The organism is Cupriavidus sp. 22TCCZM04-2, from assembly GCF_057798895.1.
The window spans coordinates 1-56,780 of the sequence record NZ_JBYOJS010000026.1; the positions used below are offsets into that span (position 1 = coordinate 1).

Consider the following 56,780-nt stretch of genomic DNA (forward strand, 5'->3'; position numbering starts at 1 on the left):
CGGCGTGTGTCAAGGTAGTTGTCGCGTCCGCCGCTATGCTGCTTTCCGGTACTCCTTAGGCTCCAGCTCAGCCCGCTCGGGGTTCAGGTAGACCACTGGATCCAGCTTCCAATTCCGGATTCCCCGCGACCAGCGCTGCGGGTGCCGGGCGCGCGCAGCCTGATACACCACCATTCGTCGCGCCAGCAGGGGTATCGCTTCCCCGCGGTGCCGCTGGTTCGGCGTGACATACTTCAGCCCGCTGTGACGGTGCTCCTCGTTGTACCAACGCACGAACCGATGCACCCATTCACGCGCCTGTTCCAGCGTATCGAATGGCCTCTCGGGCCACAGCGGGCAGTACTTGGCCGTACGGAACAACGCTTCGGCATAGGCGTTGTCGTTGCTCACGCGTGGGCGGCTGTATGACGGCACCACGCCCAGATCCTGCATCGCAGCGCGCATGCTCAGCCCCTTCATGACGCTGCCATTATCAGAGTGCAGCACCAGCGGCCGCCCAGCCGTTTGCTCGCGCAGACAGCCCAGTTCGAGCAGCCGGCGGGCATGCTCCACCGACTCGCTCTCGTGCACTTCATTGACCACCAGCTTGCGGCTGTAGATGTCCTGCATCATGTACCAGTAGAAGAAGCGACCCTTCACCGTAGTGGGCATCCACGTGATGTCCCAGCACCACACCTGATTGGCACCGTCTGCACGATGCGTGGTCGGCGCGCGGGGCTTGGCATTGTGACTGCGTCCACGTCGCCGGCTCTGCCCTGCAGCCCGAAGCACACGGTAGAACGTCGATTCCGACGCCAGGTAGCGGCCCTCGTCGGCCAACTTCGGCACGATCTGGTGCGGCGTCAGGCTCTCGTAGCCAGGCTGGTTGGCCGCTGCCAGCACGGCCTGCCGTTCTGCCTCGCTGAGCTTGTTCGCCGGCACCGGGCGCTGCGCTCCCGGGCGGCCATCCTCTGGCGCATGGCGCCAGCGCTGCAAGGTGCGCTCACTCAAGTCCAGTTCCTCGCAGGCCCTGGACTGGCGTGCACCGCTCTTTACCGCTTCATCGATCAACGCAATGGCATCGCGGCGATCCGAGACGTTGATCAGTCTTCCTCGTCCCTTCCCCAGATCGCCTCGGCTTTTTTTCTCAGCACCAGCAGCGCTGCTGTCTCAGCCAGCGCCGCATCCTTGCGCTTGAGTTCGCGCTCAAGATCCCGGATCCGCTTCTGAGCCGCCTGTTCCTCGCGGCGCTGCGCCAGGTCAGGCTTGTCTGGTGTCTTGGCATTGGCCTGCTCGCACGCGGCCCGCCACGCCCGGATCTGTTCCGGCTGAATACCCTTCCTGCGGCAGTATTCGGACAGCTCCGCCTCACTCAGGGGCGCCGTCTCCAGCACCACTCGGAACTTGTCCGCACTGGACCACTTATCACTTTGTTTGCCGTTGCCTGGCACAACCTTTCCTTGCTCTCGGGCCGCGTTGCGCCAGTTGCGCAGGCACACCGTTGTAATGCCTGTCTCCCTGGCCAACTCCGCCACCGACCGGTTCAAGGGCGGCTTCATCTGCTCGACCACCCATTCTTTGTACTCCGCCGGATAAGGCTTCATCTTCCAACCGTTACCGCCCCCCATTGTCCTTCATCGAAAGGCAGCGAGGCGACAACTATCCTGACATGGAGGGGAGCGACAAAAGAGTAAGCAGAAAAACGCGTCGCTTACCCTAGCGGGCGAATATTGATCGTAGTGTGCCGAGGGCGTTGTACGGGTATTCGCTTCAGGATCTGCCCGGCTGCCTGCCGCGTGGGGCGCGCCCGTATGCAGGCTCTCCGGCAATGATTGAACGAGCCCCGAAACTGTCCGTGGCCCGACACTGCCCGCGATATCGCATCATCGCCTACGGCTGCGCTGCGCGCGGCTCAGTGAAGACCAAGAAGCGGTGGAGAAAGGAATCAAAGCATGCGGGCCTTCTCCCGGCGTAGCCGAAAGTCCGGCCACGCCAGAAGCCATCCCCCGTCAATGCACCTGCAATTCCCCAGCCATTACCAGTCCTAGTCGCGCCCGTACCAGCTCAAGCAGGCAGAACGCACTGAAGCATTCCTCCGACCGCTCACACTGCGGCTCCAGCAGGCGAAGCACACCCTCGATTCCTGCGCTGACTTTTTCAAGGCTGGAATCCGCTGCTGCTACATCGATGATCGACATATGACCTCCATCGTTTATGGAAAGCCTGCCGCAAGAAGTTAGGGAGGCGGCGGGCCTGACGACGAGGGTGGAAGACCGGTGCAGTGATCGGTAAGCCTTGCGGCTGCCTCGTGTCCGCCCGCCATGGAAGCGGATAATTCGCGAACTCGAATCGAACGGCCCCTTCAGGGCCGTTCGATCACTGCTCTCGGGCTTCCACACCCGGTCACCGCTGCGCGATGACAGCCTCAAGTATTCCGCGATGCCGATGGCGATTCGATAGGACAGTTCGCATTTCCGTGCGAACCCGCGCATCCTGCATCAGCAGTGCTGGCCATAAAATGGCGTTGTGCCTAGACCAATCACGGAAATTTCCGATTCCCTGTACCGGTTAACTTGCCTCGCCAAAATCGAGCAATACCTTGCAGCTCTCGCGCGGGTTGCGTCCGGCCAGGTCGAATGCGCCGGTGACTTCCCGGAAGTCGACCGTATGCGTGACGATATGTCCGGGGTCCACCAATCCGCGCGAGATCCAGTCGATCACGGTTGGGAACATCGCGCAGTTGAGGCGCGACGCATACAGCGTCAGCTCCTTCCGCGTCAGCTCTTGCTGCGGGATGGCCGACGGTGTCGCGGAAAAGCCTAGAACACCGATCCGACCCGCCGGCGCCGCAATGCGCACCGCTTCTTCGAGAATCGAAGGGTGGCAGACGGCGTCATAGATCAGCGTCGGGCCGCCTTCCACGCCGCGCAGAGCAAGCGTCTGTTCCAGCGGCGCATGCAAGGTGTTGATGATCTCGTCCTCTTCGGCGCCGCAGGCGCGCGCCAGCGCAAGGCGTTCATCGACGTGATCGGTAATGAAAGTCCGCACGCCATGCACGCGCTTGAGCACTTGCAGCAAGTTGAGGCCGACCGGCCCGGCGCCATAAATCAGCGCGATGTCTTCCGGCAGCACGCCGGTGCGGCAGGCCACGTTGGCCGCCACGGCAAACGGTTCGATCACTGCCGCGCTGGTGGCCGGCAGGCCATCCGGCACCACGTAGGCATTGCGCGCCGGCACGCACGCGTATTCGCTGAAGCCGCCGTCGCGGTGCACGCCTATCACTTGCAGGCCGCTGCAAACGTTCTGCCGGCCGATCCGGCACGCGTGGCACTGGCCGCAGCTGATCACCGGATCCACCACCACCCGCTGGCCGATGCGCGCTGCGCTGACGCCCGCGCCCACCGCGTCGATATGGCCACCGAACTCGTGGCCGATGATGCGCGGATAGGCCGCGAACGGGTTCTTGCCATGGAAGATATGCAAGTCGGAGCCGCAGATGCCGGCGTAGCGCACGCGCACGCGAACCTCGCCCGCGGCGGGATCGGGAGTCGGCCGTTCGCACACGGCCATGCTGTTCGGTTTGTCGACGACCACGCTCAACATGCTGGATCCTTGTTCTGGCTTACCAGTTCCACATTGCACCGTCGCGCAAGCGCGCAACCGGCAGGCAGGCGCGCTCGTACGGATACTTCGCAGCCAGCGTTTCGTCGATCTCGACGCCGAGGCCCGGCACTTCATCCATGACGAGGTGGCCGTCTTCAAAGCGGTAGTTGTGCGGAAACACTTCGTCGGTCAGGGCGCTATGCGGCATCAGTTCCTGGATGCCGAAGTTCGGCGCCCATAGCCCGAAATTGACCGCGGCGGCCATGCATACCGGAGACAGGTCGGTGGCGCCGTGGAAGCCCGTGCGCACCTGGTACATGGCCGCGAAGTCCGCGATGCGCCGCACATGCGTGATGCCGCCCGCGTGCACGATGGTGGCGCGGATGTAGTCGATCAGCTGGTTGCTGATCAGGTCCTTGCAGTCCCAAATGGAATTGAAGATCTCGCCCACGGCCAGCGGCGTGGTGGTGTGCTGGCGGATGAGGCGGAAGGCATCCTGGTTCTCGGCCGGCGTGGCGTCCTCAAGCCAGAACAGGCCGAACGGTTCGAGTTCCTTGCCGAGGCGGGCCGCTTCGATGGGTGTCAGCCGGTGGTGCGCATCATGCAGCAGATGGTGCGCGAAGCCGACCGCCTCGCGCACCTTGCGGAACAGTTCCGGTGTGTGATGCAGGTAGAGCGACGTATCCCACGGCTCCTCCGGGGGCAGGCCTTTCTCCGCCGGTTCGTAATGGCCTTGTTGCCTGCCCACGCCGTACACCTTCGACAGGCCCGGCACGCCGGATTGCACGCGGATGGCCTTGTAGCCTTCCTCGATATGCCTGTGCACGGCATCGATGGCTTCGCTGTGGTCGCGGCCATTGGCATGGCCGTACACCATCAGCCCGTGGCGGCTCTTGCCGCCCAGCAACTGGTACACCGGCATGCCGGCCAGCTTGCCCTTGATGTCCCACAGCGCCATGTCGATGGCCGCGATGGCGGTCATCGTGACCGGCCCGCGCCGCCAGTAGGCGCCGCGGTAGAGGTACTGCCAGATGTCCTCGATGTTGCGCGGGTCGCGCCCCGCCAGGCAGGGAATCACGTGCTCGTCGAGGTAAGCCACGACAGCCAGTTCCCTGCCGTTGAGCGTGGCGTCGCCCAGCCCGTACACGCCTTGGTCAGTCGTCACTCTGACCGTCACAAAGTTGCGATCGGGGCAGGTGACGATGGTCTGTATGTGTTCGATCTTCAAGGCGCGCGCTCCGGTCGGATCAGTCAGTGAGGGTGCTTTCCGTACAACGATGCTACGTCGTGGAGCGCCAGGAAAAATAGGGCAGGGTCTGCAGAAAATGCGGCAATTTCTGCTTAGAGCAGCGGAATTGGAGAACATTGGAGCGCCCATCCGCGATGCTACGCTCGCAGTCATGTGCAAATTTCGGGCGGCGAATGTGGCAAGGCGGACGATCGAGGTACCGAGATGATGGAACTGGGGCAGCACACGCTTTCCAGTATCGACACGGGCGAGACCGGTATCCAACTGCCCGGCTACCATCCCGGCTGCCTGGCCCGCGGCATCGTCCACCTCGGCCTGGGTGCGTTTCACCGCGCGCACCAGGCGCTCTATACGGAGGCCGCCATCCGGCAAGGCGACAAGCGATGGGGCATCCTCGGCGTCAGCCTGCGGGATCCGCGCACGGTACAGGCGCTGGAGAGCCAGGATCACCTCTACTCCGTCACCGAACGCGAAGGCGATGCGGCTACGACGCGCGTCGTGGGCGCCGTGGTGCAGGCCCTGTATGCGCCGCAGGCCTTGCAGCAGGTCATCGCGGCGCTGGCTGACCCGGCCGTCACGGTCGTCACCTGCACCGTGACGGAGAAGGGCTACAGCCAGAACCCGTCCACGTCGGACCTCGATATCGATGATGCGGACATCCGGCACGACCTCTGCCATCCAGCCGCGCCAGCCAGCACGCTCGGTGTGCTGGCCGCGGGTCTCCGCAGGCGGCCAGCGGGAGCGCCGCTCAGCATCGTGTGTTGCGACAACATGTCTGACAACGGCGATACGCTGCGCAAACTGCTGACGCAATACGCCGGGCTAATCGATCCGGCGCTTGCGCGGCGCATCCGGGACGAGATCGCGCTGCCCAATTCCGTGGTGGACCGGATCGTGCCAGCCGCCACGCCAGCATCGCTGGACTGGGTTCAGGAACGCCTCGGCGTGCGCGACGAGGCGGCCATTGTTTGCGAGCGGTTCTCGCAGTGGGTCATCGAAGACTGCTTCGCGGGGCCCCGGCCAGCGTGGGAAGCGGGCGGCGCCGTGCTGACGGGCGATGTGCGCCCCTACCAGGCGATGAAGCTGCGCCTGCTCAATGGCACGCATTCTGCCATCGCCTATGCGGGGCAACTGTGCGGCTTCGACAGCGTAGCCGCGGCCATGGCTGACCCCGTCGTCGGCGCCTTTGCCCATGGCGTGATGCAAGACTTGCGGGATACCGTCGACGCGCCGGCCGCCTTCGACGTTGGCCGCTACTGCGGCGAGCTGTTGCGGCGCTTCGCCAATCCCGCGCTCGCGCACCGCACCGCACAGATCGCGAGGGACGGTACGCAGAAGGTTCCGGTGCGCTGGCTTCCGGCCTTGCGCGAAAGTGCAAGTGCCGGCATCGAACGGCCATGCCTCGAACGCGCGCTCGCCGCCTGGCTGCACTACCTGCGCAGCGATGCCTGTGACAGCGGCGAGCCGCTGGCCGTCCGTGACCCCGGTGCGCCCGCGCTCGCGGTCCGCCTGCGCGTAGCGGCCAGCGACCTCGAAGCCGCAAGGCTGGCGCTCGGCCATGCCGCCGTTTTCGGCGGCGCACCGTGGCCGCCATCGTTCGCGGTACGGCTCGCCCGTTATCTGGCGGTGCTGCGGGAGCGCGGCGCGGCCGTGCTGCTGTCGTCCTGAGCCAGCCGCCATCCAAGCTCAACGCAAGAGGAGACATCCCAAGTCATGGCTACTGCATTGACCCGGCGCCGGTTCGGCGCGCTCACCGTCGGCGGCCTCGCCCTGACGCTGCCCACCTGCCGGGCGTTTGCCCAGGCCGGCAGCATCAAGCTGAAGTACGGCACTGCGTTTCCGGCGGACCATCCGGGCACGCTGCGCATCCAGGAGGCCGCGCAAGCCATCCGCAAAGACACCGGCGGCAAGGTGGACCTGCTGGTCTATCCGACCAGCCAGCTCGGCAGCGAACCGGACATGATTTCGCAAGTCCGAGCCGGCGCCATCGATTTCATGTCCACGGCCGGCACCAACCTGCAGACGCTGGTGCCGACCGCCGGCATCAACGGCGTGGCCTTCGCCTTCAAGGACTACGCCACGGTGTGGGCCGCCATGGATGGCGAACTTGGTGCCTACGTGCGGGCCGCGCTCGGCAAGGCCAACCTGCATGGGTTCGAGCGGTGCCTGGACAACGGTTACCGCAACATCACCACGGCCAGCCGGGCGGTCAACACGCCGGACGACCTGAAGGGGCTCAAGCTCCGGGTACCCGGCATTCCGCTCTGGATTTCGATGTTCAGGGCCTTGGGTGCGTCGCCAACCGCCGTCCCGTTCGGCGAACTGTATTCAGCGCTGCAGACCCGCGTGGTCGATGGTCAGGAGAACCCGCTGGCCCTGATCCGCAGCGCCAAGCTCTATGAAGTGCAGAAGTTCTGCTCGCTGACCGGCCACACGTGGGATGGCCATTTCATCTTCGGCAACGCCAAGAAATTCCAGGCGCTGCCGCGTGAAGCGCAGGCGTCGATCACCGCCAACTTCACCGCTGCGGCGCTGAAGCAGCGCGAGGACATTGCGCGCCTGAATGTCGATGCGCAGGCCGAGCTGACGCGGCTAGGCATCACGTTCAACCGACCCGATCCGGCGCCGTTCCGCAAGCTGCTGCAAAGCGCCGGCTTCTACAAGGAGTGGAAGAGAAAGTATGGCGACGAAGCGTGGGCGAAGCTGGAGAAATACTCCGGCCCGCTCGCATGACGCCAGGCGCAACCGACAAAAACAAGAAGGAGGAGATTGTCATGGAGCACGCCGCCGAAACCTTTGTCCACCCCTCACATGCATCTTCGGCGGCCATGGTGCTCTGGGGCCGGATCATGGCGTGCCTCGTGGAGGTACCTGCCGCGCTGATCGTGCTTGCCGAAATCGTGATCCTTGGTGGCGGTGCCTTCGCGCGGTACGTGCTGCATGACCCCATTCCATGGACGGATGAACTGGCCGGCATCCTGTTTCTCTGGCTGGCGATGCTCGGCGCCATCATTGCGCTGCATCGCAGTGCGCACATGCAGCTGACCACGTTCGTCAAGAACGTGTCGCCGGCCAGGCGCGTCTGGCTCGATGCATTCGGCATGTGGCTGGTGGTGGCGTTCCTGCTGCTGCTGGTCGGGCCAGCCTGGGAGCACCTGACCGAACACCTGGAAGTCACGACACCGACGCTGGAGGTCAGCGAAGGCTATCGGGCCGCAGCCGTATTTGTCGGCGTGGTGCTGATGCTGGTGACCGCCGCCATGCGCTTGCTGGACCGCGCAAGCTGGAGGCCGGTCATCTTGAGCGGCTTGCTGGTCGCCGCCGGCGGCGGCGCGCTCTGGCTGTTGTCGCCCACGCTGATGGAACTGGGCAATGCCAACCTGGTGATCTTCTTCCTGCTGATGCTCGTCACCTGTGTGGTCATCGGCGTTCCTATCGCCTTTGCCTTCGGCCTTGCGACGCTGTCGTATCTGGCGCTGTCCACGGCCACGCCGCTTTCCATCATCCCGAACCGCATGCAGGAAGGGATGTCCCACCTGATCCTGCTGGCGGTGCCGCTGTTCGTCTTCCTGGGGGGGCTGATCGAGATGACGGGGCTGGCGCGGGCGATGATCAACTTTCTGGTCAGCCTGATCGGCCATCTGCGTGGCGGCCTGCAATATGTGTTGCTGGGGGCGATGTACATCGTCTCGGGCATCTCGGGCGCCAAGGCCGCCGACATGGCCGCCGTGGCGCCGGCGCTGTTTCCCGAGATGAAGAAGCGCGGCGCCAGGGATGGCGACCTGATCGGGCTGCTGTCGGCGTCGGGGGCCATGTCGGAAACCATTCCGCCTAGCATCGTGCTGATCACGGTTGGATCGGTGACCGGTGTGTCGATCACCGCGCTGTTCGTCGGCGGTTTGATGCCCGCAGTCGTTGGCCTGGTAATGATGTCTTTCGTGGTCTGGTTCCAGACGCGCAAGGAAGACATGAGCGGCGCCGGGCGGCCCTCGCGCAAGGAAATCCTCAGGTTGCTGCTGATTGCGTTGCCTGCGTTGGCCCTGCCGGTCATCATCCGCACCGCGGTGGTGGAGGGCGTGGCCACGGCCACCGAGGTATCGACCATCGGCATCTTCTACACCGTGCTGGCAGGCGTGCTGATCTACCGCCAGTTCGACTGGCGGAGGGTCTATCCGATGCTGCTGGACACGGCGGCGCTGTCGGGAGCGATCCTGCTGATCGTTGGCTGCGCCACCACGATGGCGTGGGCGCTGACACAGTCGGGTTTTGCGCTGGACCTGGTGAAGATCATGTCGGCCGTGCCCGGCGGCAAGATTGGCTTCCTGCTCGTCTCGGCGCTGGCCTTTGTCGTCCTGGGCAGCCTGCTGGAGGGCATTCCCGCCATCGTGCTGTTCGGCCCGCTGCTGTTCCCGATTGCGAAGCTGATCGGGGTGCACGAGGTGCATTACGCCATGGTGGTGATCTTCGCGATGGGCCTGGGCCTGTTTGCGCCGCCGTTCGGCGTGGGCTTCTATGCGGCCTGCGCCATCGGGCGGGTTTCGCCCGATGTGGCGATGCCCCGGGTCTGGCCCCACATTGCCGCGTTGTTCATAGCCCTGTTGCTGCTGACACTGGTGCCGTGGTTCTCAATCGGCTTCTTGTAGAGCTGCCGTTGCGGCATGCCGGGCTAGAGTTCGCGCGACGCCAGCCACAGCCGCGTGTCGAATTCGAGCTGGTGGTAGTGCGGCTCCATGTGCTCGCACAGGCGATAGAACGCCTTGTTGTGGTCACTCTCCTTGAGGTGGGAGAGCTCGTGCACGACGATCATGCGCAGGAATTCGGGCGGCGCTTCCTTGAACAGCGAGGCCACGCGGATTTCCTTCTTGGCCTTGAGCTTGCCGCCCTGCACGCGTGAAATCGCGGTATGCAGGCCGAGCGCCTTGTGGGCCGTGTCGAGGCGGGCGTCGTAGCCGACCTTGTGCAGCGGCGGCGCGCTGCGCAGGAATTCCTGCTTCAGTTCGGACGCGTAGTCATACAGTGCGCGGTCGGACTGCACGCCGTGCTGGCCCGGGTAGCGGCGCGCGATGTGCTCGCCAAGCTTGCCGGCCGCGGCCAGTTCGCGCACCTGGTCGAGCACGCCTGGCGGGTATCCGCCCAGGAAGCGCATCGGGTCCTTCGCGGACGGCTGCCAGGTGTTTGCGTTCACGGCGCGCGGATCAGTGGTGGTGGTGATGGTGGTGCATCCAGCTGTTGTCCATCGAATTGACGAAGGACTCCACGGCGTCCTTGTCGCCGGTGGCGTGGCGCATCAGCTCGCCGCATTTGCAGAAGCCCTGGTACGGCGTGATATGCGAGCAGGCCGAAGTCTTCTGCAGGTACAGCGTGACGGGCTTCGTGCACTTCTTGCACTTGAACTTAAGGGTCAGGGCAGGTTTGCTCATGGGCGAATGAAATCAATGGGTTAGCGCTACAGCGAACTCTGGATTGTACCGGGCGCGCCGGCATTTCGCCGACCGGCGGGCACGTGCTTTGTTAAACTCCGCCCATTCCCAAATTCCCCGCACAGCACGGACACCGCACTCCATGGCTCAGTACGTTTTCACCATGAACCGCGTGGGCAAGATCGTTCCGCCCAAGCGTCACATCCTGAAGGACATCTCGCTGTCCTTTTTCCCCGGCGCCAAGATCGGCGTGCTTGGCCTGAACGGCTCGGGCAAGTCCACGGTGCTGAAGATCATGGCTGGCCTGGACAAGGAGATCGAAGGCGAAGCCACGCCGATGCCGAACCTGAACATCGGCTACCTGCCGCAGGAACCGCAGCTGGATCCCGAGCAAACCGTGCGGGAATCGGTGGAAGAAGCGCTCGGTGGCGTATTCGAGGCGCGCAAGAAGCTCGACGAGATCTACGCCGCCTATGCCGAGCCGGATGCGGACTTTGACGCACTCGCCGCCGACCAGGCCAAGTACGAGGCGATCCTGGCCGCCAGCGATGGCAACAACGCCGAGCTGCAGCTCGAAATTGCCGCCGATGCGCTGCGACTGCCGCCGTGGGACGCCAAGGTCGGCCACCTGTCCGGTGGCGAGAAGCGCCGCGTGGCGTTGTGCCGCCTGCTGCTGTCGCGCCCCGACATGCTGCTGCTCGACGAACCGACCAACCACCTGGACGCCGAGTCGGTGGACTGGCTGGAACAGTTCCTGACGCGCTTCCCGGGCACCGTGGTGGCCGTGACCCACGACCGCTACTTCCTCGACAATGCCGCCGAGTGGATCCTGGAACTGGACCGCGGCCAGGGCATTCCCTGGAAGGGCAACTACAGCTCGTGGCTGGACCAGAAGGAAAACCGCCTCAAGCAGGAGGAAGCCAGCGAATCGGCCCGCCAGAAGGCGCTGCACAAGGAACTGGAGTGGGTGCGCCAGAACCCGAAGGGCCGACAGGCCAAGTCCAAGGCGCGTCTGGCCCGTTTCGACGAGCTGAACAGCCAGGAATACCAGAAGCGCAACGAAACCCAGGAAATCTTCATCCCCGTGGGTGAACGCCTGGGCAACGAGGTGATCGAGTTCGACAACGTCAGCAAGGGGTTTGGCGACCGCATGCTGATCGAGAACCTGAGCTTCAAGGTGCCGCCGGGCGCCATTGTCGGCATCATCGGCCCGAACGGCGCCGGCAAGTCGACCTTCTTCAAGATGCTCACGGGCCAGGAACAGCCGGACAGCGGCGAGATCAAGATCGGGCCGACCGTGAAGATGGCCTTCGTCGACCAGAGTCGCGACGCGCTGGATGGCAGCAAGACCGTGTTCGAGGAGATTTCGGGCGGCGCCGACATCCTGACCGTGGGCCGGTACGAAACGCCGTCACGCGCCTACATCGGCCGCTTCAACTTCAAGGGCGGCGACCAGCAGAAGCAGGTCGGCACGCTGTCGGGCGGTGAACGCGGCCGCCTGCACATGGCCAAGACGCTGATCGCCGGCGGCAACGTCCTGCTGCTGGACGAACCGTCGAACGACCTGGACGTGGAAACGCTGCGTGCGCTGGAAGATGCGCTGCTGGAGTTCGCCGGCTCCGTGATGGTGATCTCGCACGATCGCTGGTTCCTGGACCGGATCGCCACGCACATCCTGGCCTTTGAAGGCGATTCGCACGTGGAATTTTTCCCGGGCAACTACCAGGAATACGAGGCGGACAAGAAGCGCCGCCTGGGTGAGGAAGGCGCCAAGCCGAAGCGGATCCGCTACAAGCCGATTTCGCGCTGATTGGTGCGGCCTTAAAGCTAACGCCCCTTCAATTGAAGGGGCGTTTTGCATATCAGCGGTGACCGAGGATCACGGCACATGTTGCCTTTCCTGGCTCAATGATCACAGTGCTCTCCCTGGCGTATGTGTATCTATTGGCATCTGCCAATAGGCTTGCGTCGGCAAGCAAGCTCGTCGACGCATTTCAGCCTTACGCTCGCACCAGCCTCACCCGCGTAATCTCCGACGGCGCCCCAAACCGCTTGGGTGGCCCCCAATATCCCGTCCCCCGGCTGACATAGACCCACATCGCCCCATGCCGCGCCAAGCCTGCGGTGAACGGCTGCTGCATCGGCACGAACAGGTTCCATGGCCAGAACTGGCCGCCATGGGTGTGGCCTGACAACTGGAGGTCGAAGCCGGCCTCGACCGCGGCAGGCGCCGTGCGCGGCTGGTGGGCCAGCAGCACGCGTGCGCCGGCGCGTGGCGCGCCTTGCAGCGCGCGCGTCGGGTCGCTGCGGTGGTGCTCGTGGAAGCGGCCAGCCGAGTAATCGGTCACGCCGGCCAGTACCAGGACGTCGCCGCCATGATCGAGCGCCACGTGCTCGTTCATCAGCACGCGCAGGCCAAGCCGGCTTAGTTCGGCGATCCACGGTTCGGCGCCGGAGTAATACTCATGGTTGCCAGTGACGAAGTACACCCCGTGGCGTGCCTGCAGCCGCGCTAGCGGAGCGGTGTGGGCGGACAGCTCGCGCACGGTGCCGTCGACCAGGTCGCCGGTGATGGCCACCGCATCGGCCTGCAGGCTGTTGACGCGGTCGACGATGCGGTCCAGGTAAGGCCGCTTGATCGTCGGGCCGACGTGGATGTCGCTGATCTGGGCGATCGTGAAGCCATGCAGCGCCTCGGGCAGGCCGCTGACCGGCACGTCGACTTCGACCACCCGGGCGAGCCGCCGAGCATTCACGTAGCCGGCCAGCGTCACCAGCAGCGCCAGCGCCGGCACTGCGGCGGCGCTATAGGCGTACAGCCCGACGGGTTGCCAGCCCGCCAGCCAGGCCACGACCAGCACGATGTCGCGAGCAACCGTCAGCACCAGCAGCGTGGAGAAGAAGCCCATCGCCAGCATGCCGATCCAGGACACCGCGTCCGACCACGGCTGGCTCACGCGGCGCGCCAGCAGGCCGGCCGGCAGCAGCGCGCATGACAGCGCCAGCCAGGCGCCGCCCAGCAACTTGACCAGCAGGGGCAGCGGCAGGTCAGGCAGCAGGCGCAAGCCGATATAGGCGTGCAACAGTGCCGTGATGGTACCGGCGGTCAGGATGGTGATCCTTGGGGTCATGGGGGCGGATTTGGGCGAGCGTCCGGAAAAGGTGGGGCCAGCGCGGCGCAGGTTCAAGGGCGTACACGCTGCCGGCGTGGCTGCAATGTGCCATTGACGGTCGTGGCAGGGATTTACCGCCGGTCTTCCGGGATCGAATCGAAATCGGCATGTGACGCAGCCGACGCGCTTCACGCGTGCCGAGGTTAGTGATCTGAGCCTTTTGCGGTCTCGTGCTGAATGTTTTTGAAACGGATTGTCCGCCCTTGCAGGCTCATCTAGATTCGCACAAAGACGGGTCGGTTGTGCCGCATCGTGCCCAGCGTTCGTCTGTTATGCCTGCACGGCGGTCAGCCCAAGCCGGAGATATTCCATGTCGTTTCGCCTTAAGCACGCCAGCGCGCTGGCGGTTGCCGTCTGCATCGCGCTGTCGCCGGTCGCGCCACAAGCGGCAACACCGCCCAAGACGGTTACCCCGCTTACCTGGCCCCGGAATTTCGACGCGGCCAGCGAGCATGTCGAGTTGTACCAGCCGGAGATCGAGAAGTGGGAAGGCAACCGCATGTCAGGCCGTGCCGCGGTGGCAGTCGGCGCGAAGGACGGGTCGCCGACGTATGGCGTGGTCCATTTCTCGGCCATCGCCGATATCGACAAGCCATCGGCACTGGTCCAACTGACCCAGATCACCATTGAAAGCGTCGAGGTGCCGACGCGCCCCGACGCCGCCGACCAGGTGCGCAATGCCCTCCTGGCCCGGCTTCCGCCCGCCGGCCTGACGGTGCCGCTGGACGAACTCCAGGCCAGCTACGCCGTTTCGCGCCAGCTGGCCAGCGCGGCGCGGGTGACGGTGAAGAACGATGCTCCGCAGATTGTCTTTGCCACCACGCCGACCCTGCTCGTGTTGGTGGACGGTGACCCGGCCTGGCGCGCCGTGCCGGGGACCGGCTACGAACGCGCGCTGAACAGCCGGGCCATGCTGCTGCGCGAGCCCGGCGGCGAGTTGTACCTTCAGGCGGCAGGGTATTGGTATCGGTCCGAGTCCGCAGGCGGCTCCTGGGAAGTGATGGCGACCGTGCCAAAGAGCCTGCAGTACGCCGCCACCAAGGCCGCCGCGTCCTTGAAGCCCGACGCGATGCTGCCGGCGGACGGCAAGCGCCCCGCGCGCGGGCCCGACATCGTGCTGGCGACGCGGCCGACCGAACTCGTGGTGACCAGCGGCGCGCCACAGATGAAGCCGGTGGGTGGCGGCGGGCTGCTGGCCATGTCAAATGCGGACCACGCAGTGTTCGTCGATCCGGCCTCCAACAACTACTACGTACTGGTGTCGGGCCGCTGGTTCCGCGCATCGATGCTGCCAGGCCCCTGGGAATACGTGCCCGGCGCCGAGCTTCCGGCCGATTTCGCGAAGATCTCCCCGAACGATCCCAAGGCCAACGTGCTGGTGTCGGTGCCGGGCACGCCGCAGGCAAAGGAGGCCGCGATCGCCGCCACCATTCCGCAGACGGCCACCGTGTCGCGAGCGAAGGCGGAACTGACCGTTGCCTATGATGGCGCGCCGCGCTTCGTGCCGATCACCGGCACGTCGCTCAGCTACGCGCTCAACACCGGCACGCCGGTGATCGAGGTGGACAGCAGCCATTACTACGCCGTGGCCAACGGCGTCTGGTTCACGGCGCCTTCGCCGGCGGGCACCTGGCGCGTGGCGACCGAGGTGCCATCGGCCATCTACACCATTCCGCCGAGCTCCCCGGTCTACTACGTGACCTACGTGCGCATCTATTCGGTCACGCCGGAGACCGTCGTGGTCGGCTACACCCCGGGCTACATGGGCGTGGTGGTCAGCGCCGACGGCACCGTGGTGTACGGCACCGGCTACGTCTATCCGGCGTATGTGGGCGCGGTCTATTACGGCTATCCGGTCACCTACGGCTATGGCGCGGGCTTCGGCATCGGCCTGGCCGAGGGTTTTGCGTTCGGCTTTGCCGCCGGCGCCTTCTGGGGGGCGGCGTCGCCTTACTGGGGACCTTACTGGTGGGGCGGCGGCCCCTACAACTGGAATTACGTGAACGTGAACCAGGCCAACTTCTACGGCCGCTGGGGGCAGGGCACAGTCACGCACGCGCAGGGCTGGAATGCCTGGACAGGCACCGAGTGGCGCGGCACCGCGGCCTCGGGATTCAACCCCGCCACGGGCGCGCATTTCCAGGGCAGCCGCGGCGCCGCGTTCAATCCGTATTCCGGCAATTTCGCGGCGGGACGGCAGGGGTCGTTCGCCAATCCGTCCACCGGCCGTGAAGGCGCCGGGCGTGGCGGTGTCGTCGGCAACGAATACACCGGCAACTATGCAGCCGGGCGCCAGGCCGCCGGCTACAACGCCCAGACCGGGCGCGTGGGCGCGGCCGAGGCCGGCATCGCAGGCAATGCCCAGACGGGCCAGCACACGGCCGGCAGCCGTGGCTTCGTTGCCAATCCGGACAAGGGCAATGCGGTGGTCTGGAACAACGGCAATGTCTATGCCGGGCACGACGGGTCCGTGTACCAGCACACCGACAACGGCTGGCAAAAACACACGCCGGGCGGCTGGGAACCGGTGCAATCCAGCAACGAAGTCACGGGCCGGCTGGACCAGCAACGGCAGGCGCGCGAAGTCGGCCAGCAGCGCTTCCAGGGCGCGGCGCAGCGATGGCAGGGCGGTGGCCGTTTCGGTGGCGGCGGCTTCCGTGGCGGCGGCAGGTTCCACGGCGGCTTCCGGCGCTGAGGCGCCGGCGGCAGAGCGAAGCGGCGCCCGCGCATGACGGCCGATTTGCGCGACGAAATGAGTAAACACGGCCACAAAAAGTTTGAATAGGCGCGCCCTTTGGCGCGCCGTAACCTGCCTGAACAGGCACCAGCACGGCCGGCTTTGGCTCGTCGTGCCTGGAACAAGAGGCTGCCATGTTTGCTGGCACAGGAGGTCACGTGAGGACAATGCTCAACTGGCGCAGGGCAGCGGGGCTGCTTGCGGTCTTGCTGGTGGCGGGGTGCAGCAAGGAGAAGCCTGCGGCAGTTGCGCCTCCTGCGGCGGAGGTCGGGGTCATGACGGTGGCGCTGCGGGACGTGCCGCTGGTCTACGACTTCGTCGGCCAGACCGAGAGCTCGCAGCAAGTGGAGATCCGGGCGCGCGTCAATGGCTTCCTGGACAAGCGGGTCTATACCGAAGGCGCCGTGGTCAAGGCCGGCCAGACCCTGTTCCTGATGGACCGCAAGCCGTTCGAGGCCACCTTGCAGGCGGCCGAGGCCGAACTGGGGCAGCAGCAGGCCCGCCTGTCCACGGCTCGCGCCGACCTGAAGCGCGTGCGGCCGCTGGCCGAACGCAACGCCTTGAGCCAGCGCGATCTCGATGATGCCGTGGGCAAGGAACAGGCTGCCGCGGCGGCCGTGGAAGGCGCGAAAGCCAATGTCATCAGCGCCAGGCTCAACCTGGGTTATACGACCATCACTTCGCCGGTGGCCGGCCTGTCGAGTTTCGCCAAGCGCCAGCCGGGCTCCTATATCGACTCGGCCAACAGCCTGCTGACCTACGTCGCCAGGCTCGACCCGATGTGGGTGAACTTCAGCCTGTCCGAGAATGAAGTGCTGCGCATGCGCACGGAGCGGGAATCGGGCGCGATCAAGTATCCCGGACAGGACCGCTTCGAAGTCGTGATCGTGCTGGCCGATGGCACCGAGTTCCCGAACCATGGGCGCATTGCCTTTGCCGATGCCTCGTTCAACGCGCAAACCGGCACCTACCTGGTCCGTGCCGAAGTGGCCAACCCCGAGGGCGTGCTGCGCCCCGGCCAGTTCGTGCGGGTCAAGGTGCATGGCGCCACGCGCACGAGCGCCATTGCCGTGCCGCAGGACGCCATCATCCAGAGCCAGCGCGGCCAGACCGTGTGGGTGATCGGGCCCGACAACAAGGCCCAGCAACGCGTGGTCGATGTCGGTGAGTGGACCGGCAATAACTGGGTGGTACGTTCCGGACTGAAGGCCGGGGAGCGCGTCGCGGTGAGCGGCACGCTGCGCCTGGCGCCTGGGGTACCGGTCAAGCCGGTCGAGGCCACGCCGGGCTCTGCGCCCGCCGCGGCCAGCGGCGCCGTGGCGCCGCCCGCGGCTCCCGCTCCGGCATCGAGCACGGCAGCCGCAGCACCGGCCGGGGGCAAGTCATGAAACTTGCCCACTTTTTCATCGACCGCCCCATCTTCGCGGCGGTCGTTTCCATCATCATCACGGTGGGCGGCCTGGTCGCGCTGACCAAGCTGCCGATCGCCCAGTTCCCGGATATCACGCCGCCGACGATCACGGTCACCACGCGATACCCTGGCGCCAGCGCGGAAGTGGTGGCCCAGAACGTGGCCGCGCCGATCGAGCAGCAGGTCAATGGCGCGGACCGCATGATGTACATGAGTTCGACGAGTTCCTCGACGGGCGACCTGACGCTGACCTCGTATTTCGAGATCGGCACGGACCCGGAACTCGCGCAGGTCGACGTGCAGAACCGCGTCAACCTGGCACTGCCCACGCTGCCGAGCGAGGTGACGTCGCAGGGCGTGTCGGTGCAGAAGCGTTCGTCCGCGTTCATGATGGTGATTGCCATCTACTCGCCGGACAACAGCTACAACCAGACCTTTGTCGGCAACTACGCCAACATCTATGTGCTGGACGCGATCAAGCGGATACCCGGCGCCAACCAGTCATCGATCTTCGGCAGTCCCGACTACGCCATGCGCATCTGGCTGCGGCCGGACCGCATGGCCTCGCTCGGCATCACGACCGAGGACGTGAAGAACGCGGTCGCGGCCCAGAACCAGCAGTTCTCCGCCGGGCGTATCGGCCAGTCGCCCACCAACGGTCCGGTGCAGCTGACGTTCCCGATCTCGACCAAGGGCCGCATGACCGAGCCGGCCGAGTTCGACAACATGATCCTGCGCGCGCAGTCCGGCGAAACCGCGCTGGTACGGCTCAAGGACATCGGCCACGCCGAACTGGGGTCCAAGGACTATTCGCTGCGCAGCCGCTACAAGGGCAAGACCGCCACGCTGATGGCGGTCTACCAGCAGCCGGGCGCCAACGCGCTGGACGTCGCCAAGCAGGTGCGCGCCACATTGGCCGATCTGAAGAAGAGCTTCCCGCCCGGGCTGGAATACGAGATCGCGCTCGACACGACAGAGTTCGTGCATGAGTCGATCAACGAGGTGGTGCATACGCTGCGCGACGCCGTGATCCTGGTGATCCTGGTGGTGTACCTGTTCCTGCAGAGCTTCCGCGCGACGCTGGTGCCGCTGCTGGCCGTGCCGGTGTCGATCATCGGCGCCTTTGTCGGCATGAGCGCGTTCGGCTTCTCGGTCAACATGCTGACGTTATTTGGCATGGTCTTAGCGATCGGCATCGTCGTGGACGATGCCATCGTGGTGATCGAGAACGTCGAGCGCAACATGACCGAGTTCAAGCTGCCACCGAAGGAAGCCGCCAAGCGGGCGATGGACGAGGTGAGCGGGCCGGTGGTGGCGATCGTGCTGGTGCTGCTCGCGGTGTTCATCCCGGTCGCATTCCTGTCCGGTATTACGGGCCAGCTCTACAAGCAGTTCGCGGTCACCATTGCCGTATCGGTGGTGCTGTCCGGGGTCGTGGCGCTGACCTTGTCGCCGGCGCTGGCGGCCATCCTGCTCAAGCCTGGCGAACACAAGAAGAACCGCTTCTTCACCTGGTTCAACAACAAGTTCGACCAGCTCATCGCCGGTTACGACAAATCGCTGCAGCTGGTGATACGGCGCTCCGTGGTGTCGATCGCGCTCATACTGGTGATGGTCGCCGTGAGCGTGCTGATGTTCATCCGCATTCCGGGCTCGTTCCTGCCGGTCGAGGACCAGGGCTACCTGTTCGGCGCCGCGGTCATGCCCGACGCTGCCAGCCTGGACCGCACCGGCGACATGACCAAGCGCGCGGAGGCCTGGCTGGCCAAGCAGCCGGGCGTGGCTTCGGTGGCGACCGTCGACGGCTACAGCCTGATCGACTCCCAGAACAAGAGCAATTCCGGCACGTTGTTCATCACGCTCAAGGGCTTCCATGATCGCGGCAAGGGCGAAAGCGCGAACGATCTGATCGTCCAGGGCAAGAAGGAGTTCTCGGCCTACCAGGACGGCGTGGTCATCCCGATCAATCCGCCGTCGATTCCTGGCCTGGGCACGACCGGTGGCTTCGAGTTCTGGCTGCAGAGCACGGGCGACAATACGTATCAGCAGCTGGAGGAGCGGGTGCGCGCGTTCATTGCCAAGGCGCACCAGCGGCCGGAACTGACGGGTGTGAATTCGACCATCAACTCGCGTTCGCGCCAGTACCTGGTGGAGGTGGACCGCGAACGTTCCGAAACGCAGGGCGTGCCGGTCGAGAACGTGTATTCGGCGCTGCAGACCATGTTCGGGTCGCTGTACGTGAGCCAGTTCCCAAAGAACAGCCGCCTGTTCCAGGTGATCCTGCAGGCGGAGCCGGATTTCCGCTCGCGGCCGGAAGACCTCGACAAGGTCTACGTGCGCAACAGCAAGGGCGAGATGGTGCCCATCAAGGCGGTGACCACGACCAAGTACATGCCTGGCGCCGACATCGTCACGCGCTTCAATAACTTCCCCGCCGCCAAGATTGTCGGCGACGCCGCGCCGGGCTACAGCTCGGGGCAGGCACTTTCGGCCATGGAGGAAATCGCGCAGGAGGTGCTGGGCGAGGGCTACGCGTATGCCTGGAGCGGGCAGGCCTACGAAGAGAAGACTGCCGGCTCCACCGCCGTCTACGTGTTCGCCTTCGCGCTGCTGATGGTGTTCCTGATCCTGGCGGCCCAGTACGAAAAATGGTCGCTTCCGCTTGGTGTGCTGCTGGCGGTGCCGTTCGCGCTGTTCGGCGCCTTGCTGGGCATCCTGATGCGGGGCATGGAGAACGACGTCTACTTCCAGATCGGACTGACCGTGCTGATTGCGCTGGCCGCGAAGAACGCCATCCTGATCTTCGAGTTCGCCGTGGAAATGCGCGAGAAGGAAGGACTCAGCGCGTATGACGCCGCCATCCATGCGTCCAAGATGCGGCTGCGCCCGATCATCATGACCTCGCTCGCGTTCATCCTGGGCTGTGTGCCGCTGGCCATTGCCAGTGGCGCATCGGCGGCCAGCCGGCAATCGCTTGGGACGGGCGTGATCGGCGGCATGCTCGGCGCCACGGTGATCGCGCTGTTCTTCATCCCGATGTTCTTCTGGGGGCTGGAGCGCATGTCCGAAGGCAAGGCCAAGGGCGAAGCCAAGGCCGGGGGCGCGTCGCAGCCGCCAGCCGTGCCACCGGCGGGAGAACCATCATGACCGTGCGTGCCTGGATGCTGGGCGTCGGTGCCGCGGCGGCGCTGAGCGGATGTGCAATCGGTCCCAATTACCAGCGGCCGGAAACGCCGGATGTCGCGCAATACCGCATGGATACCGGCCAGCTGGCCATTGCGGCGGACGGCGACTGGTGGAACCAGTTCAACGATCCGCAGCTCAACGCGCTGGTCGACGAGGCGTTGGCCAATAACTACGATGTGCGCATTGCCGCCGCGCGCATCGACGAATTCCGCGGCCAGCTGATGGTCGCGCGCTCGGGCTTGTTCCCGCAGCTGAACCTGAGCGCGGCCGCCACCCGCCAGCGCGCGGGCACGTTCAACGGCACGCAGTTCGCGTCGTTCGACGGGCCGCGCAACTCGTATCAGCTGCTGGCCAACGCGAGCTGGGAACTCGACCTGTGGGGCCGCATCCGGCGCCAGGCCGAGGCCGCCGAGGCCAGCCTGTGGAATGCCGAGTACGCGCGGCGCGGCGTGGTGCTGTCGCTCGCGGCGTCAGTGGTGCAAGGGTATGCCACGTTGCGCGGACTCGATGCGCAGCTTGAGGTCGCCAAACAGACGCTGGACTCTCGTGCGAGCGGGCTGGACATCTTCAAGCAGCGCTACGAAGGCGGGGTGATCTCCGAGATGGAGCTGGCCCAGGCCCAGAACGATTTCTATGTTGCGGAGGCCTCCATTCCGCAGATCCGCACCAGCATTGCGCAGACCGAGAATGCGCTGTCGGTGCTGCTCGGGCGCCAGCCGGGGCCGGTCGAGCGGGGCAAGGGCATCTATGAACTGCAGGCGCCGCCGGTGGGCGCCGACCTGCCTGCGGTACTTCTGTCGCGCCGCCCCGATGTGCTGCAGGCCGAGCAGGTCGCGGTGGCCGCCAACGCTCAACTGGGCGCAGCGCAGGCGCTTTACCTGCCGTCCGTCAACCTGAGCGGCTTGTTCGGCGCAATCGCATCGTCTCCGGCGGGGTTGTGGGACAGCGCATCGCGGGTGTGGGGGTTTGGTGCGGGACTGACCCAGCCGATCTTCCAGGGCGGCGCCATCCGTGGCCAGGTGCAGACGGCGTCCGCGCAGCGCACCGAGGCCATGCTGGCCTACCAGGGCACGGTGCTGGCGGCGCTGGCCGACGTGAACACCGCTCTCGCCAACGGGGTCGAAACGCGTAACCGGCTGGGCAGCCTGCGCAACCAGGAGAAAAGCCTGACCATCTATGCCGACCAGGCCTTTGCGCGCTATGAGGGCGGTTATTCGAGCTACCTGGAAGTCACCAACGCGCGCGAGAAGCTGTTCGACGCGCAGCTGGCGGCGATCCAGGGGCAAGTCGACGTGCTGAACGGCACCGCGGCGCTGTACAAGTCGCTGGGAGGCGGCTGGCCGGCGGTGCCCGATGCGGTCCGGGGCGCAGGCATGCAGGGCGACGCGCCCGTGCTAGCGCGCTGACCATTCCCCCTGGCGCACGCCCAGCGCCGTCACCAGGCCGTAGGCGGTGATCCCCATCGCCACGCCCAGGAAATGCCCATCCAGCCCCATGCCGGCGACATTGGCGAGAAGCCAGCCGCCGCCGGCGGCCAGGCCGATCCGGCACAGGCCGGCCGCGATCGGCCAGCGCATGCGGCCCGCGCCCATCGAGGCAAAGTACAGCGCCATGCCCAGCCCGAAGCCGCCAAAGGCCGGCCCGACCCAGGACAGCGCACGCGCGGCAATGGCGGCGACCTGCTCGTCCTGCGTGAACAGCCCGGCGAACCGGTGCGGCATCATGCCGACCAGTGCGCCGGCCAGCCCGGCGATCAGCAGCGCCAGCAGCGCGCCGACCCATGCCGTACGGCGCGCGGTGCGCCAGTCCCCCGCGCCGACCGCGCGGCCGACCAGCGCGGTCAGCGCCGAGCCGACGCCGAACGCCAGCGGGATCATCAGGAATTCAAGCCGCGCCGAGATGCCGTAGGCAGCCACGGCGGCGGTGCCATGGTGGCGCAGCTGCGCAGTGACGAGGATGGTGGTCAGGTTGGCCACCGACGCCAGCGCGCACGCCACCAGCCCGACCGCCAGGATGCGCGCGAACAGCGCGCGGGACGGCCGCATGCGCAGCACCGGCACGAAGCCCGCGCCGCCGCGCGCCACCACCACGGCCATGGCCAGTGCCGCAGCCCACGACACCGCCGCCAGCGCCGCGCCAATGCCGGCCAGACCCATGCCCATCGGCTCGGCCAGCAGCCACGACAGCAACGGAAAGGCTACCCACATCAGCGCCAGCACGCGCGCGGCCAGCGCGTGGCGTCCGCCGCCGCGCAGCACCGAGGCCAGCGTGTTGGCGAGCCAGGCGGGCACCGCGCCCACCCCAAACAGCCAGATCGCGTAGGTGGCCGCTGCCTCGGCCGCGGTGACACCGGCCACCGCGCCCAGCACGCCACGCGGGAAGCCCGCCAGCACCACGGCGAACGCCAGGCCGGCCGTCACCGCGATGATGAGCGCGTGCAAGACCAGCGCCGAGGCCTCGTCACGCTTGTTGGCCCCCAGCGCGCGGGCGATGGCGGACACCACGCCGCCGCCCATGGCGCCCGTGGACATCTGCTGCAGCAGCAGCGCAAACGGCAGCACCACGGCCCAGCCGGCCAGGGCCGCGGTGCCCTGGCGAGCGGCGAGCCAGGTTTCCACCAGCTGCGCGCAAGACTGCAGAATCGCGATCACGGCGGTTGGCCCGGCCAGGCTGCCGATGCGGCGCGCCAGTTCGGTCGCCGGTACGGGGTCCGAACTGGCGGCCGAGGCTACGGTATTGGGGGTGGTCATGGCGGGCGTTTCAGGAGGCATGGTTGTCCTCCGGCTCGGCGTCGGTTTCGCCGAAGCGGCGGCGCAGGAAGCGTCCCGCGCCAGGGCCAGGCAGGACGCGGACATCGTCCAGCGTGATCGCGCTGCCATCGGCGCGCGTGAGCGAGGGCGTGGGGATTTCGGTGCCGCTGCGCATGTCCTGCAGGACCGTCAGCGGACCCTTTTCATCGGCCATCCAGCGGTCCGCCCAGGCCTTGAGTGCGACATAGGCGGGGAAGAAGTCCCGGCCTTTTTCCGTGAGCTGGTAGACATGGCGCCCGCCCCCCTCAGGCGTGACGCGACCCAGCAGCCCGTGCGCCACGAGCGTCTTCAGCCGCGCGCTCAGGATGTTGGGGGCAATGCCCAGGTTCTTCTCGAATTCGTCGAAGCGCGTACTGCCGTAGAACGCTTCGCGCAGCACCAGGATGGCCCAGCGCTCGCCCAGCACCGCCATCGAGCGGGCCACGGGGCAGGGCATGGTGGTGAAATTGGTTGGGGGCATAGGTCTTTCGCGCCTGGTGTGGTTTTACTTGCGATTTGCAAGTTTTCGGAATAATAGCTTGCGAATTGAAAGTTTGCACGGCACGTTTCGGCGTGTCGTACAGATCTCATTCGTCTTTGCCGTGCTATCCGTTGAACACCGGCAGCTTGCCAATCTCTTCCTTCAGAAACGCGATCAGCGCGCGCGTCGCCATGGTCGGATGCCGGCTCGGCGTGGTGATGACGTAGAGGCTGCTGCCGAGCCCTTCCGGTTTCCAGTCGGGCAGCACCGGCACCAGTTGGCCCTGCCGCACTTCCTCCCAGCTCATATAGCGCGGCAGCAGGCTGACGCCATGGCCTTCGCGCACGGCCTGGTGCAGGAAGCGGAAGTGCTCCGATTGCAGATGGGGCGTGAGTTCGACTTCCTCGCGCAGGCCGTCGCGATTGAGGGCCAGCACGAAACGCGTGCCGTACGGCGGGCACAGGAAGTGGCAGCGCTTCAGGTCGGCTGGCACGCCGGGCGGCGCCACGCGTTCCAGGTAGGCGGGCGACGCGCACAATTGCCAGTCGATCGGGCAGATCTCGCGCGCCACGTGGTCCAGCGGCGGCGACGACGTCACCCGCAGCGCCACGTCGATTTCCGATGCAATCAGATCGACCACGCGGTTCGCGAAGAACACGCGCAGCGTAATGCCCGGGTAGCGCTGCGCGAACTGCAGCAGCAGCGGCGCGACGAACGCATCGCCCAGCCCCGTGGGCATGCTCACGCGCACATGGCCGCGCAGCGTCTTGCCCAGGCTGTCGATCTCGGCCTGCGCCGATGCCACCTCCTGCAAGATCCGCAGCCCATGCTGGTAGAGCGCGTGGCCGGGCTCGGTCATCTCCAGCCGGCGCGTGGTGCGGCGCAAAAGCTGGGCGCCGGCCTGCTGTTCCAGCTCGCGCAACTGGCGGCTCACCTGCGAGCGCGTCACGCCCCGGCGCCGGCCGGCCTCGGCCAGATTGCCGGCATCGACGATGTCTACAAAAGCCTCGATCAGGTTCAGGTCCATCGGGGATTGCCTGCAGGATTGTCACGTCTGGCGCAACATTGTGATTCCGGCGCGGTGAATTGTCGATGCCACGCAGCGCGGCTACAGTGGAACGCTGCCAAACAGGACAATGCACAGGAGACCACCGATGGCGACAGACCTCTGGTTCGAAGACATGCACCGCGACGGCGCCGAACTGCTCGATCGTGGCGCCCGCCTGGCTGGCGGCCTGCGCGCCGCCGGGCTGCGGGAGGGCGACGTGGTGGCGGTGCTGCTGCGCAACGATCCGGTCTACGTCGATGTCGTCCAGGCGTGCCGCATCGGCGGCACTTATTACTGCCCGATCAACTGGCACTTCACCGCCGAGGAGGTGCGCTTTCTGCTGGCCGACAGCGGCGCCCGCGCGCTCATCGTCCATGCAGGCCTGCTGGCTGCCGTGCGCGAGGCCATACCGGCGGGCATGACCGTGCTTGTCGTCGCCGATGACGCGCAGGCGCCCGACGACGGTATCGACTACGAAGGGTGGCTCGCACGGCAATCCCCTTACGACGGCCCGCGCGTGTCACCGCGCGGCCATATGGCCTATACCTCGGGCACCACTGGCCGTCCCAAGGGCGTGCTGCGCGAGCCGGTGCCGCTGGACCAGCTCGAAGACCAGCTTGCGCGCTCGCGCTCGCTGGTGCGGCAGGTCTACGGCATCGTCCCCGGCTGCCGCGTGCTGATGACGGCGCCGCTGTACCACAGCGCGCCCGGTTCGTTTATCCAGAACGCGCTGCAGATGGCCGAGCGGCTGGTGCTCACGCCGCGCTTCGATGCCGAGCAGGTACTGGCGCTGGTGGAGAAGCATCGCATCGACGTGCTTTACCTTGTGCCGATCATGTACGTGCGCCTGCTCAAGCTCGCACCCGGGGTGCGCGCGCGCTACGACCTGTCGTCGATCCGCTTCGTCGCCTCGACCGGCTCGCCGTGCGCGCCGGAGGTCAAGCGCGCGATGCTTGAATGGCTCGGCCCGGTCATCCACGAAACCTATGCGTCGAGCGAGGCCGGCATGATCACGGTCGCCACGCCCGCCGATGCCGCCGCCCGCCCCGGCACCGCCGGCAAGCCGGTGGACGACGCGCAACTGCGCATTCTCGATACCGACGGCAAGCCGTGCGCGCCGGGCGAGATCGGCATGGTCTATGTGCGCCAGCCCGCCTACCCGGACTTCACTTACCGCAACAATGACGCTGCGCGCCGCGCCATCGACCGCGATGGCCTGGTGACGCTCGGCGACATGGGCTATGTCGATGCGGATGGCTACCTGTTCATCTGCGACCGTGCATCCGACATGGTGATCTCGGGCGGCGTGAACATCTATCCGGCCGAGATCGAGCACGAACTGGTGCGCTACCCGGGCGTGGCCGATTGCGTGGTGTTCGGCGTGCCCGACGATGAATATGGCGAGCGGCTGCTGGCCATGGTGCAGCCAATGCCCGACGCGACGATCCGCGAGGAAGACGTCATCGAGTGGTTGCGCACGCGCCTGTCGGGTTTCAAGGTGCCGCGCAGTATCGTGATCGAGCCGCAATTGCCGCGCGACGAAACCGGCAAGCTGGCCAAGCGCCGGCTGCGCGACCGGTACTGGGAAGGGCGCCAGCGGCGCGTCTGAGCCGGGCGCGGCAAGGCCGCATCCATCAAAACCAGAGAAGCATGGCGCCCACGATGGCGCCGCCAGACAGGAGACAGTATGCAAGGCAGCAAATTCAGTCGCAGGACCTGGCTCGCCGCGACGGCAGCCGCCGTTTGGGCACTGGCAGGCGGCGCCGCGCCGGCGCTGGCCGCGTATCCCGATCATCCGATCAAGCTCGTGGTGCCATACACCCCAGGCGGCTCGACCGACCAGTTCGGCCGCGCGATGGCCGACGGCATGTCGCGCCAGCTGGGCCAGACCGTGGTGGTGGAAAACCGCCCGGGCGCGGCCACCATGGTCGGCACCACCAGCGTGGCGCGCGCGCCGGCTGATGGCTACACCATGGTGCTGGCGACCAACGGCAGCATGGTGCTCAACCCCATGCTGTACAAGAAGATCTCATACGATCCGCCGCGCGATTTCAGGATCTTCAGCGTCGGCGCCGAGGTGCCGCTGGTGGTGGTGACCAACACCAAGGTGCCGGCCAGCAATGTCCGAGAGTTCGCCAGCTATGCCAAGGCCAGCGGCGGCAAGCTCAACTATTCGTCGGTGGGACTGGGCAACGCGCTGCAGCTGGCCACCGAGATGCTGAAGACCGAGCTGGGCATCGAGGTCACGCATGTGCCCTACAACGGCAGCGCGCCGGCGCTGTCGGCGCTGCTGGCCAATGACACGCAGCTGATGGTGGACGTGGTCAGCACCTCGCTGCCGCACATCAAGGCCGGCAAGCTCAAGGCGCTGGCCGTCACCGGCCGCCAGCGGCTGGACGTCCTGCCCAATGTGCCGACCGTCGCCGAAGGTGGCTATCCCAACTTCCAGGCCGCCACGTGGTTCGGCCTGGCCGTGCCGGCGCAGACCCCGCCCGAGGCCGTGGCCAGACTGCGAGCCGCGGCCGACAGCGTGCTGAAGGATCCTAAATTCCGCGCCACCTTCAACGACCTGGGCCTGGTGGTGCAGCCGCCCCGCACGCAGGCCGAGATCGACCGCTATGTCGAAGTGGACCGCGAGCACTGGGGCAAGGTCATCAAGGCCAACAACATCACGCTGGATTGACGAACCACCGCGCGGTGAAGCGCGCGTTTGGGCACCGGCGGCATTCGGCCGATTACCGGCGACGTGCGGTGCGCTCCGCGCTGACGGGCGTATAGTGCGACATCCAGGCACAGGCGCCCGCAACGCCGGGCGCGCAGGATGCCGCAATGCTCCGCACGTCATGACAGACCCCGCCCCACCCGAACCAACCAGCGCTTCCTCCGCCGCCGAGAACGCAGAAGCCGTCCGCCCGGAGGCTTCGGATGTCATCCCTGACCCCCCCCGGGGCCGCGCCAATGACCGCCTGACCGACGCGATCAGCCGTCGCGCCCGCCTCGCGGCCTGGCGCAAGTCGCGCCAGGCGGGGCGCATCTCCCGTACCACGCTGCGCTATGCCGTCTTCATGTGCGGTGCCGGCTGCGTGGCGCTGTTCTCGCTGGTGTTCGCATGGATCGCCGAACTGGCGCTGCGCTGGAATTACCACATGACGCAGGCCACGCCATGGATCTCGTTCGTCATGCTCCCGTTCGGGCTGGCCGCACTGCGCTGGCTGACCATCCGGCTCGCGCCGCAGGCGCGCGGCAGCGGCATTCCGCAGGTGATCGCGGCCGTCACGCTGCCGCCTTCGGGGCCGGCGCAGACGCTGCTGGTGTCGTTCCGCCAGTCGATGTGGAAGGTGGTGCTGACCGCCGCCGGCCTGCTCGTCGGCGCTTCGGTCGGGCGCGAGGGGCCGTCGGTGCAGGTTGGCGCCGCGGCCATGCTGGCCTGGGGCCACTGGTGCCACGAGAAGATGCGCTTTCGCATCGGCTTTCATCCTAACGCGCTGATCGCGGCCGGCGCCGCGGGTGGCCTTGCCGCGGCGTTCAACACGCCGCTGGCGGGCGTGGTATTTGCCATCGAGGAACTTGGCCGCGGCACGGCCGTGCGCTGGGACCGGCTGGTGCTGTCTGGTGTGCTGACGGCCGGCTTCCTGTCGCTGGCCTTGCTCGGCAACAACCCTTACTTTGTCGTCAAGGTTCCCATGCTGGTGCTGCATGCCGCGTGGGGGCCGGTGATCCTGTGCGCGCTGGTGTGCGGCGTGCTCGGCGGGCTGTTTGCCAAGGCGCTGATCGGCGGCGTGCCGGGACTGTTGCCGCAGCGCTGGCGCCACTGGCCGCCCGCGCATCCGGTGCAAGCGGCATTTTGCTGCGGTCTGGTCGTGGCCGCGCTGGGCTGGGCGACGGCCGGGGCGACGCTGGGCACGGGCTATGAGCAGGCCTCGGCGCTGATCAATGGCGAATCGCACGCCACGCTGTGGTTCGGCCTGGCCAAGTTCGCGGCCACGGTGGTGTCGTATTTCGCGGGCATTCCCGGCGGCATCTTCACGCCGGCACTGGCCATCGGCGCCGGCATCGGCGAGAACGTCGCCCACTTTATCCCCGGCATGCACGAGCCACGCTTGCTGGCGCTGGTGGCCATGGCCGCATTCCTGGCCGGTGCCACGCAGGCGCCCATTACGGCCAGCGTGATCGTCATGGAAATGACGCGCACGCAGGACCTGACCCTTTTCCTGCTGGCGGCCTCACTGCTGGCGTCGTTTATCTCGCGGCAGTTCTCGCCGCCCCCGTTCTACCATCACGTCGGCCATGTCTTCCGTCGCGAGGCCCAGGCGCTGGTGCGCAAGGCCCCCGCCGGCTGACGGCGCAGGCCGGCTTGGGCGCACTTTGCAATGGAAGAGTGCCTCATGCGCCATGCCTGCGCGGTGTTATGCAGGGGGGCCGGAACATCCGGCCCCCCGCAGGCTCCAACAGGGGCCTTTTTTGAGGAGTCCGGATTTTGAAATTTCCCGTTGCCGGGCTGGCTGCCGCCGGCCTGATCGGCGCCGCCACGAGCGCCTTTGCCGCCCCGGCGGCTGCCGCCCCTGCCGCTGCGGCACCGAAAGCCGCCCAGAAGACTGCGCCCGCCAGCGACAGCGCGCTGGCCCCGATGCTGAAACTGCTGGAAATCGGCAATCCGCTGCCCGCGCTGCCTGACTGTGCGGACAAGCGCACGCCCGATGGCCGCGATGTGACCGCTTTCTGCGTCGAGGTAAAGGGCGACGGCATCATGCGCCAGGTCGGCATCCCGCGCGACAAGCGCCCGTCCTTCATGGACGGCGTGCATGTCCTGGCCTTTGCGGACGGTAACGCGCTGGTCGGCGTGGTCGTGCCGACCGGCGGCGCCAATTCGCAGCAGGCCGCCCTCGACAGCGTCAATGCCCTGTACGGCAAGCCGTTCCGCCAGGAGCAGGAAGACATGCGGGACAAGGCCGGCAACACGGTCAAGACCATCCACGCTGGCTGGATGCAGAAGCCACTGACGGTCGAGCTCTACGCCATGCCGGAAGACCCGAGCACCGGCACCATCGAAATGCTGCTGCCCCGCGCCCGCGCGCTGATGGCGGACAAGGACGCGCAGGTCGCGCAGCAGCTCGCGCCCGCATCGGCGCCTGCCGCCGCGCCGAGCAAGGAGAAGAAGCCGGCGCCCAAGCCGGTCAAGCCGGGCAGCTGGTAACGCCTGCCCGCGTGCTGGCTCAGATGCCTTCCATCACCTTGTCCAGCCCGCGTACCACGCCGCGCACGGTGTGGACCTTGCGGATCGCCAGCAGCGCGCCCGATACATAGGGCTTGGAGCCGTCGCCGGCTTCATGCTTGAGGTGCAGGCGCTGGCCGTCGGCGCCGAAGATCACTTCCACGCCGAGCTGGTAGCCGGGCAGCCGCACGGCATGCACCTGCGTGCCGGACATGGTGGCGCCGCGCGTCTCGCGCGGGCCATTGACCTGGTCCACCGGCACCGCCTGCTGCGCCGCCTTGACCTCGCCGAGACGGAACGCCAGCTCGCGCACGGTGCCTGACGGCACGTCGACCTTGCCGGCCTTGGCGTAGTCGATGATCTCCCAGTGGTCGAGGTGGCGCGCCGCCATTTCCGCGAACTTCTGCAGCAGCACCACGGTGATGGCGAAATTGCCGCACGCCAGCACGCCGCGATCGGCCTTGCGCGCGGCCGCGTCGATCTCGGCATAGTCATCGTCGGTCAGGCCCGACGTGCCCACCACCACGTGCGCGCCGTGCGCGAGCGCCTGCAGGATGTTGTGCTTGGCAATGGCCGGCTTGGTGTACTCGACGTAGACGTCATAGGGCGTGCTGCCCAGCGCCTCGATGCTGGCCGCCGCCACGCCCGGCGTATCGGCATGGCCCGTCAGCTGCGCCAGCGGCTGCCCGGCGGCGCCGCGCGACAGGCCGGCCACCAGCGTCATGTCGGACGCGTGCGCGACGCCGCGTGCCAGTTCGCCGCCGGCCCAGCCGGTTACGCCGCCTACGGCGACACGGATCGGATTGCTCATTGTCTTTTCTCTCCCGTTTCGTAAGGGTGGTCGCAGGAGCATACCGCGCTAGCCGGTTGCGCGCCGGCGGTCGATTTTTCTGGCCAGCACGATCGACGTCGTGGTGTGGTTCACGCCGTCGAGCATGCCGATCTCGTCGAGCAGCTGGTCGAGCCGCGCATGGGTGTCGCAGCGGATCACCGCCATGTAATCCACCGGGCCGCTGACCGAACTCAGTTCCTCGATTTCCGGCAGGCGCTGCAGCGCCCGCACGATGGCCGGACCGGCCTTGGGCTGCACCGACAGTCCGCAGAAGGCCTGGATGGCGTTGTCGCCCATCTCGCGCCCCAGCCGCACGCCGTAGCCGGCGACCACGCCCAGGCGTTCCAGCCGCGCGATCCGCGCGACCACCGTCGTGCGGGCGATGCCCAGACCGCGGGCCAGGTTGGCGGCGCTTTCCCGGGCGTTGGCCTGCAGCAGCGCCAACAGGTGCCGATCGGTCTGGTCGAGCTTGTCGGAATCTGCCATATCGTCGAAATCAGTCGTCGTTTCGTTCGATTATGGCGGGGATTCGTCGAACTTGTGCCTTCTTTCCGTTGTGCACCCTGACCATACTTCAGTCAGGAGTCCGGAATGCACGAACAGGCTTGGACAGAGGAGGACACCATGCAGGCAACTACCCTGGGGCCCGGCTCGCCGCGGGACCTGACGCTGGCCAAGGGGCCTTTGCAAATCGTCGTGCTGGGGGCCGGCAAGATCGGCCGCACCATTGCCGCCATGCTGCACGACAGCGGCGACTACCGCGTGAGCCTGGTCGACAACGATGCGCGCCGCCTCGACGGCCTGCCGCGCGCCATCACCGTGCGCGCCGGCGATCCGACCGAGCCCGGCACCTGCGCCGCGCTGCTGGCGGGCGCCGACGCGGTCCTCAACGCGCTGCCATTTCACGCCGCGGTGAGCGTCGCCACGGTCGCCGCGCGGCTGGGCGTGCACTACTTCGACCTGACCGAGGACGTGGCCGCGACGCAGGCTATCCGCCAGCTCGCGCAGAACGCGCGTTCGGTGCTGATGCCGCAGTGCGGCCTGGCGCCGGGCTTTATCGGCGTGGTCGGCAACGACCTGGCGCAGCGCTTCGTGCGCGGCGGCGGCGAGTTGCTGGACCTGCAGATGCGCGTGGGCGCGCTGCCGCGCTACCCGAGCAATGCGCTCAAGTACAACCTGACCTGGAGCACCGAAGGGCTGATCAACGAGTACTGCAATCCGTGCGAGGCGATTGTCGATGGCCGCAGCGTGGAACTGCCGGCGCTCGAAGGTCTGGAAACCTTCGCGCTGGACGGCATCGAGTACGAGGCCTTTAATACCTCAGGCGGGCTCGGCACGCTGCCGGAGACGCTGTCGGGCCGCGCACGCAATGTCGACTACAAGTCGATCCGCTACCCGGGCCACTGCGCGCTGATGAAGCTGCTGCTCAACGACCTGCGCCTGCGCGAGCGGCGCGGCTGGCTGCGCGAGATCTTCGACCGGTCGATTCCGGTCACGGAGCAGGACGTGGTTATCATCTTCGCCACCGCGACCGGCTATCCGGCCGGCGGCGAGCGCGGGCGCGGGCCGCTCACGCAGGCCTCGTACTCGGCGCGTATCGGGGGCGTGGATGGCCCGGCCGGGCACGTCAATGCCATCCAGCTGACGACGGCCGCGGCGATCTGCACGGCGCTGGACCTGGTGGCCGGCGGCGGGCTGCCGCAGTCTGGCTTCGTGCGGCAGGAAGCCGTGCCGCTGGCGGCCTTCCTGGCCAACCGTTTTGGCCGCCATTACACGCAGCGCCCACTGCAGGAGATGACGGTATGAAAGCGCAAGAGATCGCGGCGTGCTGGCAGTCGATGGGTTTGCCCCGGCCATGGAGCGACGGCACTCCGGCCGGCACGGTCATCGTTCGTTCGCCCGTCGATGGCGAAGCCGTCGGCCACGTTCCGGCCTGCACGCCAGCCCAGGCGGACGCTCTGATTGCACGCGCGCACGAGGCGCAGAGCGGCTGGGCGCTGGTGCCGGCCCCGGTGCGCGGCGAAATCGTGCGGCGCTTCGGCGAGGTGCTGCGCGAACACAAGATGGCGCTGGGCCGGCTGGTGTCGCTCGAGTCGGGCAAGATCCTGCAGGAAGGACTGGGCGAAGTGCAGGAGATGATCGACATCTGCGACTTCGCGGTCGGACTGTCGCGGCAGCTGCATGGGCTGACCATCGCGTCGGAGCGCCCGCAGCATGCCATGCGCGAAACCTGGCATCCGTATGGCCTGTGCGGCGTGATCTCGGCCTTTAATTTCCCGGTGGCAGTGTGGGCGTGGAATGCGGCGCTGGCGCTGGTGTGCGGCAACGCGGTGATCTGGAAGCCGTCGGAAAAGACCACGCTGTGCGCGCTGGCCGCGCATGGCCTGTTCGAACGCGTGCTGGCCGCCACGGCGCCGCAGTACGAGGGGATATCGGCAGTGCTGCCGGGCGGCCGCATGATCGGTACGCATCTGGTCGGGCACCCGGCGGTCCGCCTGGTCAGCGCGACCGGTTCCACGCGCATGGGCCGCGAAGTCGGCGTGGCTTGCGCCCAGCACTTCAAGCGCAGCATCCTGGAGCTTGGCGGCAACAACGCGGCCATCGTGACGCGCTCGGCGGACATTGAACTGGCCGTGCGTGCCATCACGTTCGCGGCGGCGGGCACGGCCGGGCAGCGCTGCACCACGCTGCGCCGCTGCTTCGTCCATGCCGACCTGATGGACACATTGACGAGCCGCCTGGTCACGGTGTTCGACCGCCTGCCAGTTGGCGATCCGCTCGAGGACGGTACGCTGCTAGGCCCCCTGATCGATACCGCCGCGGCCGATGCCATGGCCAACGCGCTGGCCAGTTGCCGCGCGCAGGGCAGTATTGTCACCGGGGGCGAACGGCTGCTGGCCGACCGCTTCCCGCATGCCAGCTACGTGCGCCCGGCCCTGGTGATGACCGAGGTGCAGCACGACACCATGCTGACCGAGACCTTCGCGCCGATCCTGTACCTGATGCCCTACACCTCGCTCGACGAGGCCATCGCGCTGAACAATGCGGCGGCGCACGGGCTGTCGTCGTGCATCTTCACGGAGTCGCTGCGCGAGGCGGAACGCTTCCTGTCATCGGCGGGCAGCGACTGTGGCATCGCCAACGTGAACATCGGCACCAGCGGGGCCGAGATCGGCGGCGCGTTCGGCGGCGAGAAGGCGACCGGCGGCGGCCGCGAGTCGGGATCGGATGCGTGGAAGGGCTATATGCGGCGGGCCACCAATACCATCAACTACGGCGATACCTTGCCGCTGGCCCAGGGCATCCGGTTCGAGATCTGAGGCACAACGGAGCGGCTTTACGTTCATCCAATCGTTGCGAATCGTAACAAGGGTTACAGCGCCTTGACGCTGTATTACGCGAGGGCCCCGTATAACGCTTCCAGGGCAGGCACATGCCCGGAAGCGACCCCAAGGAAAAAACGATGAGAACAGTAACGATTGGACTGGCCGCAGCGGCCGCTGCCACAGCCTTGCTGGGCGGGTGTGCGGTATATCCGTATCCGGCTGGCCCGGGCCCCGCCGTCGCGGTGGCGCCGGCGCCGGTCTATGTCGGCCCGCCGGCGGTGGTGGTGTCGCCGCGGCCGTACTACGGCTATGGCGGTTATGGCTACTACGGCCGGCGCCACTACTGGTAAGCCGGCGCCGGGGTGGGCGGCTCAGTTGCCGCCGTCTCCGGCCTTGCCGTAGCCGCCGTTCAGCCCCGGCCAGCTCGGGGCCAGGGTCTGGGCGATATCCGGCAGGTCGACCAGGTCGAGCACGCGGCCCACGGTGTGGTCGACCAGCTCGGCAATGCTTTGCGGCTTCTGGTAGAAGCCGGGCACGGGCGGGAAGACGATGCCGCCCATCTCCGTCACGGCCGTCATATTGCGCAGGTGCGCCAGGTTCAGCGGCGTCTCCCGCACCATCAGCACCAGACGGCGGCGTTCCTTGAGCGTGACGTCGGCCGCGCGCGTGATGAGGTTGTCGGACAGGCCGTGGGCCACGGCGGCCAGCGTGCGCATCGAGCACGGGACCACCACCATGGCATGCGCCCGGAACGAGCCGCTGGCAATGGTCGCGCCGATATCGCGCACGTTGTGCACGACATCGGCCATGGCTTCCACGTCGGCGCGGCTGATCTCCAGCTCGTGCTGGAGGTTCATCACGCCCGCCGGGGAAATCAGCAGGTGGGTTTCCACCGTCGGCACTTCGCGGAGCACCTGCAGCAGGCGCACGCCATAGATGGCGCCGGTGGCGCCCGTGATGGCGACGATCAGCCGTTGCGGCACGGCGCCGCCGGTCACGGGCATGGCAATCCTCAGCCCTTGAGCAGGGTCTGGAGTTCGCCGTTCTGGTACATCTCCATCATGATGTCCGAGCCGCCGATGAACTCGCCGTTCACGTAGAGCTGCGGGATGGTCGGCCAGCTGGCGTATTCCTTGATGCCCTGCCGGATCCCTTCGTCTTCCAGCACGTTGACCGTGGCCGGCGCATCCACGCCGCAGGCCTTCAGGATCTGGATGGCGCGGCCGGAGAAGCCGCACATCGGGAACTGCGCGGTGCCCTTCATGAACAGGACCACCGGGTTGCCCTTGACGATCTGGTCGATCTTTTGTTGCACGTCACTCATGATTGCTTTGTCGGTTGAGGTGGCGCCTGCATTCCAGGAGCCACCGGGTGTCGAAGGCCGCACGGGGATGCCGCGCGACGGTGATCTGACTGCAAATTTTACCGGATTCGCCGCCAGCCTTCAGGCTGCCCCCACTAGGCGGCTCCGGGACGGCGTCCGCCCGTGCAGCGCTCCTGACCGGCCAGGTCGCGCGCGGTGAAAACTTCGGTGAACCCGGCGCGCTCCAGCAACGCCTGCGTGGCCGCGGCCTGGTCGTAGCCATGTTCCATCAGGAGCCAGCCGCCGGGCAGCAGCCGCCCGTGCGCGCCGGCGATGATCGCCGCCAGGTCCGACATGCCGTCCTGGTGGTCGGTCAGCGCGTCGATTGGCTCGAAGCGCAGGTCGCCCTCCACCAGATGCGGGTCGCCTTCGGCAATATACGGCGGGTTGCTGACGATCAGGTGGAAACGCAGCCCGGGCGGCAAGGCGGCGTACCAGTCCGAAACCAGGAACTGGATGCCGTCTGCACCGAGTGCGCAGGCGTTGTCCTGCGCCACCATCAGCGCGCCCGGCGAAATGTCGGTCGCCCACACCTCGGCATCGGTGCGCTCGCGCGCGATGGTCACGGCCAGGATGCCCGAACCCGTGCCAAGGTCCAGCACGCGGGGGTGTTGGACGCCGGCCAGCCGCGCCAATGACGATTCCGCGGCGATTTCCGTGTCAGGGCGCGGGATCAGCACATCGGGCGTCACGCGGAACTTGCGGCCGAAGAATTCGCGCTCGCCGATCAGGTAGGCCATCGGCTCGCCGGCCAGGCGGCGCGCCAGCAGCGTGGCAAAGGCATCGCGCTGGGGCAGCGTCAGGGTGTCGCCGTCATGGGTGATCAGTTGGGTGCGGGTCAGCCCGGTGACGTGCGTCAGCAGCATCCGCGCTTCCAGCGTGGGCAAGCCAGCCATGGCGGCGAGCGTCTGCGCTTCGCGCACGGTGGGAGTAGCCGGCAAGGCGCCGGACAGGGCAGGGGACATCGGCAATGCGGGAACGGAAGCGCCGGCGGCAACACGCCGGCCGAAAACAAAAAACCCCGCCGGGCGTTGGCCTGGCGGGGCTTTCGGCGGGTCTACCAGCTAGGGAGGCAGTGTAGCGCCGAACCCTGGCGGCTGGTGCGAATCCGCGTAGCGGTCATTACTTATTGACGGCGTCCTTGGCCTTGTCGGCGCCTTCGTTGACGGCGTCCTTGGCGGCTTCCTTGGCATGTTCCATGGCGTTGCCAGCATCGGTCTTGGCCTTGTCCGCAGCAGCCGAGACATCGGCGGCGGCGTTGCTTGCCGCGGCCTTGGCGGCATCGGCGGCGTTGCTGGCGGCTGCGGCGGCATCGCTAGCGGCGGCCTTGGCCGACTCCGCTGCGCTTTGCATGGCGCTATCGGCGCTCGGCGTGGCCGGCGCTTCTTCCTTCTTGCTGCAGGCGGCCATGGCCGCGGTGATCATCAACAGCGCGAGCAGTTTCTTCATGATTTCGTCCTTTATGTCCGTGCGTCAGAGAGACAGTTGCCGGCAGCTTCTTCCGTCGCCGGTCGAAAACGATTATAGACAGCACCCTTTCGGCCGCCAGTGCTGTTTCAAGCATTTACAACAGATACAAAGCTTTGAGCGCAGTTGAGCGGGGATCCTGCCAAGTCGCCGTGTGGCGCCGGGGCAAGCGGCGCTCAGGCGTCGTCGCCTAGCGCTGCCAGCTGGTCGGCCTGGTGTTCCGCCGCGAGCGCCGAGACCAGCTCCTCCAGGTCACCGTCCATGATCATGTCGATCTTGTAGAGCGTGAGGTTGATGCGGTGGTCGGTCACGCGCCCCTGCGGGAAGTTGTACGTGCGGATACGGTCGCTGCGGTCGCCCGTGCCGATCAGGTTGCGGCGCGTGCTGGCTTCCTTGGCCTGCGCGGCGCGCGTCTGCTGGTCCTTGATGCGCGCGGCCAGGACCTTCATGGCCTTGTCCTTGTTTCGGTGCTGGCTGCGGTCGTCCTGGCACTCGACCACGATACCGGTCGGGATATGCGTGAGGCGCACCGCCGAGTCGGTCTTGTTGACGTGCTGGCCGCCGGCGCCCGAGGCGCGGAAGGTATCGATGCGCAGGTCGGACGGGTTGATTTCCACTTCGCCCACTTCGTCGGCCTCGGGCATCACCGCCACCGTGCAGGCCGAGGTATGGATGCGCCCCTGCGCCTCGGTGGCCGGCACGCGCTGCACGCGGTGGCCGCCGGATTCGAACTTCAGGCGCGAGAACGCGGCATCGCCGGCAATGCGCACGATCACTTCCTTGTAGCCGCCCAGGTCCGATTCGGACTCGCTCATGATCTCCACCTGCCAGCGCTGGCGTTCGGCAAAGCGCGTGTACATGCGCAGCAGGTCGCCCGCGAACAGCGCGCTTTCCTCGCCGCCGGCGCCGGCGCGGATTTCCAGCAGCAGGTTGCGGTCGTCGTTGGGGTCCCTGGGCAGCAGCAGCTTCTGCAAGCTGGCTTCCAGCGTCTCCAGGCGCTCGCGCGCGCTGGCGATCTCGTCGGCCGCGAAATCCTTCATCTCCGGATCGTCGAGCAGCGCCTGCGCGGTGGCCAGGTCGTCCTGCGCCTGGCGATACAGGCCATATTGCTCGGCCACGGGCGAAAGTTCGGCATGCTCGCGGCTGAGCTTGCGATACTGGTCGATCTTGGCGGTCGCGTCTTCGCGGGCAAGCAGGGCGTTGACTTCGTCGAGTCGCTCGGCCAGTTGGTCGAGCTTGGCAAGCATGCTGGCTTTCATGGGAATCCGGGTGGGCAAGGCGGGAACCGGGCGGCGATCGTTACGATCGGCGCGGGCGGCGAATTGCCGGCGCGCAGGGCGCGCGGGCGCAGCGGTTGGCGCGGCTAGCGCTCTGAGTGGCTGCTGTGGCGGAACAGGCCGGGCACCAGGCGCACCAGCGCCTCGCGATCCTCGCCCTGCATATGGTTCAGCGCATGGGTCGGGCCATGCAGGAACTTGCGCGTCAGCGCGCCCGACAGGGCTTCGAGCACGGCCTCCGGGTCGTCGCCGCGCGCGAGCATGCGGCGGGCACGGTCCAGTTCGGCCTGGCGGATCGATTCGCCGGCGGTCTGCAGTTCGCGGATGACAGGCACCACGCTGCGCGTTTCCAGCCAGTGCATGAAGTTCTGGACGCGGCTTTCGATGATGGCCTCGGCCTGCGCCACGGCGGCCTGGCGCAGCGCATTGCCTTCGCGCACGACGGCGCCGAGGTCGTCCACGGTATAGAGAAAGACGTCGTCCAGGCGCGCGACTTCGGGTTCCACGTCACGCGGCACGGCCAGGTCGACCATCATGATCGGGCGGTGCTTGCGGCGCTTGACCGCGCGTTCCACCGCGCCCAGGCCGATGATCGGCAGCGAGCTGGCGGTGCAGGACACCACGATGTCGAATTCATGGAGCCGGTCGCCCAGCTCCTGCAGTCGGATCGCCTGCGTGGTCAGGCCCTGTTCGGCGAGCTGTTCGGCGAGCTTTTCGCCGCGTTCGACCGTGCGGTTGGCCACGACAATCTGGCGCGGCTGCTGCGCGGCAAAGTGCGTGGCGCACAACTCGATCATCTCGCCGGCACCGATGAACAGCACGCGCTGCGTCGAAATGCTTTCGAAAATCCGTTGCGCCAGGCGGACGGCCGCGGCAGCCATCGACACCGAATGCGCGCCGATCTCGGTCTGGCCGCGGACTTCCTTGGCCACCGCGAAAGTGCGCTGGAACAGCTGGTTCAGGTAGGTGCCCAGCGAGCCGGCTTCGCCGGCGGTGCGCACCGCGTCCTTGAGCTGGCCCAGGATCTGGGTTTCACCGAGCACCATCGAATCGAGCCCGCTGGCGACGCGGAACGCATGGCGCACGGCCTCGGACTGCGGCAGCGAATACAGGTGCGGCGCCAGGTCGGATGCCGGCACGTTGTGGTGCTGGGACAGCCACCGCAGCGTATGCTCGAATCCTTCGGCGCCCGGCTTGAGGACGTCGGTGGCGCAGTAGATTTCGGTGCGGTTGCAGGTGGATAGGATCGCGGCTTCGGTACCGTTGCGCCCCGCCAAGTGGGTTTGCAGTGCCCCAAGTGCCGGTTTGATCTGCTCAAGCGGAAACGCCACCCGTTCGCGCAGCGAAACTGGTGCCGTCGTATGGTTGATGCCGATCGCGAGCAGTTGCATTTGTGGGGACTGGTACCGGGTCCGCAGCAAGTGCGGCCCGATTGCCATTATAACGTCGGGATCGGAACTTGCAGGCCGGACAGGATCAAAGCCGCCGCTGCGGTATCGTTACGCCGGAATCGCCGGACTGTGGTTCCGGAGACACATGGGAGTCAGGATGCTGGGCACGTTGATCGTCGGATTGCTGGTGGGGCTGGCCGCGCGCCAGATGCATCCCTCGGGCAAGGTCGTTTCCCTGCCGGCCGCGCTGGTACTGGGCATGGCGGGAGCGGCGGCGGCTTTCTATGGCGGGCGCGCGCTGCATCTGTTCATCGACGGACAGATGAGCGGATGGCTGGCGGCGATCGTGGGCGCCTCGCTGCTGGTCGGGCTCTGGGGCACGTTGCGGCCCCGCCACGGGTAAGGTCAGAACTGACGATTTGGCGCGCAATCCCCGCCAATGGAAGGCGGGTCAGGCGCGCTCGGCCAGGAAGCGGCGCAGGATGCCGTCCGAATAGTGGCTGGCCACGTCCTTCAGGAATGCCGGAAAATCAACATGGGCGCTATCGTCGGCGCGGTCAGAGATCGTCCGCATGACCGCATACCGCACGCCGTATTCATGGCAGACCTGGGCCACGGCGGCGCCTTCCATCTCCACAGCCAGCAGGTCGGGCAGGCATTCGCGCAGCCCGGCGACAGCCGTGGCCGCGTTGATGAACTGGTCACCGCTGGCAATCAATCCCAACTGCAGTGACGGCGTGCCGATGCCGAAACGCTCGCGCACGGCGGGCGGTACCTCGGTGGGCAGGTCCTCGCGCAGGAAGCCGGCCGCCGCGGCGCGCAGCGCTTCGGTCAGGTCCGGATCGGCGGGAAAGCGCGAGCGGTCCAGCAGCGGCACCTCATGGCGTGGGAACAGCGGACGGGCATCCAGGTCGTGCTGCATGGTCTCGCTGGCAATGACGATGTCGCCGACCCGCACGCCGTCGCCCACGCCGCCGGCCAGGCCGGTGAAGACGATCTCGTCTACGCCGAACTCGCGCACGAGGGTCGCCGTGGTGGCGGCTGCGGCGACCTTGCCGACGCGCGCCAGTACCAGCACGCAGGCCTGCCCGTGCAGGTGGCCGACGTGGTAGTCACGCATGCCGATACGGTGGATGGTCGCGCGCGCGTCTTCATGGCGCATGGCTGCGACCAGGCTGTCGACTTCATCATGCAGCGCGGCGAGGATGCCCAGGGTCATGGGGGCGTGTCCGGAACGAAAGGCCAAAGGATACCGGCAGCCACTGCCCTGGCATAGGCCGCCTTGACGAGTCCACGTGCGGCGCCAGCGGCGCTTTGCTAGAGTCATTCCATTCCTACTCCGGGACACGCGCATGACCCTCCCATCGACACCGGCAACCGGCCAGCGCCGCGCCATCCGCCAGGCGCTGGCCGACTGGCGCGCAGAAGGCAGGCTGGCAGCTGGCAGCGTGGCGCGGCCGTGGGCGCGCACGGAGCCTGGGGCGGCCGACTGGCGCCGCTGGCTGGACCACGGCCTGCTGGCGCTGGGCACGGTGCTGCTGTGCGCCGGCGTCATCGTCTTCTTCGCTTTCAACTGGCAGGACCTGAACAAGTTCGCGAAATTCGCGGTGCTGGCCGCGGCCATCAGCCTGCTTGCCGGGTTTGCGCTGTGCCGGCCGTCCACCGACGTGGCCGGACGTGCGGCGCTGGGCGGCGCGCAGGTACTGGCCGGCGTGCTGCTGGCCGTGATCGGCCAGACCTACCAGACCGGGGCCGACGCGTGGCAACTGTTCGCGCTATGGACACTGCTGGCAGTGCCATGGGCGCTTGCCGCGCGCGCGGCGCCGCACTGGTGGCTGGTGATCGTGATCGGCAACGTCGCGCTGCTGCGCTATTTCAGCGTGCGGCTCGGCGTCGGCGGCATGTTCGAACTGCTGTTCGATGCGCGACATGCACGCGTCACGACCTTGCTGTTGCTGGGTGCGGTCATGCTGCAGCTGGCGCTGTGGGCGTGGCTCTGCGCGAATGCCGCCCCGCTGGGCTTCCGGGGCCAGACCGGAGCACGCATCCTGGCTGCATTGGCCTGCTTTCATGCGGGCTTCGCGGGCCTTTCCTCGCTGTTCGACAACCATCCCGACCTGTCGGCCTTCGGCCTTGCGGCCATCGCGCTGCTGGCGCTGGGCTGGTGGTTCCGGCAGCGCGCCTTCGACATCGTGGTGCTGAGCCTGGCGAGCCTGACCGGCATCGTCCTGGTCGTTGCCGCGGTCGGCCGGCTGCTGCTTGAGGGCAAGGCCGATTTCGGGGCATTCCTGCTGCTCGGCCTGATTACCGTAGGCATGGCCGCCGGTGCGGCTGCCTGGCTGATGCGGGCGTACCGCTCGCAAGCCGTGGAGCTGACATGACCCATTCCATCCAGACCGAACAGGCCTTGTGGCGCGAGCTGGCCGCGCGTGGCGAGGTGCAGGGCGACCCTGTCGCCCGCGTGCGCACCCCCTGGGCCGTTCGTGCACTGATGGGCGCGGCCGGGTGGCTGGGCGCGCTGTTCTTCCAGATGTTCTTCCTCGGCGCGGTGTTCGTCGCCGTGCGCGAGAACGCGGGCGCGATTGCGTTGACGGGCCTCGCCCTGATCGTCCTGGCGGCCGTGCTGTACCGGCGCGGCGGCGCAGGCATCGCGCTTGGGCAGTTCGCGCTGGCCGTGAGCCTCAGTGGCCAGGGCATGGTGATCTATGGCGTCGCCGAGTCGCTCGGCGGCGCGCGGCTGATCGAGACGGCCGCCTTTTGGCTCGGCCTGGCCGCGTTCGAGGCGGCGCTGTACGCGCTGGTGCGGAACCGGCTGCACCGCTTTCTGGCCGCGCTGGGCGTGTGGATCGGACTGGCGGTCGCCGTGCATATCGCACTGACGGTTTCGGAGCGCCACGCATGGCTGGCCATTCCGTGGTCGCTGGGCTGGCTGGCGCCGGCCGCATGCGCGCTGGCGGTGTGGTTCATGACCGCCGAGGAGCGCCTGTGCGCCGCAGGCCGGCACGGCGCGTTCGAGCCCGCGATCGACGCCACACTCCTGTTCGCACTGGGCGCGGCGCTGGTAGTGACAGGCGCCACCCATCCGCTGGCCTGGCTCCAACTCCAGGAATCCGTGCCGCTGTTTGCCAGGGCGCGCTGGCTGCCGGGCATGCTGGTCGGCGTGGTGCTGGTCGGCTTTGCGTTGCTGGAGTGCCGGCGTCTGGCACTTTCCTTTCCGGCTGTCGTCGCCGTGCTCGCCGGGACTGCGGCATTCAGTGTCCTGATGGCCGCTGCGCCCGCCGTGGCGGCCGGTGCGCTGGCGCTCGGACTGGCACTGCGGCGAGACTCGCTGCCGTGGCTGGGCCTTGGCATCGCCGCCATCGCCATCGGCTTCATCTGGTACTACAGCTCGCTGCACTGGACGCTGCTGGCCAAGTCCATCACGCTGGCCGCGGCCGGCGTCATCCTGATTGCGTTGCGTCACTGGCTGCTGCATGCCGTGCCCGCAAAGGAGATCGCATGAAACGCTGGATCACGATTGCCTGGGCGTTGACGCTGGCCTTGGCCGCGGTGGGGATCGCGGCCAAGGAGAAGCTGCTGGTGCGAGGGGACACCGTCTATCTCCGCCTGGCACCGGTCGACCCGCGCTCGCTGATGCAGGGCGACTACATGGCCCTGAACTTCGCCATCGGCGCTCCCATCCGTGAGGCGCAGCAGCCCCAGCAGCAGCGGCGCGACGGCGTCGCCGTCATCCGGCTCGATGCAAACGGCGTGGCTTCCTTCGTCCGCTTGCACGGGGATGAGCCGCTGGCATCCGGCGAACGGCTGCTTCGCTTCCAGACGGTCGAGTCGCGGTGGGGCGGTCTGCAGGTGCAGGTTTCGACCGATGCTTATTTCTTCCAGGAAGGTCAGGGCGGGCGCTTCGAGAAGGCGCGCTATGGGGAGTTCCGGGTGGATGGAAGCGGGCAGGCGTTGCTGGTGGGGTTGAGCGGGGAGGGGATGGAGAGGTTGTGAAGCTCCTGGTCCCCCACATCAAATGGAATGCACTCGTCAATGCAGGGCCTCGGCTGCTAACAGAATGGCCATCGAAATCATCAGCCCCCCTCCAATGATATTGAAGAGCCTTAGCTTCCTCCCGCTGAATATTGCGCTCGCACTCGCGGCATGAGCAGCGGCGACCCACGCCGCATCTATGACCAGTCCCAGACCAATTGGGATCAGTGAAAAGCCCAGCAAGTTAAGAATGGGGCTGTCTGCGCCGTCGCTCATGAAGCTCGGGACGATCGAGCCAAACATGATCAGCGCTTTCGGATTGGTCGAGCCAACGATGATTCCGGCAACCAACGATTGCCGGCTCTTTTTTGGGTTATTTCCCCCTTCTGGCAGCGTTGGCCTGGAAAGGAATAAATACTGAAAGCCGATGCCCAGTAAAACCACGGCGCCCAGCAGCCGAATGAAAATCAAAGCATGGTCGGAGCGCACAAGCAGCGAGCCGATGCCAATCGCTACGATCACGGCAACACAATAGGTTCCGATTGCATTGCCGATCACACCCCGCAACGCATTTTTCCGTCCCACTGTTATGGTTTGCCCGACTAGAAACATGATGCTCGGGCCTGGAACTGCGATCAACACAGCAGAGGTCAGTACGAGACCCAAGACGCCACTGAATGCATTTAGTTCTACAGGCATGATAGTCCTATTTGTCGACCCTGTTTCAGATCAGTGTCACCCTGTTCATCAATCGCTATTCTCCGGAGAATAGGTTTTAGCAAGTATTTTTTGTGAATTTTTGATGGCCAATGTTCTGATGTCCATGCTGTAAATAGAAGAGCGGGATCGTTGGCCGCATCATCTGCGCTAGTGGACAATGCCCGAGGAAGTGGAAGTGAGATGCTTCCCAAAAGCAGCACTGAAATTTCCGAACTTTTGGGAAGGGAGTGCGCAAGTGTGGACGCCACGTTGGGTGGGCGTATCCTACGCGCGGCAGCGCGCCGGCAATTGGCGGAGGCGAGTTGGCCGTGCGGTGTTCAACCGTCGCCCGCAGCCGTGAGGAAGAAAAAAGCCCGGCAGTTGCCGGGCTTTCAAGTTGGTCTCGAAACGTCGTGAGACATCCCGAAATAACAACTTTGGCGTCAGACGTTGAACAGGAAGTTCATCACATCCCCATCCTTCACCACATACTCCTTGCCTTCCGCTCGCATCTTGCCCGCTTCCTTGGCGCCGGTCTCGCCCTTGAAGGCGATGTAGTCGTCATAGGCAATGGTCTGAGCGCGAATAAAGCCGCGTTCGAAGTCGGTGTGGATCACGCCTGCGGCCTGCGGGGCGGTGTCGCCCACGTGGATAGTCCAGGCGCGGACTTCCTTCACGCCAGCGGTGAAGTAGGTCTGCAGGCCCAGCAGCGTGAAGCCGGCACGGATCACGCGGTCCAGGCCCGGCTCTTCCATGCCCAGGTCGGCCAGGAATTCGGCCTTGTCGGCGTCGTCCAGGTCGGCGATTTCGGCCTCGATGGCGGCGCAGACCGCCACGACCGGGGAATTGGTCGTCTTGGCGTATTCGCGCACGGCATCCAGGTGCGGGTTGTTCTCGAAGCCGTCTTCACGAACGTTGGCCACGTACATGGTGGGCTTGGCGGTGATCAGGCAGAACGGGCGGATGGCTTCCCACTCTTCCGGGGCCAGGTCCAGCGTGCGCACGGCCTTGGCCTGGTCGAGCACGGCTTGTGCCTTTTCCAGCACAGCCACCAGGCGCAGCGCTTCCTTGTCGCCAGCACGGGCCGGCTTGATGTAGCGGGCCAGGGCCTTTTCGACGGTGCCCAGGTCAGCCAGCGCCAGTTCGGTGTTGATCACTTCGATGTCCGACAGCGGGTCGACCTTGCCGGCCACGTGGATCACATTGTCATCTTCGAAGCAGCGCACGACGTGCGTGATGGCGTCGGTTTCGCGGATGTTGGCCAGGAACTGGTTGCCCAGCCCTTCACCCTTGGATGCGCCTGCCACCAGGCCGGCGATATCCACGAATTCGACCGTGGCCGGCAGGATGCGCTCGGGCTTGACGATCTCGGCGAGCTTGGCAAGCCTCGGATCCGGCACTTCCACCACGCCCACATTGGGCTCGATGGTGCAGAACGGATAGTTCTCGGCGGCGATGCCGGCCTTGGTCAGGGCGTTGAACAGCGTGGACTTGCCGACGTTGGGCAGGCCGACGATGCCGCATTTGAGGCTCATGGTGTCTGGCGGGAAATTGCAAAACCCATATTCTAGCGGATGGGGCCCCCACGCCCTGCCCTGCCGAGCCGGGGCTGCGGGGGGACGTGGCTATAATCCAGCCATGACCCGATCCAATGCGTCCGTGCGTAATTCGTCAGCTTTCCAGATCGCCGTTGTCGGCGGCGGCATCGTGGGCAAGTCCTGCGCCTTGCTGCTGGCGCAGCAGGGCATGAACGTGGCCCTGGTCGCGCCGCGTCCCGCGCGTGCGCGCGCGCCGGCCGGTCCTGACGACTGGGACAGCCGCATCTATGCGTTTTCCGCGAGTTCGCAGGCGCTGCTGGAGCGCATGCGGGTCTGGGAGGCGCTCGACCCGGCCCGTATCCAGCCGGTGCGCGACATGCGCGTGTGCGGCGATGCCAGCGCCTCTGAAACGTCCCCCAGCCTCGACGGCGACCTGCATTTCTCCGCCTATGCCGCCGCGGTGCCGCAACTGGCGTGGATCGTCGAATCCGGCCTGGTGGAACGCGCGCTCGATACCGCGCTTGGCTTCCAGCATCAGGTCCACTGGCATGACGATACCGCCGCGGGCTTCGAGCGCGATGCCGGCGGCGCCACGCTTACGCTGTCCGGCGGCGCGAAGATCCGCGCGGCCTGTGTGGTCGGCGCCGACGGCGCGCGTTCCTGGGTGCGCCAGCAGTGCCATATCGGCGTGACCACGCGGCGTTATCGCCAGCTTGGCGTGGTGGCGAACTTCGAGTGCGAACGGCCGCATCACGATACGGCCTGGCAATGGTTCACGGGCGCGCCCGAAAAGCTCATGGCGGACGAAGAAGCCGCCAACGGCGAGATCCTGGCCATCCTGCCGCTGCCGGGCTCGCGCGTCTCGATGGTCTGGTCGGCTGACGAGGCCCACGCGCACGAATTGGTCGCACTGCCGCCCGAGGCGCTTGCCGCCACGGTGATGCAGGCGGCCGCCGGCGCGGTCGGCAGCCGTTTCGGCAAGCTGCGCTGCGTAACGCCGGCGCAGGGGTTCCCGCTGGTGCTGCAACGCGCGGAACAGTTCGTGCAGCCGCATCTGGCGCTGGTGGGCGATGCCGCGCACGTGGTGCATCCGCTGGCCGGGCAGGGCATGAACCTCGGGTTGCGCGATGTTGCGGAACTCGGCAAGGTCATGGCCGCCAAAGAACCTTTCCGCAGCGAGGGCGACCTGCGCCTGCTGCGCCGCTACGAACGGGCACGCGCCACCGACCTGCTGTCGCTGACCGCCGCGACCGACGGCCTGCACCGGCTGTTCTCGCTGCCCGGCAGCGTGGCGCGCGTGGTGCGCAATACCGGCATCCGCACCGTGGGCCGGCAGTCGCTGCTCAAGCGCTTCCTGATTGAACGGGCGCTCGGCTGACGCCGGGTGCCCGGACCCTGACCGAATACTGGAGTCGATATGTTCCAACTCATGCGCCGCCACCCCGCCTGGACCACTGCCATTGCCGGCGGTCTCGCGGCAGCAGGCTTTGCCATGCACGCCATGGCGGCGGGCGAACCCGGCACCGATCGCATCAAGGAATCCCTGCAGAAAATGCTGGGCGGCCGCGCCGAGGTGAAGAGCGTGACCAAAAGCCCGGTGCCAGGGCTGTTCGAGGTCAACGTCGGCGGGCAGGTGGTCTACACCGACGCAACGGGCCGCTACGTTATCAATGGCGAGCTGATCGATACCAAGACCGGCACCAACCTGACCGAAGAGCGCATGGCGGACATCAACCGCATCAAGTGGTCCGACCTGCCGCTGGCGCGCGCCATCAAGTGGACCAAGGGTGACGGCAGTCGCCAGGTCGCCGTGTTCTCGGACCCGAACTGCGGTTACTGCAAGCGCATCGAGCAAACCTTCCAGCAGATGGACAACATCACGGTCTACACCTTCCTGTACCCCGTGCTGTCGCCGGATTCCTCGACCAAGGCGAAGCAGGTCTGGTGCTCCGCCGACCGCACCAAGGCCTGGCGCGACTGGATGCTCAACAAGGTCGCGCTGACCGGCAACGGCAGCTGCAAGACGCCGGTCGATGACAACCTCGCGCTCGGCCAGAGCCTGAACATCACCGGCACGCCGGCTGTGTTCTTCATGGACGGCACGCGCATTCCGGGCGCGGCCGATGCCGGCACGCTCGAACGCAAGCTCGCCAGCGTCAAGAAGTAAGGCGCGGCCGGTGTCCCGGCCCGAGCAACGGCCGGACCGAGTCCGGCCGTTTTGCATTCCGGATCTTCCCCGGATCCTCCCATCGAGACAGAGCGCCCGGCAGGGCGGAACAGGAGACTTCCATGACGTTCCAGGCATTGCTGCTGACCCAGGCCGACGGTGCGACCCAGGCCAATATCGCCACGCTGGATGAGGCACAGTTGCCCGCCGACGGCGACGTGCTGGTCGCGGTCGACTATTCCACGATCAACTTCAAGGACGGGCTGGCCATCACCGGAAAAGTGCCGGTGGTGCGCAAGTGGCCGATGGTAGCCGGCATCGACGGCGCCGGCACGGTGCTGGAGTCCTCGCATCCGCGCTGGAAGGCCGGTGACAAGGTCATCCTGAACGGCTATGGCGTCGGCGAGACGCACTGGGGTTGCCTGGCGCAGCGCGCGCGCCTGAAGGGCGACTGGCTGGTGCGCCTGCCCGATGCCTTCACCACGCGGCAGGCGATGGCGATCGGCACGGCAGGCTACACCGCGATGCTGTCGGTGCTCGGGCTGGAGCGTGGCGGTGTCAATGGACCGGTGCGTCCGGGGGATGGCGAGGTGCTGGTCACCGGCGCTTCCGGTGGCGTGGGCACGGTGGCGATCGCGATCCTCGGCAAGCTCGGCTATCGCGTGGTGGCTTCCACCGGCAAGCGCGACGAGGCCGATTTCCTCAAGGCGCTCGGCGCGGCGGAGGTGATCGATCGCGCGGAACTGTCCGCGCCGGGCAAGCCGCTGCAGAAGGAACGCTGGGCGGCGGTGGTGGATGCGGTCGGCTCGCACACGCTGGTCAACGCCTGCGCGCAGGTGCGCTACGGCGGTGTGGTCACGGCATGCGGGCTGGCGCAGGGCATGGATTTCCCTGCGTCCGTGGCGCCGTTCATCCTGCGCGGCGTGACGCTGGCCGGCATCGACAGCGTCATGGCGGCGATGGCCTTGCGCGAGCAGGCCTGGGCGCGGCTGGCGACGGACCTGGAGCCCGATCGCCTCAACGCGATCACGCGCGAGATCGGGCTGGGCGAGGCTGTCGAGGCCGGCCGCAGCATCGTCGAAGGCGGTCTGCGCGGACGCACAGTGGTCAACGTCAACCGCACCTGAGCGCGAACTGATCGCACGCGCCTGCGTGCGACAGCCTCGGCGGATCGCGCCGAATGACGAACGCTACAATCATGCCCATGACGCCGATCCGCTATGCCATCGCCCCGCTTCACCCCGAAGCACATCTCTTCGCCGTCACCGTCACGGTGACTTCGCCCGATCCCGCCGGCCAGCGCTTCTTCCTGCCGGCCTGGATTCCGGGCAGCTACATGGTCCGCGACTTTGCCCGCCATATCGTGCGCATCCGCGCCGATGCGGGCGGCAAGCCGGTGGTGCTGACCAAGCTCGACAAGCAGAGCTGGCAGGCTGCGCCGGTCGACGCAGCGGCCGGTGCCCTTACGCTGAGCTACGAAGTCTATGCCTGGGACCTGTCGGTGCGCGCCGCGCATCTCGACACCACCCACGGCTTCTTCAATGGCAGTTCGGTGTTCCTGTGCGTGGACGGGCAACAGGACCAGCCCTGCACCGTGGATATCCACGCACCCGCCGGCGATGCCTACCGCAACTGGCGCGTGGCCACCGCGATGCGCGAGGCCCCGGGCCGCGAGGGCGCGAAGCGCTATGGCTTCGGCCGCTACCAGGTCGCCGACTACGACGAACTGGTCGACCATCCAGTCGAAATGGGCGAGTTCCGGCTGGCCAGCTTCCGCGCATGCGGCGCCCAGCATGACGTGGTGTTCACGGGCCGCGTGCCGCAGCTCGACATCGAGCGCGTCTGCCGCGACCTCAAGCGCATCTGCGAAGCGCAGATCCGCCTGTTCGAACCGCGCAGCGCGCGCGCGCCGTTCCTCGACAGCAATCGCCGCTACGTCTTCATGACGATGGTGACCACGGACGGCTACGGTGGCCTCGAGCATCGCGCCAGCACCGCGCTGATGTGCGCGCGCTCGGACCTGCCGGTGCGCGGCGACAGCGAGACCAGCGAGGGCTACCGCACCTTCCTGGGCCTGTGCAGCCACGAGTATTTCCACACCTGGAACGTCAAGCGCATCAAGCCCGCCGCGTTCGTGCCGTACCGGCTGCAGGAGGAAACCTACACGCCGCTGCTGTGGCTGTTCGAGGGCTTCACCAGCTACTACGACGATCTGGTGCTGGTGCGCTCGGGCTGCGTGACCGACACGCAGTACGTCGAGATGCTTGCCAAGACCTGGAACGGCGTGCTGCGCGGCAATGGCCGCACCAAGCAGAGCGTGGCCGATAGCTCGTTCGATGCGTGGACCAAGTATTACCGTCAGGACGAGAACGCACCGAATGCCATCGTCAGCTATTACACCAAGGGTTCGCTGGTAGCGCTGACGCTGGACCTGACCATCCGCGACAAGACCGGCGGCCGGCGCTCGCTCGATGACGTGATGCGCGCACTGTGGCAGCGCTACGGGCGCGATTTCTATGCGCCGGAGGCGGTGCAGCGTGGTGTCACCGAGGCCGAGGTCCACGCGCTGTTCGACGAGGTCACGGGCCTGCGCCTGGGGCCGCTGCTGCGCTCGCTGACCGAAGGCACCGGCGAACTGCCGCTGGCGCCGCTGTTCAGGCGCTTCGGCGTCAAGGCCGAGACGCAGAAGGCGAGCCGCACCGCGGCGCTCGGCATCAAGACCAAGACCGACGATGGCTGGGTGCGCGTGACGCAGGTGCTCGACGGCGGCGCGGCGCAGGCCGGCGGCGTGTCCGCGGGCGATTTGCTGGCCGCGGTCGACGGCCTGCGCGTCGCGCCCGGCCAGCTCGACAAGCTGCTGGCGCGCTACCGTGCCACGGACCCGGTCACGCTGCATGTGTTCCGGCGCGACGAGCTGCTGGTGCTGCCGCTGACGCTCGCGCGCGAGCCCGCGACGCAGCACAAGCTGAGCCTGGAAGGCGGGCGCCACGCCGCGCGCACGCGCTGGCTGGGCCGCTGAAGTCCGCGTTCCCGATCGCCTCTCCGTCAGCCTGACCCAGCCACGCGTCCATGCAATACGCGCACGACCCCCGCACCTTCGTCTATTCGCACTATGTCTACCGTGGCCTGCGTTCGGCCACGGGCGTGATCGGCGCCACGCTGATCGCCCTGCAGTTCGCCGACCTGCCTACCGCGATGGTGGTGTCGATGGGTGCGCTGTGCACCAGCCTGATGGACCTGCCCAGCCCGCTGAACCACAAGTTCAACGAGATGCTGGCCAGCGTGCTGCTGTGCGGCGCCGTCACGCTGCTGGTGGCGCTGACCACGCCGTTTCCGCGCGTGATGCCGTTCGTGCTGGTGCTGGTTACCTTCATGGCCGGCATGATGACGGTGTACGGCAACAAGACGCTGCCGCTGCAGTTCTCCACGCTGTTCGTGATGACGCTGACCATCAACGAGGACTTCGTGGTGCGCCGCGCGCTGGAGCATACGGCGCTGTTCGTCGTCGGCGCGGTGGCCTACCTGGCGTACGCCATGCTCGTGAGCTGGGTCAACGAGCGCCGGACCAAGCAGCAGATCCTGGCCGAGTCGCTGTACGAGATGGCCAGCTATCTGGAGGTCAAGGCCCGCTTCTACGACGCCGGCAACGACTACGAGGCGCAGTTCAACCAGCTGGTGCGCCAGCAGATCGTCGTGGCCGAGCGCCAGCAGGCCGCGCGCGACCTGGTGCTGCGCGGCAACCGCACGCCGCACGACGGGCTGCTGGTGCAGGTGCACCTGCGCATGCTGGACCTGTACGAGTACATCCTTTCGACCAACACCGACTATCCGCTGCTGCGCCGGACCTTCGGCAGCACGCCGGTGCTGGACCACCTGCGCAAGCTGGTGATGCTGATGTGCGAGGACGTGGAGGAAATCGCCTACGAGGTCACGCGCGGGCGCCCGTCCTATGCCGCGGTGGATTATCGCGAGGGACTGCACGCGGTTGAGGCCGAGATTGCCCAGTTGCGCCACCACCATATCCCGCCCGCAGCCATGACGGCGCTGGTGGATACCCTGGACATGATCCGTGGCGCCATCACGCTGGTCGGGCAGCTGCACGAGGCGTCGCGCACGCCCGTTGAGCCTGCGAAGGTGCTGCCTGGCGCGGACATGACGCCGTTCCTCACGCGCCAGAAATACGAACTCGGCGTGCTGCGCGACAACCTCAGGTGGCGCGCGCCCGCGTTCCGCTTCGCGCTGCGCATCTCGATGGCGGTGGCGCTCGGCCTGTGGATCGCGGACCACGTGCCGTACGCCTCGCACGGCTACTGGATCCTGCTGACCATCATCGTCATCCTGAAGCCCAACTTCAGCATGACCAAGCAGCGCTACAACGACCGCGTGATCGGCACGCTGATCGGCTGCATCATCTCGGTGGGCATCCTGAAGGTGTTCCACGAGCCGCTGATCCTGCTCGGTTTCCTGTTCCTGGCGCTGGTGGCCAGCGCGGCGTTCGTCACCATCAAGTACCGCTATACGGCCATCGCGGCGTGCGTGCAGGTGCTTATCCAGATCAACCTGCTGATGCCGAGCACGCAGAATGCCGCGGGCGAGCGGCTGGTGGATACGGTGATCGGCGGCATCATTGCCTCGCTGTTCAGCTTTGTGCTGCCAAGCTGGGAATATCGCGCCATTCCCAAGCTGGTGGAGAACGTGCTGCAGGCCAACCGCCGCTACATTGTCGCCACACGGGACCTGCTGCTGCGCCGGGCCAAGGACGACTTTGCCTACCGCGTGCAGCGCAAGCAGTTCATGGATGCGCTGTCGGCACTGATCGGCTCGTTCCAGCGCATGCTCGACGAGCCCAAGAGCCGGCACCGTGCCGTGGACAACCTGAACCGCTTCATCGTGCAGAACTACCTGGTGGCGGCGCATGTGGCGGCGGCGCGTATCCAGGTACGGCAGCACTACGAAGAACTCGATATTCCCGCGGCGGAAGCCGCGATCGAACAGGCGACGGAGGCAGCCAGCCGCAGCCTGCAGCTGGCCGTCGAACGGCTGGCGGCGGACGACCGCACGGGTAGCCGCGGCGCCGGCTTTATCCGCGCCGCCGAGCCGGTGGCCAGTGCCGCCGGCGCGTCGCTGGAAGACTCGCTGCCGGAAGGGCCGCCGCCCGAACACGCCGATGACCGGCGTGCGCGGCTGGCCGATTCCGCCGACCGGCGCCGCGCCGATGAGCTCGCGCATGCCGCGACGGCAAGGGAGTCCGTCCACGAAGCCGGCCCGACGGCCAGCTCCACGGGGCGCCCCGCCAACGCGGTGCTCGAACGCCGGCTACGCGCGCTGCGCGAGGATGCCGCCAAGATCGCGCTGCGCACGGGCGCGATCGGACGGGCGATGCGGATGCGGGACTGACCAGGGCGCAGGAGCTGGTGCACCGCTGGTTTTTTTCCCCCTCCCATAAATGGGAGAGGGGAGCATTGGCCTCGGCAAGCTTGGGGCTCTATGCCCCCGCCTGTCCCGTTTCCTCCTGCTCCTCCCTCGGCAACGTCAGCATCCCGCTGTTATAGCTGTACTCATACACCTCGCCATGGCGCCCCCAGTCGATCGCCACGGACAGCACGCGCTCCGCTTCCTCGGGCTTGAGGAACGCTTCCAGCTCGCGCAGCACCTGCTCTTCGCCGACTTCGCCGTCTTCCGACGCTTCCAGTTCGCGCCGGATATGCGTGGCCAGTGCGACATGCCCCAGCAATTGCCGGCCGAACATGGCCTTGCGCTCGTTCGGCTCGGCCGCATAGTATTCGCGGCCGGTCCCGGTGGTGGTGATGTCGCCGCGCTCGATATGCGCGAGCTGCAACAGTTGCAAGGCTTCGCAGGCCGGCAGCAGGTCGTCGTCGGTCAGCCCGGCCTCGTCGGCCAGGTGCGGCAGGTCCGCGCGGCCATTGAACGGGGGTTCCGACAGCAGGTCCAGGATGGCGTCCATCTGGCTGATGTCCACGTCCGGCAGCCGGTAGCCGATCTGGCGCGAGGGCGCCAGTGCCGGCACGCGCGGCTCGGGCGCCGCGGGCGAGGTCATCAGCATGTAGACCTCGTCGATCAGCGCGCGCACCTGGGCGGCGTCGCGGTTGCGCGGGCGCGGGAACGGCACGCGCACTTCGGCGCGGATGCGGCCCGGATCGCTCGACAGGATGACGATGCGGTCGGCCATCATCACCGCTTCCTCGATATTGTGCGAAACGATCAGGATGCTGCGGATATTGGCGCGGCCGCTCTCCCACAGGTCCAGCATTTCGTCGCGCAGGGTTTCGCCGGTGAGCACGTCGAGCGCGGAAAACGCCTCGTCCATCAGCAGCAGGTCGGGCTGCGTCACGAGCGCGCGCGCGATGCCTACGCGCTGGCGCATGCCGCCGGACAGCTCGCGCGGCAGCGCGCCATTGAAGCCGGACAGCCCGATCATGTCGATGGCCGCTTCCGCGCGGCGCGCGCGCTCGGCCTTGGCCACGCCCTGGGCTTCGAGCCCGAGTTCCACGTTCTGCTGCACCGTGAGCCACGGGAACAGCGCGAACGACTGGAAGACCATGGCGATGCCTTCGGCCGTGCCGTTCAGGCGGCTGCCGCGGAACTGCACGTCGCCGCGGTCAGCGCCGACCAGCCCGGCCATGATGCGCAACAGCGTCGACTTGCCCGAGCCCGATTTGCCGAGCATGGCCACGATTTCGCCTTCGCGCAGCGTCAGGTCGACGCCTTCCAGCACGGCGCGGTCGCTGCGGCTGGCGGTACGGAACATCTTGGAGACGCCGCGCAGTTCGATCACGGCCGGTGCCGTGACGGCGGGGTTCTGGTTTTCTGCCATCGTTGCCTTACAAGCGGGTGCGCTCCTGCGCGAGTTGATACAGGCGGTTCCACAGCAGCCGGTTGAAGCCGACCACGAACAGCGCCATCACGCCGATGCCCAGCGCGATGCGCGGGAAATCGCCGCGCGCGGTGGTTTCGGCGATATAGCTGCCAAGCCCCGTGGCGACCAGCGTGCGGTCGCCCCAGGTCACATATTCCGCCACGATGCTGGCATTCCACGAACCGCCGGCCGCCGTCACCAGCCCGGTCAGCAGGCTCGGGAACACCGCGGGGATGAGGAAGCGCTTCCACAGCAGCCAGCCGCGCAGGCCGAAATTGCGCGCCGCCAGCTTCAGTTCGGTCGGGATGCCCGAGGCGCCGGCCACCACATTGAACAGGATGTACCACTGCGTGCCGAAGATCAGCAGCGGGCTGAGCCAGATTTCCGGATTCAGGCCAAAGCGCACGATCAGCATGACCACCAGCGGGAACATCAGGTTGGCGGGGAAGGCCGCCAGGAACTGCGCCACGGGCTGCGCAATGCGGGCCACCGACGGGTTCAGGCCGATACGGATGCCGATCGGCACCCAGATTACCGCCGCCAGCGCGATCAGCAGGATCACCCGCACCATGGTCAGCGTGCCCAGCCACACCACATGGGCGACCTCGGCCAGGCCCACTTCGCTGTGCACGAAGTACATCACGCGGCCCAGCGCGGCCAGCGCCACCAGCAGGATCACGGCATTGCCGGCGCGCTCGCGCCATTGCGCGCGGCGCGGATCGGGTTCGGCGGGCGCCGCGCGCTGCCGGCGCGCGCCCCAGGCCAGCGTGCGCTCGGCCAGCGCCGCGGTGCGAACCAGCAAGGCCCGCACCCATTCCGAGCGGCGCAGCAGGTCCAGCAGCCACGACTCGGGCTCCTTGTCCTGGGCCAGCGTCTCGAAGCGGAAGCGGTCGGCCCATGCCACCAGCGGGCGGAACAGCAGTTGGTCATACACCAGGATGCCGACCAGCATGGCCACGATGGCCCAGCCGATTGCGGCCAGGTCCTGCTGCTGGATGGCCAGCGCGATATAGGAGCCGATCCCTGGCAGCCGGATGTCGTGGCCGGACACCGAGATGGCTTCCGACGCCACCACGAAGAACCAGCCGCCGGACATCGACATCATCATGTTCCACAGCAGGCCCGGCATGGCGAACGGCACTTCCAGCCGCCAGAAGCGCTGCCACGGCGACAGGCGGAACATGGCCGCCGCCTCGAGCAGGTCGCCGGGGATGGTGCGAAACGACTGATACAGGCTGAAGGCCATGTTCCAGGCCTGCGAGGTGAAGATCGCAAAGATCGCCGCGCACTCCACGCCGATCAGGTTGCCCGGGAACAGCGCGATGAAGCCGGTCACCGTGATCGAGAGGAAGCCTAGCACCGGGATCGATTGCAGGATATCCAGCGCGGGCACCAGCACCTTCTCGGCCGTGCGATTCTTCGACGCCAGCGCCGCGAAGCCGAGCGAGAACACCAGCGACGCCGCCAGGGCGGCCAGCATGCGGATGCTGGTGCGCATCAGGTAGTAGGGCAGGTAGGCGATGTCGAGGTGCACCGTCATCGGCTCGCCGGGCACGAACGGCACATTCATCTGCTGTGCGGCG

Annotated in this window: 47 protein-coding genes (1 of these 47 running past the window's edge); 24 read left to right on the plus strand and 23 right to left on the minus strand. The window is 66.9% G+C overall.

What is annotated here, in order from left to right; genetic code table 11:
- Positions 1-33: 33 nt before the first annotated feature.
- The 4 genes from AC3FKG_RS26805 to manD all read right to left on the minus strand — a co-directional run bounded on the left by AC3FKG_RS26805 (position 34) and on the right by manD (position 4,810).
- Positions 34-1,583, minus strand: a protein-coding gene (locus AC3FKG_RS26805) for an IS3 family transposase (RefSeq protein WP_488742417.1) whose coding sequence is annotated in 2 segments (ribosomal slippage) — positions 34-1,097 and positions 1,097-1,583 — 1,551 coding nt in all. Because the reading frame shifts where the segments join, the coding sequence is not laid out codon by codon here.
- A gap of 405 nt (positions 1,584-1,988) precedes the next feature.
- Positions 1,989-2,177, minus strand: coding sequence for a hypothetical protein (locus AC3FKG_RS26810; RefSeq protein WP_483709550.1), 189 nt, complete (start codon positions 2,175-2,177; stop codon positions 1,989-1,991).
- A gap of 370 nt (positions 2,178-2,547) precedes the next feature.
- Positions 2,548-3,582, minus strand: coding sequence for a Zn-dependent oxidoreductase (locus tag AC3FKG_RS26815; RefSeq protein WP_483709549.1), 1,035 nt, complete (start codon positions 3,580-3,582; stop codon positions 2,548-2,550).
- Positions 3,583-3,601: 19 nt separating this feature from the next.
- Positions 3,602-4,810 (minus strand): D-mannonate dehydratase ManD, encoded by a 1,209-nt coding sequence (gene manD, locus AC3FKG_RS26820; protein WP_488744596.1) that lies wholly within the window; start codon positions 4,808-4,810, stop codon positions 3,602-3,604.
- Between the two features lie 228 nt (positions 4,811-5,038).
- Between manD and AC3FKG_RS26825 the strand changes: the two genes are divergently transcribed.
- From AC3FKG_RS26825 to AC3FKG_RS26835, 3 genes are read left to right on the plus strand one after another with little or no spacing between them, the layout of a single operon-like run.
- Positions 5,039-6,499, plus strand: coding sequence for a mannitol dehydrogenase family protein (locus AC3FKG_RS26825; protein ID WP_483711553.1), 1,461 nt, complete (start codon positions 5,039-5,041; stop codon positions 6,497-6,499).
- Positions 6,500-6,544: 45 nt separating this feature from the next.
- The gene (locus AC3FKG_RS26830; protein ID WP_488744597.1) at positions 6,545-7,564 is read left to right on the plus strand and encodes a TRAP transporter substrate-binding protein; all 1,020 of its coding nucleotides are present in this window, start codon (positions 6,545-6,547) and stop codon (positions 7,562-7,564) included.
- A 41-nt stretch (positions 7,565-7,605) separates the two neighbouring features.
- Positions 7,606-9,474 carry a TRAP transporter large permease gene (locus AC3FKG_RS26835; protein ID WP_488744598.1) on the plus strand — a complete coding sequence of 623 codons (1,869 nt, stop codon included), beginning with the start codon at positions 7,606-7,608 and terminating at the stop codon, positions 9,472-9,474.
- Positions 9,475-9,497: 23 nt separating this feature from the next.
- On the opposite strand, the gene AC3FKG_RS26840 is transcribed toward AC3FKG_RS26835, so the two are convergent.
- Both AC3FKG_RS26840 and AC3FKG_RS26845 read right to left on the minus strand, forming a co-directional pair.
- Entirely contained in the window at positions 9,498-9,977 is a 480-nt protein-coding gene (locus tag AC3FKG_RS26840; RefSeq protein ID WP_483711552.1) for a M48 metallopeptidase family protein, read from the minus strand.
- 49 nt (positions 9,978-10,026) lie between these two features.
- Positions 10,027-10,251 carry a hypothetical protein gene (locus tag AC3FKG_RS26845; RefSeq protein WP_061953311.1) on the minus strand — a complete coding sequence of 75 codons (225 nt, stop codon included), beginning with the start codon at positions 10,249-10,251 and terminating at the stop codon, positions 10,027-10,029.
- Positions 10,252-10,393: 142 nt separating this feature from the next.
- Here AC3FKG_RS26845 and ettA point away from each other — a divergent pair, with 142 nt between their 5' ends.
- Positions 10,394-12,061: an energy-dependent translational throttle protein EttA gene (gene ettA / locus AC3FKG_RS26850; protein ID WP_483709541.1), complete on the plus strand. Its 1,668-nt coding sequence runs from the start codon at positions 10,394-10,396 to the stop codon at positions 12,059-12,061.
- A gap of 190 nt (positions 12,062-12,251) precedes the next feature.
- Here the strand turns inward: ettA and AC3FKG_RS26855 are convergent, their stop codons facing one another.
- Positions 12,252-13,382: a metallophosphoesterase gene (locus AC3FKG_RS26855; RefSeq protein ID WP_488744599.1), complete on the minus strand. Its 1,131-nt coding sequence runs from the start codon at positions 13,380-13,382 to the stop codon at positions 12,252-12,254.
- 352 nt (positions 13,383-13,734) lie between these two features.
- On the opposite strand from AC3FKG_RS26855, the gene AC3FKG_RS26860 reads away from it, so the two are divergent.
- From AC3FKG_RS26860 to AC3FKG_RS26875, 4 genes are all read left to right on the plus strand, one after another.
- Entirely contained in the window at positions 13,735-16,119 is a 2,385-nt protein-coding gene (locus AC3FKG_RS26860; protein WP_483709539.1) for a carbohydrate-binding family V/XII, read from the plus strand.
- A 209-nt stretch (positions 16,120-16,328) separates the two neighbouring features.
- On the plus strand, positions 16,329-17,549 hold the full coding sequence (locus tag AC3FKG_RS26865) for an efflux RND transporter periplasmic adaptor subunit (protein ID WP_483711551.1): 1,221 nt from the start codon (positions 16,329-16,331) through the stop codon (positions 17,547-17,549).
- Entirely contained in the window at positions 17,546-20,719 is a 3,174-nt protein-coding gene (locus tag AC3FKG_RS26870; protein WP_488744600.1) for an efflux RND transporter permease subunit, read from the plus strand. The genes AC3FKG_RS26865 and AC3FKG_RS26870 overlap by 4 nt, the downstream gene beginning before the upstream one ends.
- On the plus strand, positions 20,716-22,164 hold the full coding sequence (locus AC3FKG_RS26875) for an efflux transporter outer membrane subunit (RefSeq protein WP_488744601.1): 1,449 nt from the start codon (positions 20,716-20,718) through the stop codon (positions 22,162-22,164). The genes AC3FKG_RS26870 and AC3FKG_RS26875 overlap by 4 nt, the downstream gene beginning before the upstream one ends.
- Here AC3FKG_RS26875 and AC3FKG_RS26880 read toward each other — a convergent pair.
- The 3 genes from AC3FKG_RS26880 to AC3FKG_RS26890 form a co-directional block, all read right to left on the minus strand.
- Positions 22,153-23,529, minus strand: coding sequence for an MATE family efflux transporter (locus AC3FKG_RS26880; RefSeq protein WP_488744602.1), 1,377 nt, complete (start codon positions 23,527-23,529; stop codon positions 22,153-22,155). The genes AC3FKG_RS26875 and AC3FKG_RS26880 overlap by 12 nt on opposite strands.
- Positions 23,519-24,028, minus strand: a complete 510-nt coding sequence (locus AC3FKG_RS26885; RefSeq protein ID WP_488744603.1) for a winged helix-turn-helix transcriptional regulator — start codon at positions 24,026-24,028, stop codon at positions 23,519-23,521. Before AC3FKG_RS26885 ends, AC3FKG_RS26880 begins: the two co-directional genes overlap by 11 nt.
- A gap of 124 nt (positions 24,029-24,152) precedes the next feature.
- Positions 24,153-25,055, minus strand: a complete 903-nt coding sequence (locus tag AC3FKG_RS26890) for a LysR substrate-binding domain-containing protein (RefSeq protein WP_483709529.1) — start codon at positions 25,053-25,055, stop codon at positions 24,153-24,155.
- 127 nt (positions 25,056-25,182) lie between these two features.
- Between AC3FKG_RS26890 and AC3FKG_RS26895 the strand changes: the two genes are divergently transcribed.
- From AC3FKG_RS26895 to AC3FKG_RS26910, 4 genes are all read left to right on the plus strand, one after another.
- Positions 25,183-26,685: an acyl-CoA synthetase gene (locus AC3FKG_RS26895; RefSeq protein ID WP_488744604.1), complete on the plus strand. Its 1,503-nt coding sequence runs from the start codon at positions 25,183-25,185 to the stop codon at positions 26,683-26,685.
- Positions 26,686-26,763: 78 nt separating this feature from the next.
- A complete protein-coding gene (locus tag AC3FKG_RS26900; RefSeq protein WP_483709526.1) occupies positions 26,764-27,759 on the plus strand; it encodes a Bug family tripartite tricarboxylate transporter substrate binding protein in 996 nt (331 codons plus the stop codon).
- A 160-nt stretch (positions 27,760-27,919) separates the two neighbouring features.
- A complete protein-coding gene (locus AC3FKG_RS26905) occupies positions 27,920-29,416 on the plus strand; it encodes a chloride channel protein (protein ID WP_488744605.1) in 1,497 nt (498 codons plus the stop codon).
- Positions 29,417-29,553: 137 nt separating this feature from the next.
- On the plus strand, positions 29,554-30,270 hold the full coding sequence (locus tag AC3FKG_RS26910; protein WP_488744606.1) for a hypothetical protein: 717 nt from the start codon (positions 29,554-29,556) through the stop codon (positions 30,268-30,270).
- A gap of 19 nt (positions 30,271-30,289) precedes the next feature.
- Here AC3FKG_RS26910 and dapB read toward each other — a convergent pair whose 3' ends face one another.
- On the minus strand, positions 30,290-31,099 hold the full coding sequence (gene dapB / locus AC3FKG_RS26915; RefSeq protein WP_483709522.1) for a 4-hydroxy-tetrahydrodipicolinate reductase: 810 nt from the start codon (positions 31,097-31,099) through the stop codon (positions 30,290-30,292).
- A gap of 48 nt (positions 31,100-31,147) precedes the next feature.
- Positions 31,148-31,606, minus strand: a complete 459-nt coding sequence (locus tag AC3FKG_RS26920; RefSeq protein WP_483709521.1) for an Lrp/AsnC family transcriptional regulator — start codon at positions 31,604-31,606, stop codon at positions 31,148-31,150.
- 138 nt (positions 31,607-31,744) lie between these two features.
- Between AC3FKG_RS26920 and AC3FKG_RS26925 the strand changes: the two genes are divergently transcribed.
- The 3 genes from AC3FKG_RS26925 to AC3FKG_RS26935 all read left to right on the plus strand — a co-directional run bounded on the left by AC3FKG_RS26925 (position 31,745) and on the right by AC3FKG_RS26935 (position 34,796).
- The gene (locus tag AC3FKG_RS26925) at positions 31,745-32,926 is read left to right on the plus strand and encodes a saccharopine dehydrogenase family protein (protein ID WP_483709520.1); all 1,182 of its coding nucleotides are present in this window, start codon (positions 31,745-31,747) and stop codon (positions 32,924-32,926) included.
- Positions 32,923-34,440, plus strand: coding sequence for an L-piperidine-6-carboxylate dehydrogenase (gene amaB, locus AC3FKG_RS26930; protein ID WP_483709519.1), 1,518 nt, complete (start codon positions 32,923-32,925; stop codon positions 34,438-34,440). The genes AC3FKG_RS26925 and amaB overlap by 4 nt, the downstream gene beginning before the upstream one ends.
- Positions 34,441-34,583: 143 nt before the next feature.
- Positions 34,584-34,796 carry a hypothetical protein gene (locus AC3FKG_RS26935; RefSeq protein WP_483709518.1) on the plus strand — a complete coding sequence of 71 codons (213 nt, stop codon included), beginning with the start codon at positions 34,584-34,586 and terminating at the stop codon, positions 34,794-34,796.
- Between the two features lie 21 nt (positions 34,797-34,817).
- On the opposite strand, the gene AC3FKG_RS26940 is transcribed toward AC3FKG_RS26935, so the two are convergent.
- The 6 genes from AC3FKG_RS26940 to hemA form a co-directional block, all read right to left on the minus strand.
- Positions 34,818-35,450, minus strand: coding sequence for a UbiX family flavin prenyltransferase (locus AC3FKG_RS26940; protein ID WP_483709516.1), 633 nt, complete (start codon positions 35,448-35,450; stop codon positions 34,818-34,820).
- 8 nt (positions 35,451-35,458) lie between these two features.
- The gene (gene grxD, locus AC3FKG_RS26945) at positions 35,459-35,770 is read right to left on the minus strand and encodes a Grx4 family monothiol glutaredoxin (protein WP_483709514.1); all 312 of its coding nucleotides are present in this window, start codon (positions 35,768-35,770) and stop codon (positions 35,459-35,461) included.
- Between the two features lie 134 nt (positions 35,771-35,904).
- A complete protein-coding gene (prmC, locus tag AC3FKG_RS26950) occupies positions 35,905-36,774 on the minus strand; it encodes a peptide chain release factor N(5)-glutamine methyltransferase (protein WP_488744607.1) in 870 nt (289 codons plus the stop codon).
- A gap of 157 nt (positions 36,775-36,931) precedes the next feature.
- A complete protein-coding gene (locus AC3FKG_RS26955) occupies positions 36,932-37,258 on the minus strand; it encodes a hypothetical protein (RefSeq protein WP_483709511.1) in 327 nt (108 codons plus the stop codon).
- Positions 37,259-37,452: 194 nt separating this feature from the next.
- A complete protein-coding gene (prfA, locus tag AC3FKG_RS26960; RefSeq protein ID WP_483709509.1) occupies positions 37,453-38,535 on the minus strand; it encodes a peptide chain release factor 1 in 1,083 nt (360 codons plus the stop codon).
- 104 nt (positions 38,536-38,639) lie between these two features.
- Positions 38,640-39,944, minus strand: coding sequence for a glutamyl-tRNA reductase (gene hemA, locus AC3FKG_RS26965; RefSeq protein WP_483709507.1), 1,305 nt, complete (start codon positions 39,942-39,944; stop codon positions 38,640-38,642).
- 157 nt (positions 39,945-40,101) lie between these two features.
- On the opposite strand from hemA, the gene AC3FKG_RS26970 reads away from it, so the two are divergent.
- Positions 40,102-40,347: a hypothetical protein gene (locus AC3FKG_RS26970; protein ID WP_483711550.1), complete on the plus strand. Its 246-nt coding sequence runs from the start codon at positions 40,102-40,104 to the stop codon at positions 40,345-40,347.
- A 48-nt stretch (positions 40,348-40,395) separates the two neighbouring features.
- Here AC3FKG_RS26970 and AC3FKG_RS26975 read toward each other — a convergent pair whose 3' ends face one another.
- Entirely contained in the window at positions 40,396-41,163 is a 768-nt protein-coding gene (locus AC3FKG_RS26975; RefSeq protein WP_488744608.1) for a 5'-methylthioadenosine/adenosylhomocysteine nucleosidase, read from the minus strand.
- Positions 41,164-41,296: 133 nt separating this feature from the next.
- Here AC3FKG_RS26975 and AC3FKG_RS26980 point away from each other — a divergent pair, with 133 nt between their 5' ends.
- Genes AC3FKG_RS26980 through AC3FKG_RS26990 form a run of 3 tightly spaced genes read left to right on the plus strand, consistent with a single transcriptional unit; the run spans position 41,297 to position 43,937 of the window.
- The gene (locus tag AC3FKG_RS26980; RefSeq protein ID WP_488744609.1) at positions 41,297-42,325 is read left to right on the plus strand and encodes a DUF2157 domain-containing protein; all 1,029 of its coding nucleotides are present in this window, start codon (positions 41,297-41,299) and stop codon (positions 42,323-42,325) included.
- Positions 42,322-43,446 carry a DUF4401 domain-containing protein gene (locus AC3FKG_RS26985; RefSeq protein WP_488744610.1) on the plus strand — a complete coding sequence of 375 codons (1,125 nt, stop codon included), beginning with the start codon at positions 42,322-42,324 and terminating at the stop codon, positions 43,444-43,446. The genes AC3FKG_RS26980 and AC3FKG_RS26985 overlap by 4 nt, the downstream gene beginning before the upstream one ends.
- A complete protein-coding gene (locus tag AC3FKG_RS26990) occupies positions 43,443-43,937 on the plus strand; it encodes a GDYXXLXY domain-containing protein (RefSeq protein WP_483709499.1) in 495 nt (164 codons plus the stop codon). Before AC3FKG_RS26985 ends, AC3FKG_RS26990 begins: the two co-directional genes overlap by 4 nt.
- A gap of 36 nt (positions 43,938-43,973) precedes the next feature.
- Here AC3FKG_RS26990 and AC3FKG_RS26995 read toward each other — a convergent pair whose 3' ends face one another.
- Positions 43,974-44,615, minus strand: a complete 642-nt coding sequence (locus AC3FKG_RS26995; protein ID WP_488744611.1) for a LysE family translocator — start codon at positions 44,613-44,615, stop codon at positions 43,974-43,976.
- Positions 44,616-45,058: 443 nt separating this feature from the next.
- Complete coding sequence (gene ychF, locus AC3FKG_RS27000) at positions 45,059-46,150, minus strand: redox-regulated ATPase YchF (protein ID WP_483709495.1); 1,092 nt, start codon at positions 46,148-46,150, stop codon at positions 45,059-45,061.
- Positions 46,151-46,253: 103 nt separating this feature from the next.
- Here ychF and AC3FKG_RS27005 point away from each other — a divergent pair, with 103 nt between their 5' ends.
- The 5 genes from AC3FKG_RS27005 (at position 46,254) to AC3FKG_RS27025 (ending at position 53,717) form a co-directional block, all read left to right on the plus strand.
- A complete protein-coding gene (locus tag AC3FKG_RS27005; RefSeq protein ID WP_483709493.1) occupies positions 46,254-47,531 on the plus strand; it encodes a UbiH/UbiF family hydroxylase in 1,278 nt (425 codons plus the stop codon).
- A gap of 39 nt (positions 47,532-47,570) precedes the next feature.
- Positions 47,571-48,320, plus strand: coding sequence for a DsbC family protein (locus AC3FKG_RS27010; RefSeq protein WP_483709491.1), 750 nt, complete (start codon positions 47,571-47,573; stop codon positions 48,318-48,320).
- Positions 48,321-48,442: 122 nt separating this feature from the next.
- On the plus strand, positions 48,443-49,447 hold the full coding sequence (gene acuI / locus AC3FKG_RS27015) for an acrylyl-CoA reductase (NADPH) (RefSeq protein WP_483709489.1): 1,005 nt from the start codon (positions 48,443-48,445) through the stop codon (positions 49,445-49,447).
- 77 nt (positions 49,448-49,524) lie between these two features.
- Positions 49,525-51,339, plus strand: coding sequence for a M61 family metallopeptidase (locus AC3FKG_RS27020; protein ID WP_488744622.1), 1,815 nt, complete (start codon positions 49,525-49,527; stop codon positions 51,337-51,339).
- 50 nt (positions 51,340-51,389) lie between these two features.
- Positions 51,390-53,717, plus strand: a complete 2,328-nt coding sequence (locus AC3FKG_RS27025) for an FUSC family protein (RefSeq protein ID WP_483709488.1) — start codon at positions 51,390-51,392, stop codon at positions 53,715-53,717.
- Between the two features lie 88 nt (positions 53,718-53,805).
- Here AC3FKG_RS27025 and AC3FKG_RS27030 read toward each other — a convergent pair whose 3' ends face one another.
- Together AC3FKG_RS27030 and AC3FKG_RS27035 are read right to left on the minus strand one after the other, a co-directional pair.
- Positions 53,806-55,155 carry an ABC transporter ATP-binding protein gene (locus AC3FKG_RS27030; protein ID WP_483709487.1) on the minus strand — a complete coding sequence of 450 codons (1,350 nt, stop codon included), beginning with the start codon at positions 55,153-55,155 and terminating at the stop codon, positions 53,806-53,808.
- Positions 55,156-55,162: 7 nt separating this feature from the next.
- Positions 55,163-56,780: the 3' portion of an ABC transporter permease gene (locus tag AC3FKG_RS27035; RefSeq protein ID WP_488744612.1), read on the minus strand. Its footprint extends 137 nt past the window's final position; only the last 1,618 of its 1,755 coding nucleotides appear in the window; its start codon lies beyond the right edge, outside the window; the stop codon is at positions 55,163-55,165.

Coding starts and splice junctions, on each gene's coding strand:
- AC3FKG_RS27020 (WP_488744622.1), top strand. CDS start 49,525: ATGACGCCGATCCGCTATGCCATCGCCCCGCTTCACCCCGAAGCACAT.
- AC3FKG_RS27010 (WP_483709491.1), top strand. CDS start 47,571: ATGTTCCAACTCATGCGCCGCCACCCCGCCTGGACCACTGCCATTGCC.
- AC3FKG_RS26840 (WP_483711552.1), bottom strand. CDS start 9,977: ATGCGCTTCCTGGGCGGATACCCGCCAGGCGTGCTCGACCAGGTGCGC.
- AC3FKG_RS26920 (WP_483709521.1), bottom strand. CDS start 31,606: ATGGCAGATTCCGACAAGCTCGACCAGACCGATCGGCACCTGTTGGCG.
- AC3FKG_RS26875 (WP_488744601.1), top strand. CDS start 20,716: ATGACCGTGCGTGCCTGGATGCTGGGCGTCGGTGCCGCGGCGGCGCTG.
- AC3FKG_RS26895 (WP_488744604.1), top strand. CDS start 25,183: ATGGCGACAGACCTCTGGTTCGAAGACATGCACCGCGACGGCGCCGAA.
- amaB (WP_483709519.1), top strand. CDS start 32,923: ATGAAAGCGCAAGAGATCGCGGCGTGCTGGCAGTCGATGGGTTTGCCC.
- AC3FKG_RS27005 (WP_483709493.1), top strand. CDS start 46,254: ATGACCCGATCCAATGCGTCCGTGCGTAATTCGTCAGCTTTCCAGATC.
- AC3FKG_RS26900 (WP_483709526.1), top strand. CDS start 26,764: ATGCAAGGCAGCAAATTCAGTCGCAGGACCTGGCTCGCCGCGACGGCA.
- dapB (WP_483709522.1), bottom strand. CDS start 31,099: ATGAGCAATCCGATCCGTGTCGCCGTAGGCGGCGTAACCGGCTGGGCC.
- AC3FKG_RS26905 (WP_488744605.1), top strand. CDS start 27,920: ATGACAGACCCCGCCCCACCCGAACCAACCAGCGCTTCCTCCGCCGCC.
- AC3FKG_RS26985 (WP_488744610.1), top strand. CDS start 42,322: ATGACCCATTCCATCCAGACCGAACAGGCCTTGTGGCGCGAGCTGGCC.
- AC3FKG_RS26935 (WP_483709518.1), top strand. CDS start 34,584: ATGAGAACAGTAACGATTGGACTGGCCGCAGCGGCCGCTGCCACAGCC.
- AC3FKG_RS26810 (WP_483709550.1), bottom strand. CDS start 2,177: ATGTCGATCATCGATGTAGCAGCAGCGGATTCCAGCCTTGAAAAAGTC.
- ychF (WP_483709495.1), bottom strand. CDS start 46,150: ATGAGCCTCAAATGCGGCATCGTCGGCCTGCCCAACGTCGGCAAGTCC.
- AC3FKG_RS26995 (WP_488744611.1), bottom strand. CDS start 44,615: ATGCCTGTAGAACTAAATGCATTCAGTGGCGTCTTGGGTCTCGTACTG.
- AC3FKG_RS26860 (WP_483709539.1), top strand. CDS start 13,735: ATGTCGTTTCGCCTTAAGCACGCCAGCGCGCTGGCGGTTGCCGTCTGC.
- acuI (WP_483709489.1), top strand. CDS start 48,443: ATGACGTTCCAGGCATTGCTGCTGACCCAGGCCGACGGTGCGACCCAG.
- AC3FKG_RS26830 (WP_488744597.1), top strand. CDS start 6,545: ATGGCTACTGCATTGACCCGGCGCCGGTTCGGCGCGCTCACCGTCGGC.
- AC3FKG_RS26990 (WP_483709499.1), top strand. CDS start 43,443: ATGAAACGCTGGATCACGATTGCCTGGGCGTTGACGCTGGCCTTGGCC.
- AC3FKG_RS26975 (WP_488744608.1), bottom strand. CDS start 41,163: ATGACCCTGGGCATCCTCGCCGCGCTGCATGATGAAGTCGACAGCCTG.
- grxD (WP_483709514.1), bottom strand. CDS start 35,770: ATGAGTGACGTGCAACAAAAGATCGACCAGATCGTCAAGGGCAACCCG.
- hemA (WP_483709507.1), bottom strand. CDS start 39,944: ATGCAACTGCTCGCGATCGGCATCAACCATACGACGGCACCAGTTTCG.
- AC3FKG_RS26825 (WP_483711553.1), top strand. CDS start 5,039: ATGGAACTGGGGCAGCACACGCTTTCCAGTATCGACACGGGCGAGACC.
- AC3FKG_RS26815 (WP_483709549.1), bottom strand. CDS start 3,582: ATGTTGAGCGTGGTCGTCGACAAACCGAACAGCATGGCCGTGTGCGAA.
- AC3FKG_RS26855 (WP_488744599.1), bottom strand. CDS start 13,382: ATGACCCCAAGGATCACCATCCTGACCGCCGGTACCATCACGGCACTG.
- AC3FKG_RS27025 (WP_483709488.1), top strand. CDS start 51,390: ATGCAATACGCGCACGACCCCCGCACCTTCGTCTATTCGCACTATGTC.
- AC3FKG_RS26925 (WP_483709520.1), top strand. CDS start 31,745: ATGCAGGCAACTACCCTGGGGCCCGGCTCGCCGCGGGACCTGACGCTG.
- AC3FKG_RS26870 (WP_488744600.1), top strand. CDS start 17,546: ATGAAACTTGCCCACTTTTTCATCGACCGCCCCATCTTCGCGGCGGTC.
- AC3FKG_RS26955 (WP_483709511.1), bottom strand. CDS start 37,258: ATGAAGAAACTGCTCGCGCTGTTGATGATCACCGCGGCCATGGCCGCC.
- AC3FKG_RS26845 (WP_061953311.1), bottom strand. CDS start 10,251: ATGAGCAAACCTGCCCTGACCCTTAAGTTCAAGTGCAAGAAGTGCACG.
- ettA (WP_483709541.1), top strand. CDS start 10,394: ATGGCTCAGTACGTTTTCACCATGAACCGCGTGGGCAAGATCGTTCCG.
- prfA (WP_483709509.1), bottom strand. CDS start 38,535: ATGAAAGCCAGCATGCTTGCCAAGCTCGACCAACTGGCCGAGCGACTC.
- AC3FKG_RS27030 (WP_483709487.1), bottom strand. CDS start 55,155: ATGGCAGAAAACCAGAACCCCGCCGTCACGGCACCGGCCGTGATCGAA.
- AC3FKG_RS26980 (WP_488744609.1), top strand. CDS start 41,297: ATGACCCTCCCATCGACACCGGCAACCGGCCAGCGCCGCGCCATCCGC.
- AC3FKG_RS26865 (WP_483711551.1), top strand. CDS start 16,329: ATGCTCAACTGGCGCAGGGCAGCGGGGCTGCTTGCGGTCTTGCTGGTG.
- AC3FKG_RS26885 (WP_488744603.1), bottom strand. CDS start 24,028: ATGCCCCCAACCAATTTCACCACCATGCCCTGCCCCGTGGCCCGCTCG.
- AC3FKG_RS26835 (WP_488744598.1), top strand. CDS start 7,606: ATGGAGCACGCCGCCGAAACCTTTGTCCACCCCTCACATGCATCTTCG.
- AC3FKG_RS26880 (WP_488744602.1), bottom strand. CDS start 23,529: ATGCCTCCTGAAACGCCCGCCATGACCACCCCCAATACCGTAGCCTCG.
- AC3FKG_RS26940 (WP_483709516.1), bottom strand. CDS start 35,450: ATGCCCGTGACCGGCGGCGCCGTGCCGCAACGGCTGATCGTCGCCATC.
- AC3FKG_RS26970 (WP_483711550.1), top strand. CDS start 40,102: ATGCTGGGCACGTTGATCGTCGGATTGCTGGTGGGGCTGGCCGCGCGC.
- AC3FKG_RS26890 (WP_483709529.1), bottom strand. CDS start 25,055: ATGGACCTGAACCTGATCGAGGCTTTTGTAGACATCGTCGATGCCGGC.
- prmC (WP_488744607.1), bottom strand. CDS start 36,774: ATGTCCCCTGCCCTGTCCGGCGCCTTGCCGGCTACTCCCACCGTGCGC.